This window comes from Streptomyces sp. NPDC110618 (assembly GCF_055657065.1).
In genome coordinates this window covers 1-57,671 of the sequence record NZ_JBVKBN010000008.1, presented here as the reverse complement: position 1 = coordinate 57,671, position 57,671 = coordinate 1, and the positions used below count along the sequence as shown (strand labels likewise).

Below are 57,671 nucleotides of genomic sequence, written 5' to 3'. Positions count from 1 at the left end.
GCAGGACTCCGGACGCCAACTGGCCCGCGTAGTACCGCACTTCGCCGTCCCGGATCACGTACTGGACCGGGAAGCGGACCGGCGCGTCCGGCGCCTCGGCGCCCACCGGGACCTCTTCCAGGAACTCCAGCAGCGCCGGGCCCTCGTACCAGTCCATCGCCGCCGAACGCTCCACCACGTTGTCGCCGACGAGCGCGGACACCGGGATCGGGGTGAAGCCGGGCAGCCCCGACTCGGCCGCGTGCGCGGCGAAGTCCTCCACGATCCGCTCGAACGGCCCCTGTTCGTACCCGACGAGGTCCATCTTGTTGACGGCGAGGACGACGTGCGGGACGCGCAGCAGCCCGGCCACGGCGGCGTGCCGGCGGGTCTGCTCCACCACGCCCTTGCGGGCGTCCACCAGGACGATCGCCAGGTCGGCGGTGGAGGCGCCGGTGACCATGTTGCGGGTGTACTGCACGTGGCCCGGGGTGTCGGCGAGGATGAACCGGCGGCGCGGGGTGGCGAAGTAGCGGTAGGCGACGTCGATGGTGATGCCCTGTTCCCGTTCGGCGCGCAGGCCGTCGGTGAGCAGGGCCAGGTCGGGGGTGTCCTGGCCGCGGTTGCGGGAGGCGTGCTCGACGGCCTCCAGTTGGTCGGCGAGCACCGACTTGGAGTCGTGGAGTAGCCGTCCGACGAGTGTGGACTTGCCGTCGTCGACCGAACCGGCCGTGGCGAACCGCAGGGTGTCGACGGTCGTCCCGGTGAGTTCCGTGGTGGTGCTCATGCCTAGAAATACCCCTCGCGCTTACGGTCCTCCATCGCGGCCTCGGACAGCTTGTCGTCCGCCCGCGTCGCGCCCCGCTCGGTGAGCCGGGACGCGGCGATCTCGGCGATGACCTTCTCGACGGTGTCGGCGTCGGAGTCCACCGCGCCGGTGCAGGACATGTCGCCCACCGTCCGGTACCGGACCTGCCGCTTCTCCACGGTCTCCGCGGACCGGGGCCCGCCCCAGTCACCCGCCGTCAGCCACATCCCACCCCGCGCGAACACCTCCCGGTGATGGGCGAAGTAGATCGACGGCAGCTCGATGCCTTCGCGGGCGATGTACTGCCAGACATCCAGTTCCGTCCAGTTGGACAGGGGGAAGACACGTACGTGTTCGCCGGGCGCGTGCCGGCCGTTGTACAGGTTCCACAGCTCGGGCCGCTGCCGGCGCGGGTCCCACTGGGAGAACTCGTCCCGCAGCGAGAACACCCGCTCCTTGGCGCGCGCCTTCTCCTCGTCGCGCCGCCCGCCGCCGAAGACGGCGTCGAACCTCTCGCTCTGGATCTTCTCCGTCAGCGGCAGCGTCTGCAGCGGGTTGCGCGTCCCGTCGGCCCGTTCGCGCAGCACGCCCCGGTCGATGTACTCCTGCACGGAGGCCACATGCAGCCGCAGCCCGTGCGCGGCCACCACCCGGTCCCGGTACTCCAGCACTTCCGGGAAGTTGTGCCCGGTGTCCACGTGCAGCAGCGAGAAGGGAATCGGGGCCGGAGCAAAGGCTTTGAGCGCCAGATGCAGCATGACGATGGAGTCCTTGCCGCCGGAGAAAAGGATCACCGGCCGCTCGAACTCCCCCGCCACCTCACGGAAGATGTGCGCCGACTCCGACTCCAGCACGTCCAGATGACCGAGCCCGGAACTCACACCAGCCCCCGCTCGACCAGCAGCGCGTACAGCGCGTCCGCGGACTCCCGGGGCGTCTGCTCCTGCGTCCGCAGCACCAAGTCCGGCTCCACCGGAGGTTCATAGGGATCGTCCACGCCGGTCAGCCCGGACAACTCACCCGCCGCCTGCCTGGCGTACAGCCCCTTCACGTCCCGCTCGCTGCACACCTCGACCGGAGTCGCGACATGCACCTCGATGTACGGCACCCCGTTCCGCTGGTGGCGTTCGCGCACCGCCTCACGGCTGACGGCGTACGGCGCGATCACCGGCACCACGGACAGCACCCCGTTCCGGGCCAGCACCTCCGAGACCAGGCCGATGCGCCGGACGTTGGTGTCGCGGTCCTCCTTGGAGAAGCCCAGCCCGGCGGAGAGGAAGCGGCGTATCTCGTCGCCGTCCAGGACCTCCGTGCGGAGTCCCCCGGCCTTCAGCCGGTCACCGAGCAGGCGGGCGATCGTGGTCTTCCCCGCACTCGGCAGCCCGGTGAGCCAGATCGTGGCTCCCTGAGCCCTTGCCGTCGTGGTCATGCGCACCAGTCCTCTTCTTCCTCACCTGGCCTGCGACGCGCTGCACGCTAGGTGAGGAATCTGAGAGGAGTGACGGAAGAGCCTGAGAGTTCTCTAAGCGGCCGGGCCGCTGTCGGTGCCCACGCCCGCGAAGACCGCCCCCGCGTCCCGCAGCCGATCGTGCAGCGCCCGGAACACCGCCGCCGACCGCGCCCCCGGCCAGTCGGCGGGCAGCAGCCGGGCGGGCAGCCCGGGGTCGACGTAGGGCAGGTGGCGCCAGGAGTCCAGGGCGAGGAGGTAGTCGCGGTACGCCTCCTCGGGCGGGGTTTCGGCGCGCTGCTCCCAGGCGTGCAGGACGGGCGCGTGCCGGTCGAGGAACGCGTCGTGCTGCTTGGCGATGTCCGCCAGGTCCCACCAGCGGGTGACCGCCTCGACAGTGGGCGTGAACCCCAGATGCTCGCCGCGGAAGAAGTCGACGTACGGCTCCAGGCGCAGCCGGGCCAGGGTGTGCCGGGTCTCCTCGTACAGCCGCGCGGGCGCGATCCACACGCCGGGCGCCGCCGTGCCGAAGCCCAGGCCGGCGAGCCGGGAGCGCAGTACGTGCCGCTTCTGCCGCTCCGACTCGGGGACGGAGAAGACGGCAAGGACCCAGCCCTCCTCGTCGGGCGGGGTGGTGGCGTACACGCGCCGGTCGCCGTCGTCGAGCAACTGGCGGGCGTCGGGGGAGAGTTCGTACCCGGCCGCGCCCTCCGCGGTGCGGGCCGGCAGGAGCAGGCCGCGTCTTTTCAGCCGGGACACCGACGAGCGCACGGAGGGAGCGTCCACGCCGACCGCGGCCAGCAACCGGATCAGTTCGGCGACGGGCACCGGGCCGGGTACATGGCGGCCGTAGGCGCCGTAGAGCGTGACGATCAAGGACCGTGGTGCATGCTGGTCGGACACGTTGATCATCTTAGGTCGTCGGCATCAGTGCCGGTCACCCGCGGCGTCGGCCGCCACCCGCAGCTTGAACCGCTGGAGCTTCCCGGTCGCGGTGCGCGGCAGCGCGTCCAGGAAGACGATCTCCCGCGGGCACTTGTACGGCGCCAGCTCCGCCTTCACGAAGGAGCGCAGTTGTTCGCTGTCGCGCCGGGCGCCCGGCCGGAGCACCGCGAACGCCACCACGATCTGTCCGCGCGCCTCGTCCGGGCGGCCGACCACGGCCGTCTCCAGCACGTCCGGATGGCGCAGCAGCGCCTCCTCGACCTCGGGGCCCGCGATGTTGTACCCGGCCGAGATGATCATGTCGTCGGCACGGGCGACGTAACGGAAGTAGCCGTCGCTCTCCCGGACATAGGTGTCGCCGGTGATGTTCCAGCCGTGCCGTACGTACTCCCGCTGGCGCGGGTCGGCGAGGTAGCGGCAGCCGATCGGACCGCGCACCGCGAGCAGCCCCGGCTCTCCGTCGGGCTTCTCCCGGCCGTCCTCGTCGACCACGCGGGCCTGCCAGCCGGGGACCGGGACGCCCGTGGTGCCGGGCTTGATCGCCTCGTCGGCGGCGGAGACGAAGATGTGCAGCAGTTCGGTAGCGCCGATGCCGTTGATGATCCGCAGCCCGGTCCGCTCGTGCCAGGCCCGCCAGGTGGCGGCGGGCAGGTTCTCCCCGGCCGAGACACAGCGGCGCAGCGAGCCGATGTCGTACCCGTCCAACTCGTCGAGCATGGCGCGGTACGCGGTGGGCGCGGTGAACAGCACGCTCACCCGGTGCTCGGCGACGGCGGGCAACAGCTGCTTGGGGCCTGCCTGTTCGAGCAGCAGCGCGCTCGCCCCGGCGCGCAGCGGGAAGACCACGAGACCGCCGAGCCCGAAGGTGAAGCCGAGCGGGGGACTGCCCGCGAACACGTCGTCCGCGCGGGGCTGGAGCACGTGCCGGGAGAAGGTGTCCGCGATGGCCAGCACGTCCCGGTGGAAGTGCATACAGCCCTTGGGCCGCCCGGTGGTGCCGGACGTGAAGGCGATCAGCGCCACGTCGTCGGATGCGGTCGGCACGGCCTCGTACGGGGTGCCCGGCGCATTCCGCCGCAGCAGGTCGTCCGGCCCGTCACCGCCGTACGTGGTGATCCGCAGCCCCGGTATCTCCGCCTTGGCCAGATCGTCGACCGCGCGGATGTCGCACAGGGCGTGTTCCACCTCGGCGATCTCGCACATGGTGCGCAGCTCGTGCGGACGCTGCTGGCCCAGTACGGTCACCGCGACCGCGCCCGCCTTCAGCACCGCCAGCCAGCAGGCGGCCAGCCACGGAGTGGTGGGGCCGCGCAGCAGCACCCGGTTGCCGGGGACCACCCCGAGGTCGCCGGTGAGCAGATGAGCCAGCCGGTCGACACGGGCGCGCAGCTCACCGTAGGTCCAGGGAGGACCGGCCGGGGTGCGGAACACCGGGCGGTCGTCCGGAGGGCCGTGCAGCAGCTCGGCGGCGCAGTTCAGCCGTTCGGGGTACTGCAGCTCCGGCAGGTCGAAAGTGAGCTCGGGCCACTGGTCCGGCGGCGGGAGGTGGTCCCGCGCGAAGGTGTCGAGATGCGCCGACTGGTTCATGGCGGTGCGCCCCCTTGCCTGGTGGGCTCCCTGGTGGGCTCGCTCGACGAGCGTATCGTGTTGGTGACGACAGTCAACTGTGCGCGATACCGTGGGGGGAGCGGCTCCGCGTCACCTCGACAGCCGCGGGGAGAGAGGACGGCGATGCCCGCATTCTCACTCGAACCGGACCAGCTCGCCTGGTGCGCAGAGCTGCGCCGACAGGCCGCCGAGCAGTTGCGCCCGCTCGCCGAGAAGGGTGAGCCCGGCCAGGTCAACCGCCCCCTCGTCGCCGAACTGGGCGCCCTCGGCCTGCTGCCCCGGCTCTTCACCTCCGGCGCCCTGGACCTGTGCCTGATGCGCGAGTCCCTGGCCTACGCCTGCACGGAGGCGGAGACCGCACTCGCCCTCCAGGGCCTCGGCGCCCACCCCGTCCACGCCCACGGCACCCCGGAACAGCGCGCGCACTGGCTGCCCCGGGTGGGGGAGGGCCGGGCGGTACCCGCCTTCGCACTGAGCGAGCCCGGAGCGGGCTCCGACGCCGCGGCCCTCTCCCTGACCGCCGAACCCGACGGCCCCTCCGGCTGGCGCCTGACCGGCGAGAAGTGCTGGATCTCCAACGCCCCCGACGCCGACTTCTACACCGTCTTCGCCCGTACGACCCCGGGCGCCGGCTCCCGCGGCGTCACCGCCTTCCTGGTCCCGGCCGACCGCCCCGGCCTGACTGGCGCCCCCCTCGACATGCTCTCCCCGCACCCCATCGGCACCCTCACCTTCGACGCGGTCCCGGTCACCACCGCCGACCTCCTGGGCGAGCCCGACCGGGGCTTCCGGGTAGCGATGGACACCCTGAACCTGTTCCGCCCGAGCGTCGGCGCCTTCGCGGTGGGCATGGCCCAGGCCGCCCTGGACGCCACCCTCGCCCACACCGCCCAACGGGATGCCTTCGGCGGCAAGTTGAAGGACCTCCGGACGGTCTCCCACCAGGTCGCCGAACTGGCCCTGCGCACGGAGGCGGCCCGCCTGATGGTCTACGCGGCGGCCACGGCGTACGACGAAGGCGCCCCCGACGTGCCCCGCCGCTCGGCGATGGCGAAACTCCTGGCCACGGAGACCGCGCAGTACGTCGTCGACCAGGCGGTCCAACTGCACGGCGCCCGGGCCCTGCGCCGCGGCCACGTGCTGGAGCACCTGTACCGGGAAGTCCGCGCCCCGCGCATCTACGAGGGGGCGAGCGAGGTACAACGGGGCATCATCGCGAAGGAGTTGTACGCCGAGCTGGAGGCTGAGGAATGACCGCCGAGCGACTGAACCCGCCCGAACTCTCCCCGCCCAGGGGCTTCTCGCACGCCGTGGTGGCCACCGGTACCCGGCTCGTGTTCCTGGCGGGCCAGACGGCACTGGACACCGACGGCAAGGTGGTGGGGGACAGCCTCCCCGAGCAGTTCGAGAAGGCGCTGACCAACCTCCTCACGGCCCTGCGAGCGGCCGGCGCCACCCCGGCCGACCTGGCCAGGGTCACGGTCTACGCCACGGACATCGAGGAGTACCGCGCGCACGCCCGTGAACTGGGCGCCGTCTGGCGGAGGCTGGCGGGCCGGGACTACCCGGCTATGGCGGTCGTGGAGGTCGTACGCCTGTGGGACGGGCAGGCGCTGGTGGAGCTGGACGGCTTCGCGGTACTGCCGTAGGGGGACTCGTAGGGGACGGTCAGGCGGCGACGGCCATGGCCACCCGGTGCGGGGCGACGACCCGCCCGTCCGGCAGCAGCTCCCCGGAGTCGTCGAAGACGATCGTGCCGTCGCACAGCAGGCTCCACCCCTGCTCGGGGTGGGCGGCGACGACCACGCCGGCGTGCGGACCGGTCAGCGGACAGGAAGCCTGGTGAGCACCCATGGCGCACCTCCACGGAGAGGGTCGAGGTCTTCGTTCGAAGTCTTCATACGGTTAGACCATGCGCCCGGCGTGAACTCATTGCCAGCGCCCGCCCGAGAGCGTGACAACACGGGGACAACTCCCGGACGCCGCGGGGACGCTCGGGGCCAACTCGCCACCGAAGGGGTGACGATCACACGCGCGCGGGCGCGCGCCCGGTACAGGTGGAGCCTCCCCGAGTTCCGATCGTTCCCGGAAGGTCCCCATGCCCGTGCGCACCGCCGCTCTCGGCGCGGCCTCAGCCACCGCCCTGCTCCTGCTCCTCGCCCCCACGGCCCCCGCCGCCCCCGTGGAGACGGTGACCGTCGACCCCACCGGCACGATCGCCGCCGACGGCACGGTCACCCTCTCCGGCACCTACCGCTGCACGGGCGGCACCGGCCCGGTCTTCGTCAGCTCCTCCGTCGGCGCCCGCGACGCCGACGTCCGCCACGGCATCGGCGGCACCCGGGCGATCTGCGACGGCGCGGAACACCGCTGGGAGAACACGGGCAAACCCCGCCCGGACGCGGTGAAGCCGGGCCCGGCACAGGTGGAGGCGACGCTGATGGAACTGAGGACGGGCGGGGGCCTGCCCCTGCCGGCGTTCCACGCGCAGAACAAGCAGGACGTGACGCTGGTGAAGTCCTGACGCCCTCGACCGGGGCCGGGGAGGAAACCCTCCCCGGCCCCGGTTCCCGCACCCCCTCAGAGCCGCTCGACGATCCCCTTCAGCTCCTCGACCTCACCGGACTGCCCCTTCACGACAGCCTCGGCGAGCTTCTTGGCATCGGCGTTCTCGCCCTTCTCCTTCTCCTCCTCGGCCATGGCGATGGCACCGTTGTGGTGCTCGATCATCAGCTCGGCGAAGGCCTTGTCGAAGGCGGTGCCCGTCAGGCCCTTCAGCCCGGCCATGTCCGAGCCGGACATCATCCCGTGCCCGCCGCCGTGCCCGGCCCCGTGCCCGGAGACGGGCTGATCCCACGCCTCCAGCCACCCCTTCATGGTCCGGATCTCCGGCTCCTGGGCCCGCTCGATCCGCTCGGCGATGTCCTTGACGGCGGCGTCGGAGGCCCGCCCGTCGGCCAGCTCGGCCATCTCCAGGGCCTGTTCGTGGTGCGGGATCATCATCTGCGCGAAGGTGACGTCGGCGTCGTTGTAGTCGGCGGCAGCCTTCTTCTCACCCCCACAGCCCACGAGGCCCAGGAACCCCCCGAGGAGAAGTCCGCCCACGGCGATACCGCCCTTGCATGCACGCATGGTTGCTCTCACTTCGTCTGTCGTTCCGTTTTCCGGCATGCCGAGTCACGGGCTGAACGCCCGTGGCAGGAATCGGCCTATTGCCGCAGAACCGACAGCTCGGTGAGATCGGGCGCCCCGCGCGGCGGCGGACGCGGCGCCGTCACGACGGCCACCTGAGCGAGCAGCGACTCCGCCCACTCCCGATGCCGCGCGAACGCCGACTTCAACAGCCCCGCGAGCACCCACACCCCGAACAGCACGGCCACACACAGGGAGGCCATGTCCATCGCCATCGGGGGCTCGTGCGTGGCCGCGCCGTCGACCACGGGAAGCTCCATGGGCGCCGCATGCGAGGCGCCGACCGCCCCGGAGTGCGAGGACTCCTCGGGGTGCCCCAGGGTGTGCATCACGAACACCCCGACCGCGAGCACGACGACCAGCAGAAGCTGCCCCAGGGCACCTCCGGCTCGTACGCACGTCTTGGCTCGCACGGTCAGACGGTACCGAATGCGCTACCCGGAGGTCGGACTCAGGTCGGGAACTCGCCGAGCCAGGCGCGGTTGAGCAGCTCACTGGGGATGTAGTCGGATTCGACTTCGATCGGGAATCCCGCGTCTTAGGCCAGGCAGGTCACCGCGAGCGGGCCGAGTGCGGTGTAGCCGTGCACGCACTTTTCCCGTTCCTCTGTGGCAGACCAGAAGTCCTTGAACCTCTTCCTCTAACGGTTCGTCACCGCGCGGGCTGCTCCGCGCGGTTCCGGACCGGGTGGCACTAACACCCCCGGCGTCGACAGCACCGCCCGCACCGTCTTGCCGCTCGGCGGGAACGGCACACAGTCCCAGTGGTCGGCCAGCGCCGCGACCAGCACCAGACCCCGGCCGCCCGGCGGGATCGCGCCGGCCTCCGCCGGGCCTGTCGAGATCTGCGGATACAGGTCTCCGCGGGCGTCGCTGACCTCCACCCGCAGCAGCTTCGACGTCGCGTCCAGTACGAGCGTCAGCCGGAAGCAGCGGCCCCGTACATGCCCGTGCAGGACGGCGTTCGCGGCGAGTTCGCCGATCACGACCTCGGCACGCTCCGTGAGCGCCGGATGGACGTCCCAGGCGCACAACTGCCCCACCCCGAGCAGCCGCGCCAGCCGGGCGCCGCGCCGCGTCGCCGAGAACAGTTGGCTGAAGGTGCGCGAGCGGGCGGTGGGGGCAGGGGTGGTGAGCTGCGGGGAAGCGGTTTGGTTCATGACGCCAGCGTGACGCCCGATTCGCCCGTGCACGAGACCTGAACCCCGTACGCTGAGTCAGCGTACGTGCACGGGCAGTGGACAGTACGGGGGGCGATGGTCACGATGAGTTGCGTGTGCGGGGGCAAGGGGCCCGGCCGGAGAGCCGGGGCGCTGCGGAAAGGGGCGGCGGATGGACATCACCGAGGCGGAAGCGACCATCACGGGCACGGGGGTGCGTGCCGTACCGCAGGGGGAGGGGGAACGGGAACCCCATCCGTCGGACAGCCTGCGCACCTTCGGCGCGGTCGTCCAGGCATTACGTGAACACGCGGGCCTCAGTCGGAACGACCTGGCCGCCGTCGTCAAGTACTCCAAGCACACCGTGGAGTCGGTCGAGTTGGGCCGCCGTATGCCGGACAAGGCCTTCGTCGAACGGGCGGAGAGCGCCCTCGGCAACACGGGCGCCCTGCGGAAGGCGGCCCGGCATCTGAGCCGAGGGGAGGCGGGCCTGGCCGCCTGGTTCCGGCGGTGGGCCCGGCTGGAGCGGGAGGCGGTGAGCCTGTGTACGTACGAGTGCAGGCTGGTGCCGGGGTTGTTGCAGTCGGAGGCGTATGCGCGGGCGGTGTTCGAGGGCACCATCCCGCTCCGGACCGATGAGGAGCTGGAGGCCCAGCTCGCGGCCCGAATGGAACGCCAGCGGATGATGCTGGAGCGGCCCACGGTGCCGTTCAGCTTCATCGTCGAAGAGCACGTGTTCCGGCGCCGGTTCGGGGACGCGGAGGCGATGCGGGGGCTGCTGGATCACGTGCTGGAGCGGAGCACGCCCAGGAACGTGACGCTGCAAGTGGTGCCGGTGGAGGCGGGGTTGCACGCGTGTCTGGATGGGCCGATGCGCATCTTGGAGACCCCGGAAGGGCAGAGGCTCGGGTATTCGGAAGGGCAGAAGAACGGGCGGCTGATCTCCGACTCGAAAGAGGTGAGTGCACTCTGTCAGCGCTATGAAACACTGCGCTCGCAGGCCCTGAGCCCCAACCAATCCAGGGACCTGTTGGAGCAACTCCGAGGAGAGCTATGAGCGGCAGTGCGACGGAACTCGCCTGGTTCAAGTCCAGCTACAGCGGCAGCGAGGGCGACGACTGCGTGGAGATCGCGATCGCCGAACAGGCTGTTCACGTACGGGACTCCAAGGACCTGTCCCGCACGCCCTTCGCCATGAGCCGTCAGGGCTGGGCGCCCTTCGTCAAGTTCGTTGCGGAGGACTCGGCGGGGTAGCCGAGCGCGGCTCGGTCGGTGCAGCGGTTGCCGAAGCCGGGGAAGACCAGCTTCGGCAACCGTAGTGCGAGCAGCAGGCGTCGGCGTTCTCAGATGTCCCGGAAGAGACCAGCCAGCGCCGTGACCTGCAGCGAGGGTGGTCGTGGGTTGCTGACCTGCAGGAATGGCCTTTCAGCTGTTTCATGTACGTACCCGTTGATGCATCTGGAAGTCCCAGGAAACTCCCCGTGCCAGGAGCCACTCTTTTGACTCTATGCTGGTGTGCGGGTGCTGTGTGGGCTGGTGTCCGTGCATCAGTGGTACTTCGGCATGGCCATCAAGGCGACGGGTGGTCGGCTCCTGACCGAACGCGCAGTTCGACGTACCGCGCACGACCGGTCGCTCCTGTCCGACGGGCCAAGGCACTGGAGTTGGTCGAGCGCCTGGTTGCCGAGGGACGCCTGCCGCTTCGCCAACCGCGCGCGGATCATGGCATCGAGCGGCTGTAGGAGACCCCGGCGCCAGTCACCAACCGGTTGTTCGCATTGTCGGGAAATCAGCGTGCGCGCACGACGCCGACGAGCTTGCCCAGTCCGGCCCCGGCGTCACCGACAGCGGTGGCATCATATTGTCGGTGAGGTGCAAGATTCGCCTGTCCGCAGCCGGTGTTCACCTGTTCGACCGCGTCTCCGGGATGAACGTGCTGCTCGACGAGGTGCCTGTTCCCGCTGAGCAGTTCTCCCGTGCTCCGCGGTACCTGTCCGTCGCGCTGACCAACGCCTGCGAGCTGCACTGTGCCTACTGCTACGCGCCCAAGCACGCCGCCACGCTCGGCAAGGAGCGTGTGCTGGCATGGGCGGTCGAACTCGATGCCGCCGGGTGCCTCGGTGTCGGTTTCGGAGGCGGGGAACCGACCGCGTACCGCCGCTTCGCCCAATTGTGTTCGAACATAGCCCAGTCCACGTCTATGGCGGTGACCTTCACGACCCATGGGCACCGGCTCACACCCGAGCTCGTCGAATCCCTGCGCGGAGCCGTGCACTTCGTCCGTCTGTCGGTCGACGGGATTGGAGCCACCTACGAGCGGCTCCGCGGCCGACCGTTCGCGGCCGTGGCCCAGGCGGCCGGGTTGCTCGGCTCCCTCGCCCCGTTCGGCATCAACGCCGTCATCAACGCCGACACGGTCGGCGAACTGGATGACCTCGCCGAGTTCGCCGACAAGGTCGGCGCGTCTGAACTTCTGCTCCTGCCGGAGCAGCCGACCGCGGCAACCCCCGGTATCAGTGACGCCGAGGCGCAGTGCCTCGTCGAGTGGGCCGCGACCGCCATGACCGGGGTTCGGCTTGCGATCTCCCGTACTGGTCTCGAGGCCGCGCTGCCCACCGCGGAGGCCGTCCCAGGCGAGCACCCCCTCGACGCGCACATGCACGTCGACGCGACCGGCGTCCTGCGCCCCCACGCGTATGCGCCCACGGGAGTGTCAGTCGAGGGCTCCATCATGGAAGCCGTGCAGGTGCTGAGGGAGGCACGATGAGGATCTGGAACGGATACGGCTCGGAGCACTCGATGGACCTGGTTCTGATCGGCCGATTCCAGACGGTCACCGGCGCGAAGGCAGCGGAGGAGCGCATGGAGGCTCTGCAGGCGCTAGCCGAGGCCGCGTGGTCCGACGACGACTGGCGGAGCTCCGACGAGCGCATGCCTCCCGAACTCGGGGAAGCACTGCGCGAAATGAAGCTGTACGACATGGGGCGGTACGACGTCGACAACTACGCGTTTGATCACAGCGTCACCCGCGAAGGCGAGACGGTCCGGATCTGGACCGACGAGTCCGATGTCCAGGGATTCCTGAAGGTGCTCCTCCATTACGGCGCGAAGGTCGAGGTCTTCTCGCGCCACGAATGGGACGAGGACGCGATCACGCAGTCGGATGCGAGTAACCGGAGCGACGGTGGATCTGACTGATCTGGCACGCTTGCCCGGCGCCGCCGACCAGAACTTCGAAGCGCTCACGCGGGCCATCGTCTCCCGTCGCTATGGTGCGCTGGGCACGATGCGGGAGCGTCGCAACCAGCCCGGCGTCGAGTTCTATCTGCACGTCGACCATGCCGGTGCTCTGGGCGACCCCGGCCGGATCTGGGGGTGGTCGTGCAAATGGTTCATCCTCAACAGCAAGAATGAGCTCAGCGCAGGCCATCGCACGCAGATCGAGGACTCGCTCTCCAAGGCGATCGAGCACGTCGCCGGACTGACCGACTTCGTCCTCTGTCTTCCAGAGCGGCCCGCCAAGGGGGACGAGGAATGGATCAACGGACTCAGTCGGCAGGATGTCCGCGTCAAACTCTGGTCCACCGAGAACTACGACGCCCAGCTCGCCGGACATGACGAGCTCCGCTCTACCTTCTTCGGTGAACTCGCCCTCACCGCAGACGTACTGGCGCAAGTCCACAAGCGATCTGTTGCGCCTGTCGAGGCCCGGTGGACGCCACGGCTGCACACCTCCCACCACGTGGAGCACCGCATCGACCGGGCCTTGTTGCGCCCGGCGTCGTTCGAGTGGCTGCAGCAGCGCACCGACGACATCGCAGCCCGGATCCAGGCACTGCGCGCAGCCCTCAACGGCCTCGACACCACCTTCCGCTAAGGCGCCGTCGAGATTGCCGACGACCTGGAGCGGTTCGTCGACGACCTGCGGGAAGTCCTTGACGCCGGCAGGAGTCTCCGGCCCTGGGAGGTTCGCGAGCGCCTCGCCGAACAGCGGCCGCCCGCGACCTCTCCCCGCACGCTGCGACGCCTGGTGCTCAGACTGAGGCAGCGACGCCTGCCCGAGGCGTTGCTGGTCACCGGCCTCGGCGCGGAGATCCGCGACATCGTCCAGTGGCTGCACGACACACGGGCAGACATCGAAGCCCCCCTACTCGCCATCATCGCCGCCGCGGGACAGGGCAAGACGCACCTCGCCGCGCAGATGACCTCACCGAACGACCAGCCCACGGCAGGAGTCTTCATCCAGGGCGGAAACCTGCGCGCCGGCGGGACCCTCGACGACCTCGCGCGACGGATCCCCGGACTGAAGGTCGACCACTTTGAGGACCTCCTGGAAGCGCTCAACTCAGCCGGCAACCGCGCCGGCTGCCGGATTCCGTTGATCATCGACGGCCTGAACGAGGCCGAGCGACCCTCGGAGTGGAGGACACTGCTCGCCGGATTGGCACCGGCCCTGGGCGGTTACCCTCACGTGGCGGTGATCGTCACCCTCCGCGAAGCACTCGCTGACCAGGCTCTTCCGAAGGACACGGTGCCTCTGGAACTGGAGTGGCAGCGCGCGGAAGTCGATGACATCCTCCGCGTCTACTTCCGCCACTACCTGATCAACCCGGCCGATGCCTGGCTACCGATCGGGGAGTTCCACAACCCGCTGTTCGTCCGCATGTACTGCGAGGCCGCGAATCACGACCGCCGAGTGCCGGTAGGCGTGGAGGCGCTGCCTCAGTCCCTCATCGGCGTCTTCGAGCTGTACCGCGAGGGCGTGGTCGAGCGGCTGGCCCATGACCCGGCCCGCATCCGGGTGCCGGCCGACCAGATCCAGCGCCGCCTCACTGCTCTGGCGAGATACATGTGGACGCACAACGTCCGTCGGCTTCCGTTCGACGAAGCGCGAAGAGTCCTCGACGCCGACCAGTCGAACTGGGATGAAAGCCTGTTCCGGCGCCTCGTAGAGGAAGGAGTGATCTTCCGCGAGGAGATCAGGGGTTCCGACGACACTGAGTGCGGCTTCGTTTTTGATCGCCTCGCCGGATACCTGATTGCCGACGCGATTCTGGTGCGCATGCCCTACGCGGAGGTCAACGAGCAGCTCGCGGAGGCGGCTCTCTGGCAGTCTCTCCTGGGCGACCATGCGCACCCCCTCGGCGAGGACATCCTCATCGGCCTCATCTCACTGGTGCCACGCCGCTTCACCAGACACCACCTGTGGCGCGTCGCCCCGGAGGAGCATCGTTCGTTGGTGCTCGCCCAGGAACTCAATACCGAGTCCGGCTTTCTCGACGACGAAACTGTAGACGCGCTCGCAACCGCGCTCGTTACCGGACATCCCAGCAAGAGGAAGGGCAGGTCCGCATTCGACCGTCTGTGGGAGGTCCGCAGGTCCGCTCCGCACCGCCTGAACGCCGCTTTCCTCGACCAGGTCCTGCGCCAACTACCTCTCCCTCAACGCGACCTGCGCTGGACCGAATGGGCTCGAGGCCGGGTTCCAGGCCGGCTCACGGCAGACCTGGAACGAGCGATCGACAGGTGGACCGGAAGCGGCATACGCGCCGAGAGGGACGACCTGGACGCGCAGGCCATTGCCTGGCTGCTGACTTCCACGGACACGAGCATGCGGGACCTGGCGACGAAAGCTCTCCAGCGCTACGGTCGTCCGGAACCCAAGCGGCTGTTTGATCTCGCCGCTCGGATGCTCGATGTCGACGACCCCTACGTCGTCGAACGCCTCGTCGCCGCCGCGTTCGGGGCCGCCAGCGCCCACCAGATGCCCGATCCCGGCGGACCGCTCGAAGGCGCGCTGCGGGATTGGCTGGTGCAGCTGCGCGACCGCTTCCTCGACGGCGGGACCACACCCACCTCGCACGAGCAACTGCGCGGCTATGTACGGGTCACCTATGAATTCGCCGGCGCCCTCCACCCAGCCAGCGTCCCGGACGGGGTTGATGCCTTCGCGCCGAGATTCGCCGCCGTGGCGCCCGCCGAGGTGATGGAGGACGACGACCCCAACGCCGAGGAGTGCGACCGCACCTTCGGGATGGACTTCGAGAACTACATCATCGGGGCTGCCATCAATGGCAGAGACAACTACGACTTCGACCACCCCGACTACCGCAGGGCCCGCGCCGAGGTCATGGCCCGCGTCTGGGGACTGGGCTGGCGCGAGAAGGAATTCGGCAGCGTCGACCAGTCCATTGCCGCGAACGCCGAGCGGCCTTACAGCTCCAAAAGGAGGGTGGAGCGGTACGGCAAGAAGTACGGCTGGATCGCCTACTACGAGATGATCGGTCGCCTCGTGGACATCGGCCGCGCACCAGCTCCCTTCGGGGACGCAGAACGCTTGATGCCTGACATCGACCCGACCTTTCCCGATAGGCCCCCGGTGGCGCCCATGCCCCTTCCACTGTGGGCGCCCGTGGAGCCCACTGACGACCAGACCTGGCTCACCTCGGGGACGGTGGCGGTCCCGGACGAGCTCTGGTCACCCACGGAAATCCACGGAGTGGACGGCGGCTGGCTTCTAGTCGAGGGGTATCTGGACCACCGCCACGACGGGCGGACCGTATTCGGGTTCTTCCGCACCCTCCTGCTGGAGCCGGAGGACGCGGAACCCGCCCAGCAGCTCGCCAGTGACTGTCAGTATCTGGGAAACCACTTCTTCCCTCCGCTGCCGACGGTCCGCGATGTGCTGGCCGCTGAAATGCCGTGGAGCCCTCGGTTCGAGTTGAACTTCGACGACGATGCCCCAGGCGCCCTCCCGCACCGAGCGCTGCGTCGCGATTGGCAGGACGACAGCTTCGAGTTCGGCCAGGTCGCCGTGGATTTCGCCCCCGACAGCACTTCGGAGACCGGGCTCGGCGGGAGCTACGACGTGCCGTCGTTTGAGTTCGCCGCCCGATTCGACCTGCGCCAACTGCCGGGCACTGTGGACCTCGTGGGCCTGGACGGCCGGCGCGCCTCCGCAGTCTTCCGCGTGGACAAGCCCTGGCGAGGCCACCTGCTCTTCCTGCGCCGCGATCTCGTCCAGGACTTCGCCGCCGATCGCCGGATCATGCAGGTGGCCTGGGGCGAGCGCGAGGTAGCCGTCGACTGGCACTCTGTTCCTCCCTGGGTACGCGCGGCGCAGCGCAGCCACGCGAACGTGTGGCGTCACATCCGGCTGCTCGGGGCGGATCAGAGCAGCGCCGAGAACTAACGGGCTGTACGCCGCCAGAGCGCCTGGCTGGGCGGCGGCCTCCGGCAGATGCACACCGAGGGCCTGCCCGGCGGGCTTGTCGTCGGACAAGCCCGCGACCGACTGCTTTCCCGCGTACCCATTCCTTGCTCTCTTGCTCTGGCCGCTGGCAGATGCGGTCTCGTCCGGATGTGATCAGTCGATGTCCGGATTATCGGCCTCTTCGAGGAGACGGGCCGCGAGGTCGTCGGCCCACTCCAAGGCCCAAGCGCGGAGTGCGGTGATGGCGGCGTCATCGAGCCCATAGGTGGCGAAGGCTTCGTCGTCGGTCCACTCGGCGCCTGTGAGGTTCGCCTGCAGATCCTCGCGCTCGAAGCGGCCGCGGGCGTGGCGGCGGCCGAACTCCTCGAGCGCGGCATTGGTCCAGCGGCGGGAGGCTGCGAACACGTCGATCAGATCGCGGGGCGCTCCGCGGTCGGCGAGGGCGCGGACCTTGGTCCCGATGACGTCCTCCTCCGCGAGGACGGGCCCGTACGGGCTCTGGGCGACCGGCCGCCAGAAGATCTCCTTGAGGATGTCGACTTCGCAGTCCTGCCCGGTGGCCGGGTCCGTCACGGTGAAGCGGGCGGACAGCGGGGCGGTCTCCAGCGCGTGCACCTTCCAGCCGCGGGCTTCCAGGCCGGCGCGGAGCGCGGCCGCGATGTCGGCCATGGGCGCCGGGTTCTCGGTGGCGACGTCGAGGTCCTGGCTGGGGCGGTTGACGAGGTGGTGCGCCCGCACGGCATACCCGCCGGTGAGAACCAGGGGATACGGGGAGCCGAGGGCGATCACATCTGCCAGGAGCCGCGTGTGCAGCTCCGGCATGTCCGTCACGCGGCTGCCCGGGTGCGGGAGGCGAGCTGAGGGAAGGCGTCCTCCCACACGGTGCGCACGGTGCGACCGACGAGGGTGCGCAGCACCGGCCACAACTGGAGGAGCAGGTCCTGGTTGAGGTAACGGGGCAGGTCGTCGCGCAGGCCCTCGTGCAGAACGGTGCGGTAGAGGCCCATGCGCTGGCGAGGCTTGCCCAGGTCGTAAGACGTCATCCCGGACCAGGCCATGTGCAGCGGTAGCTCCACGATCCCCTGGGCCGGGCCGTGCAACTCGTCCAGTGACTCTGGCAGACGCCGCCGGAACTTCTCCCGGTACAGCGCGAGGTCCTCGACGTCCGTGCCAGAGAGGTCCATCGGCGCGGGAGTTGAGTGCTGTGGGCTGGAGGACATGACTCCATTATGACGGCCGGGATGCGGTGCGGGCCATGATGTGCGAGCCGGTGTCTAGAGCGAACAGTGCGGGCCCGTGCCGGGTGAGCATGGTTGTGGCAGCGTGTTCTGCCCCGAGCAGAGGTGTGGGCTGTCGGTCATGACGCTAGTCTGATGCTCTGGGCGCCCGCACGCGGGGCAGTGAGCCGGGAAAAGGTCCTGACCTGGCCCTTTTCCCGGACTCGCTCCGGCCCACAAGATAGACGCCTTCGGTTCCGGCCAAAAGTCCCAGAAAAGTCCCAGAGGCGCCGCCACGCCCCCTCTTGCCTCGCGTTTACGCAGGTCAGAAGGGGTATGACGGCGTCTTTTCCGAGGGCCTTCAGATGTCCCGGAAGATCTCGATCTGCGCCCCGATCGAGTTCAGGCGCTCCGCCAGATCCTCGTAACCCCGGTTGATGACGTAGACGTTGCGGAGCACCGACGTGCCCTCCGCCGCCATCATCGCCAGCAGGACGACCACCGCCGGACGAAGGGCGGGCGGGCACATCATCTCGGCGGCGCGCCAGCGGGTGGGGCCCTCGACCAGGACGCGGTGCGGGTCCAGCAACTGGAGGCGGCCGCCGAGGCGGTTGAGGTCGGTCAGGTAGATGGCGCGGTTGTCGTAGACCCAGTCGTGGATCAGCGTCTTGCCGGAGGCGACGGCCGCGATCGCCGCGAAGAAGGGGACGTTGTCGATGTTCAGGCCGGGGAACGGCATGGGGTGGATCTTGTCGATCGGCGCCTCCAGCTTGGAGGGCCGGACAGTGAGGTCCACCAGGCGCGTACGGCCGTTGTCGGCGACGTACTCGGGCGTGCGGTCGTGGTCGAGGCCCATCTCCTCCAGGACCGCCAGCTCGATCTCCAGGAACTCGATGGGCACCCGGCGCACCGTCAGCTCGGACTCCGTCACCACGGCCGCCGCCAGCAGGCTCATCGCCTCTACCGGGTCCTCGGAGGGGGAGTAGTCCACGTCCACGTCGATGTTCGGGACGCCGTGCACGGTCAGTGTGGTCGTGCCGATGCCCTCGACCCGGACGCCCAGCGCCTCCAGGAAGAAGCACAGGTCCTGGACCATGTAGTTGGAGGAGGCGTTGCGGATGACCGTCACGCCGTCGTGGCGGGCGGCGGCCAGCAGCGCGTTCTCCGTCACCGTGTCCCCGCGCTCGGTCAGCACGATCGGGCGGTCCGGGGAGATCGAGCGGTCCACCTGGGCGTGGTAGAGGCCCTCGGTCGCCGCGATGTCCAGGCCGAACCGGCGCAGCGCGATCATGTGCGGCTCGATGGTGCGCGTACCGAGGTCGCAACCGCCCGCGTAGGGCAGCTTGAAGGCGTCCATGCGGTGCAGCAGCGGGCCCAGGAACATGATGATGGAGCGGGTCCGGACGGCGGCCTCGGCGTCGATGGCGGCCATGTCCAGCTCGGCCGGCGGCACCAGTTCCAGGTCGACGCCGTCGTTGATCCAGCGGGTGCGCACACCGATGGACTGCAGGACCTCCAGCAGCCGGTAGACCTCCTCGATCCGCGCCACCCGGCGCAGCACCGTGCGCCCCTTGTTGAGCAGGGAGGCGCACAGCAGGGCCACGCACGCGTTCTTGCTGGTCTTCACATCGATGGCGCCGGAGAGCCGACGGCCGCCCACCACCCGGAGATGCATCGGACCCGCGTAACCCAGGGACACGATCTCGCTGTCCAGGGCCTCACCGATTCGGGCGATCATCTCAAGGCTGATGTTCTGGTTGCCGCGCTCGATCCGATTGACGGCGCTCTGGGAGGTGCCGAGCGCCTCGGCCAGCTGCGTCTGTGTCCAGCCCCGGTGTTGCCGGGCGTCACGGATGAGCTTTCCGATGCGTACGAGGTAGTCGTCTGCCATGGGGTTGAGGCTATCTCAGATATGAGATGGCACATCCGGTGGGGGCCGTTCGGGTGATGGGGTGTCAATGTCGCCTGGTGGGACGGGTGTGCGGCCGACCTCAAGGTTCATGAAGCATTACATGTCGTATGGCATCCCGTTACGTCCTGGTCCGTCCGCTCATGTCGACTTGGCGTACTGATGGCCGTAGACGAACGGCGGGTCGAACGTGATCGACATCACCGGTTCGGCCGAGTCCACCGGCACCTCCGGTCCCACGCGGTACCGGTGCCGCCTCGCCTCCCCGGTCTCCGGCGGCGACCGCACCTCCAGCACCCCGGGCTCCGGGCAGTGCCAGGTCAGGAGTTGCGCATCCTCCATGAAGGCGTTCGTCACGCTCGCCCAGCCCGTGCCGTCGGCGCGGAGTTCGAAGTCGGAGCACTCCATCACGCCGTAGTCGAAGGGCACGGTGCTCCAGTGGCCGAGGAGGCTCTCGTCGAGGCCCGTGCGCGGGTCCCGGGCGTCGCGCTCGGCGAGGTCCGTCCTGGCCGCGAGGTCGGCGGTGCCCACGGCGACCACGCGCGTGCCGTGCAGGAGGACGCCGACGCCGTGCTCCGGGTTCCGGAGGCAGTCCAGGGCGATGCCGGTGTAGGGGACGCCGTCGTGGGTGACCCGGTGGTCGTGGACCGCTCTGACGGTGGCCAGGTCCTCCGCCTGCTTCTTCTCCTCCGGGTCGAGCATCGCGTAGTGCGCCTGGAGCGAACGCCAGAGACTGTGGGGCAGTGGGGTGGTGTGCTTCATGAGTACAGGAGCACACCATGGCGTGCCGGACATGGGTGAGCCGGGCCGGGCATGACCATCCGGCCCCCATGTACTAGAGTTATCTCGACATCGAGATATCTGCCGAGGCGTACCGCAGCCGCCACCTAGTAAGGGTTACCTAACTTAGCCTGACCTTAGCGGATCGGCCAAGTCGCCGTGGCGGCAGGATGCGGTGGGAACGCGCACATCAAAGAAGGAGACTGTCGTGTCGGCGAACAGCTTCGACGCCCGCAGCACGCTGCAGGTGGGCGACGAGTCGTACGAGATCTTCCGGCTGGACAAGGTGGAAGGCTCGGCCCGCCTTCCGTACAGCCTCAAGGTCCTGCTGGAGAACCTGCTCCGCACGGAGGACGGCGCGAACATCACCGCCGACCACATCCGCGCGCTCGGCGGCTGGGACTCGCAGGCCCAGCCTTCCCAGGAGATCCAGTTCACGCCCGCCCGCGTGATCATGCAGGACTTCACCGGCGTCCCCTGTGTCGTGGACCTCGCCACCATGCGTGAGGCCGTCAAGGAGCTCGGCGGCGACCCGGCGAAGGTCAACCCGCTCTCCCCGGCCGAGCTGGTCATCGACCACTCCGTCATCGCGGACAAGTTCGGCACCAACGACGCCTTCGCGCAGAACGTCGAGCTGGAGTACGGCCGCAACAAGGAGCGCTACCAGTTCCTGCGCTGGGGCCAGACCGCCTTCGACGACTTCAAGGTCGTCCCGCCGGGCACCGGCATCGTCCACCAGGTGAACATCGAGCACCTGGCCCGTACGGTCATGGTCCGTAACGGCCAGGCGTACCCCGACACCCTCGTCGGCACCGACTCGCACACCACCATGGTCAACGGCCTCGGCGTCCTCGGCTGGGGCGTCGGCGGTATCGAGGCCGAGGCCGCGATGCTCGGCCAGCCGGTCTCGATGCTCATCCCGCGCGTCGTCGGCTTCAAGCTCACCGGCGAGCTGCCCACCGGCACCACCGCCACCGACCTGGTGCTCACCATCACCGAGATGCTCCGCAAGCACGGCGTCGTCGGCAAGTTCGTCGAGTTCTACGGCGAGGGCGTCGCCGCCACCTCGCTGGCCAACCGCGCCACCATCGGCAACATGTCGCCGGAGTTCGGCTCCACCGCCGCGATCTTCCCGATCGACGACGAGACCCTCAAGTACCTCCGGCTCACCGGCCGCTCCGAGCAGCAGGTCGCGCTCGTCGAGGCGTACGCCAAGGAGCAGGGCCTCTGGCTGGACCCGAAGGCCGAGCCGGACTTCTCCGAGAAGCTGGAGCTGGACCTCTCCACGGTCGTCCCGTCGATCGCCGGCCCGAAGCGCCCGCAGGACCGTATCGTCCTCGCCAACGCCGCCGAGCAGTTCAAGCAGGACGTCCGCAACTACGTGGACGACGTGGACGAGGCGGGCAAGGAGTCCTTCCCGGCCTCCGACGCCCCGGCCGTCGCCCCGAACGGCGCCCCGTCCAACCCGGTCACCGTGACCGCCCCCGACGGCTCGACGTACGAGATCGACCACGGTGCCGTGACGGTCGCCGCCATCACCTCCTGCACCAACACCTCCAACCCGTACGTCATGGTCGCCGCCGCGCTCGTGGCGAAGAAGGCCGTGGAGAAGGGCCTGACCCGCAAGCCGTGGGTCAAGACCACCCTCGCCCCGGGTTCGAAGGTCGTCACCGACTACTTCGACAAGGCGGGCCTGACCCCGTACCTGGACAAGGTCGGCTTCAACCTGGTCGGTTACGGCTGCACCACCTGCATCGGCAACTCCGGCCCGCTGCCGGAGGAGGTCTCCAAGGCGGTCAACGACCACGACCTCGCGGTCACCTCGGTGCTGTCCGGCAACCGCAACTTCGAGGGCCGGATCAACCCCGACGTCAAGATGAACTACCTGGCCTCCCCGCCGCTGGTCGTCGCGTACGCCATCGCGGGCTCCATGAAGGTGGACATCACCAAGGACGCGCTCGGCACCGACCAGGACGGCAACCCGGTCTACCTGAAGGACATCTGGCCCTCCGAGGCCGAGGTCAACGACGTCGTGGCCAACGCCATCGGCGAGGACATGTTCTCCAAGTCCTATCAGGACGTCTTCGCGGGCGACGCCCAGTGGCAGGCGCTGCCGATCCCGACCGGCAACACCTTCGAGTGGGACCCCGAGTCCACCTACGTCCGCAAGCCCCCGTACTTCGAGGGCATGGGCATGGACCCGGAGCCGGTCTCGGACATCTCCGGCGCCCGTGTGCTCGCCAAGCTGGGCGACTCGGTCACCACCGACCACATCTCCCCGGCCGGTGCCATCAAGGCCGACACCCCGGCCGGCCAGTACCTCACCGAGCACGGTGTGGCGCGTCGTGACTTCAACAGCTACGGCTCCCGCCGCGGCAACCACGAGGTCATGATCCGCGGTACGTTCGCCAACATCCGCCTGCGCAACCAGATCGCGCCGGGCACCGAGGGCGGCTACACCCGCGACTTCACCCAGGACGGCGGTCCGGTGTCGTTCATCTACGACGCCTCCCGCAACTACATCGAGCAGGGCATCCCGCTGGTCGTCCTCGCGGGCAAGGAGTACGGCTCCGGCTCGTCCCGCGACTGGGCCGCCAAGGGCACCGCGCTGCTCGGCGTCAAGGCCGTCATCGCCGAGTCCTACGAGCGCATCCACCGCTCCAACCTGATCGGCATGGGCGTGCTGCCCCTGCAGTTCCCGGAGGGCGCCTCGGCCGAGTCCCTCGGTCTGACCGGCGAGGAGACCTTCTCCATCACCGGCGTCGAGGAGCTCAACAACGGCACGACGCCGCGCACGGTGAAGGTCACCACCGACACGGGCGTCGAGTTCGACGCGGTCGTCCGCATCGACACCCCCGGTGAGGCCGACTACTACCGCAACGGCGGCATCATGCAGTACGTGCTGCGCAGCCTGATCCGCAAGTAAGCGGTACGGCACGGCACTTGAGGGCCGCATCCCCGTTCGGCGGGGGTGCGGCCCTCCGCCGTACCCCTCGTCACCCCTCCAGCCACTCCACGGGAACGGCCTTGCGCACGGCGTCCAGGGCCTCGGGCGTCCGCCCCCGCACGTCGATCCACGCGCCGCCACCGGTGACCCGGACGAGCGCGTCGGGCCCGCTGAACCACCGGAACCCCTGCCCCACGGCAGGCAGTTCGTCGTACAGCCGCTCCAACTCGGGGACGGCGTCCGGGTTTTCCCCGTGATCCGAGAGCCCGTCCTCCAGCATCAGCACCTCGGACATGACCATCGCCAGCAGGGCCACGGACAGACTGGACTCATGCGGCTCCCACCGCGACACCGGCGAGGTGTCCGGCCGCCGCACGGTAGCGGGATCGGCGTCGCCGAGATCCGTCACCGGCACACCCCAGTAGGCGCAGCCCTGGTTCTCCACCTGGTACACGAGCACGCCGTCGGCGACGTACAGCTCGTCGGGCGCCAGGAACGTGTCGTGATTGCCGGTCAGATCGCGCCGCCGCCCGAACAACACGTACGCCTCGCACAGCGCGGCAGGCAGCCCCACCCCCAACCGCCGCCCCGCCGCCCCGACTTCCTCCACCCCGAACCCGTCCCCGGCCCGCAGGGGCCGCCCCCAGTAGGCCGCGAACTCCCGAACAAACCGCCAGGCCACCCCCCGATCCCGAGGCGCTTCGGCCAGGGCCCGGTGCATATCGAAGGTCATGCCCGTACGCTACGCGTCCGGCGCGCGGTCAGAAGCCGAGTACGGCGTCCAGGTCGACTTCCACCGGGAAGGGCAGTTCGGTGACGAGCTTGCCGTGGTGCACCGGGTGCATGGGGGCGGGGATGTAGGACTGGGTGTCGGCGTTCAGCCAGTACTCGTGCACGGCGAGTGTCCTGTCGCGTTCGAGCTCCGCGCGCCAGTAGCAGGCGACCTTGCTCGCGGCGAAGAGAGCGGGCTTGCGTACGCGGTCGTCCTGGCGGGAGCCGGGGGAGACGACCTCCACGACAAGGGCGACCTTCCGTACGGGGACACACTCGACCTCGAAGAAGTCCAACTGCCGAGGGTCAAAGACGATCACGTCGGGCTTGGGGGTGTTCTGGTCGTCGACCATGACACACTGCTCGGCCACTACTTCGTACGGCGCGGATCGCGCCGCGTCCAGGGCAGCGGCCAGCCTGTCCCGAACCCGGTTGTGCCAGAACTTGGTCTGTCCCCGAACCACGATCCGCCCATCCACGAGTTCCCAGTCGAAGGGCAGCTCCAAGTGCTTGACCTGGTCGAAGGTCCAGCCGTCGGCCGGGGGAAACATCCAGGTCTCCTCGGTGGCCCGTCCGTGCTGGGGTGTGGTCATCACTGCTCCCATGGCCGCCAGTCTGGATGCCGATACGCGGCGTGATCGTACGTACGAAGGTACCGCCACTCGATCCGGCGAGCCATGAACACACCCTTGACGCCCCTGCGCCAGCCGTTTACAACCGCCCCCCAGCGCGCTACTTTCCGATTCAAGTGAGGTGGGAGCGCTCCCACTATTGGTGGACCGGAACCCGCCCGGGGTGCTCCCGCCTCACCCGCATCCCGTGGCTTCCGTACCCGAGGGAATGGAACTGAAGTGTCATGATCCTGACAAAACTGCCCGCGCCCGAAAGGCCCCCGCGACGATTAGCGCTCGCCCTCCGTGCCCACGCCCTCTTCCTGGTCCTCGTCTCGCTGCTCGCCACCGTCCCCGCGATCGCGCTCGTCCTGTCGGCCGGGGCGGAGGCGGAGGCGCACGGGACGCCGATGAAACCGGGCAGCCGTACCTTCCTGTGCTGGCAGGACGGGCTGACCGACACCGGGGAGATCAAGCCGGTCAACCCGGCCTGCAAGGCGGCGCAACAGGTCAGCGGGACGACCCCGTTCTACAACTGGTTCTCCGTGCTGCGCTCCGACGGGGCCGGCCGCACCCGTGGATTCGTGCCGGACGGGGAGCTGTGCAGCGGCGGCAACGCCAACTTCACCGGCTTCAATCAGCCCCGCGACGACTGGCCGCTGACCCACCTCACCTCGGGCGCGACCGTCGACTTCTCCTACAACGCCTGGGCCGCGCACCCGGGTTGGTTCTACGTGTACATCACCAAGGACGGCTTCGACCCGACCCAGCCCCTCACCTGGGACGACATCGAGGAGCAGCCCTTCCTGAGCGTGGACCACCCGCCGCTGAACGGCTCCCCGGGCACCGTCGAGGCCAACTACTCCTGGACCGGGCAGCTCCCGGCGAACAAGTCCGGCCGCCACCTCGTCTACATGGTCTGGCAGCGCTCGGACAGCGCCGAGACGTTCTACTCCTGCTCCGACATCGTCTTCGACGGCGGCAACGGCGAGGTCACCGGCATCAAGGAGCCCGGCAACCCGACCGAGCCGGTCCCGGGCACCTGTACCGCCACCCGCAGGACCACCGGCAGTTGGAGCGGCGGCTACCAGTCCGAGGTGACCGTGACCAACTCCGGCGACGTCCCCATGCTCGGCTGGATGGTCGACTGGACCCTCCCGAGCGGCCAGACGGTCGACAGCCTCTGGAACGGCACCCCGACCTACAACGGCCAGTCCGTGATGGTCCACAACGCCAACTGGAACGGCTCGCTCGACCCGGGCGAGAGCACCACCTTCGGGTACGTCGTCACGGGGGGCGGGGGTGATACGGCCACCGAGCTGCCCTGCCGGGTCGGCTGAGAGACGCCTCGCACGGATCGGTCCGGGGATGGAAACTTGCGGAGGCGGGGGTGGCTGATGAGCCACCCCTGCCCCGACCTCAACGCCGCGACAGTCGCCTGCCGCACCCATTGACACGGCGTGGCCGTGCTGCGCCTTCAGCCGATGGTGACGACGCGCGCCCAGGACGGCGGGCCGTCCGGCTCGTAGTCCGGGTCGTTCTCGTTCACCCGGCGGGCCGGACGCGGGAAGAGCCCGACGACCGTACGGCACGACGGCTGCTCGGACGGCCAGGGCGTCTGGCCGTCCGTCAGCGCGACGATCACGTCCGGGCGGGGCGTGGAGCGCAGCGCCCGGGCGAAACCGGAGCGCAGATCCGTGCCCCCGCCGCCGATCAGCTCGATGTCCTCGGCCCGGCAGATCGGCACGGCCACCCCGGCCGCCGCGTCGCAGGAGATCACCGAGACCAGATCGCGCCGCCCGCCCACGGCCCGCGCGATCGCCGCCACCTCCAGCAGCGCGCCGCCCAGTTCGGCGTCGCTCACCGAACCCGAGGTGTCGATCACCACGCACACCCGCGGCGGATTGCGCCGCAGACTCGGCAGCACCACCCCGGGCACGGCGGACGAACGCCGGGACGGCCGCCGGTAACTGTGGTTCTCACCCGCGCCCGGCGCCCCGGCGGCCGACCGCACGGCCGCGCCCAGCAACTGCCGCCACGGCTGCGGCGGATGGAACGCCTCGTCCGCCCAGCGCTTCCACCCCTCCGGGGCGTCGCCCGGCCGGCCCTTGATGCCCTCCGCGACCCGGAAGCGCACCGCGTCCCGCTGCTGCCGGGTCAGCCCATGGGCGCCCTCGGGCCCCAGCTCCCACGGCCTGCCCTCCCCGTCGGCGCCGCCGCCGCAGTCCAGCCAGGCCAGGTCGGAGGTGAGACCGCTCATGGAGGAGGTGCGCAGGTACTCCTCCATCAGCAGCCCGTCCGGCAGCCTCAGCAGTGACGGCAGCACCGCGCCCCTGGGCATGGGCAGGCCCTCGCCGTAGATGTCGTCGTTGATCTCGAAGTCGGCGGCGATGTTGCGGCGCAGCCGCTCGCCCGGCCCGTACTCCTCGTTCTCGCGCGCGTAGCGCAGACCGCGCTCATGGTGGTCCCGGAGCAGGTGGGAGACCTCGTGCACCCAGACGCCCGCCAGCTCCTCGACCGGCGTACGGGCCACGAACCCGGGGGAGACGTAGCAGCGCCAGTACGCGTCGACCGCCATCGTCGGCACCGAGCGGTCCTCCACCACGTGCAGCGCGAAGAACGCGGCGGCCAGGTAGGGGCGGACCTGCACGGCGTGCAGGCGGGCGGACAGGAGCTTGTCCATGTCCAGCGGGAGTCCGGGCGGGTTCTCGGGGGTGCGGCGCCGGACCGGCGCGGCGGGGACGGAGACCTGGAGCGGGCGGGGCGGGGGAGGCGGCGGCATGGGGCGCGGGAGCGGGCGCGCGGCGCCCGTGCGCCCGGTCATCGGCGTACCTTCGGGGCTCGCGCCACCGCCACCGATCGTTCGGCCCGTTCCGCCAGACCCACGATCGCGGCCAGCCGCTCCACCGCCGCCGGGATCTCCCAGTCGTCGCGCCGCACCGCCGCCAGCGCCTTCGCCGGGGCGACGAGCAGGTCCGGCGCCCCGGTCTCCAGGGCGTGGACCAGCACCGCCCAGCCGGCCTCCCAGCGCCGCCGTTCCGGGCGGGCCCCGACGGCGGCCACCACCGCCTCCAGCGCGGCCTGCCTGAGGTCGCCGCGCTCGGGCAGCCCGGCGTTGTCCGGGTCGGCGAGCAGCAGTTCCGGGTCCGGCAGATCCATCCGGTCGAGGTGGGCGAGGAGTTCGAGTCCCGGCCCGTCCCCGACCGCGCCGCGCACCAGCAGCGCCAGCACCTCCCGGGACACCCCTGCCGCCGTACCGAAGGCCAGCAGGGTCAGCGCGGCCTCCCAGCTGCGGGGCGAGGGCCAGGCACCGCCGCGCCGGGTCTCGCTGCTCGGCAGCCGGTGGATCAGCGTCGGCCGGGCCTCCAGGAAGCCGCACACCGCACGCCGGGCCAGCGCCACGGCCTCCGCCAGCCGCTCCGGCTCCAGCCGGGGCAGCTCGGCCCGGGGCCACACCCCGCCCAGGCCGCGTACCACCACATCCTTGTCGTGCACCCAGTACAGATGTACGAACCGGTTGGCCAGCGGCGGGCTCAGCTCCCACCCGTCCGCCGCCGACGCGCGCGGGTTGGCGGCGGCCACGATCCGTACGCCGGGCGGCAGTTGCAGGGCGCCGACCTTGCGCTCCAGGACGACCCTGAGCAGCGCGGCCTGGACGGCGGGGGTGGCGGTGGACAGCTCGTCCAGGAAGAGCAGGCCCCGCCCGGCGCGTACGAGGTCCACGGCCCACTGCGGCGGGGCCATCGGCACACCGCGCACCGCGGGATCGTCGCCCACGATGGGCAGGCCGGAGAAGTCGGTGGGTTCGTGGACGCTGGCGATCACCGTCGTCAGCGGCAGGCCGAGGGAGTCGGCGAGCTGGGTCAGGGCCGCGGTCTTGCCGATACCGGGTTCGCCCCAGAGCAGGACCGGCAGGTCGGCGGCGACGGCGAGGGTGAGCGCTTCGAGCTGCTCGTCGGGTCGGGGTTCGGTGGTGGTTGTCCGAAGGAGCGTCAGGAGGTCTTCGGCGAGGGCGAGTTGGGGGTCGACGACGGGCATGAGGGCAGCGGAAGGCATGGGCATCACCAGGTGTGTTGGGAGAACGGGACAGCCGCGTGGGCTGACGTGGGTCAGGAGAACAGGCCGGTGCGGGGACGGGACCGGTTGCCGCGCTTGCGGCGCCAGTGCGGAGATGTGTGCCGGTCGAAGCGGCGCGCGGCCGCGTCGGCCCCGCCACCGGCGGCGGGGTGCACGGGGAGGAGCCCGGAGCGGAACAGCCCGTGCTCGACACGGCGGGCGGCGGCCGACTCCAGCTCCTCCCGGAGCGGCCCGTCCCGCAGTACGGCACCGGGGCCGAGCAGCCCTTCGACGACGGCCAGCGCCCCGGCGACATCACCGTGGCGCAGCCGCTCCCGGACCGCGGGCAACTGCTCGGGGCTGCGGTGCACGGTGTCGATCACCCGCAGACACGCCAGCGGCGGCCCGCCGAGCGCCACCAGCAGCTCCTCGCGGCGCACTTCGGCGGGGTCGTGGTCGACGGCGGTGAGCACCCCGTCCCGCAGCTCGATCCGGTGCACCTCGCCCCGGCACTCCACACGGAAGGGGTCATCGGTTTCGGGAACCGGGGAAGCAGCCACCTGAGCCGGACCTGACACCGGCAGCGCGGCGGCGACCAGCGGATGCAGCCGCCCCGCCGGGACCAGCCCCGCCCGCAGCAGCTCCACGTCCGGCAGCACCCGCGCCGCCGCCTCCGGAAGCACCGGAAGCGCGGCGGCCTCCCGCGCGGGCAGCTCCACCTCCCGGACCGCCGGCACATGACTGTCGTCGGGCGCGACGAGTTCGAGCACCGCGCGACTGCGGGCGCCCAGCCGGACGGTGAACGTCCCACGAGGGCCGAGCCCTTCGGCCCGCAGCAGCAGCTCGCCCTCTGCGGCCCAACGCTCCGTGGCCCACGGGGAGTTGCCGCTCACCGCGCAGCGGCGCGCCAGCTCCCCACTGCGCCCGGCGTCCCACAGGTGCCGGTGCAGATCGAGCCGGAACCGCCGGTCGGGGTGCGGATGCGGATGGTGCCCGAAGGAGTGCCCGGTGCCGGACTCCTCCCACAGCGACAGCGACATCCGCTGCCCGGCGTCCGCCCGGGCCGGCGGCGTGCGGACCACCAGATGCAGGGCGCCCGGGTAGCGGGCCAGGGTGAGGGTGAGGCCGGGGCGGAGCCGTCCGTCGGGGGCGATGCGGGGCATGTGCCAGCGCAGCAGGTCCGGCGCGAGGCCACGCAGGTCCGCACGGAGACGGGAGGCGATATCGGTGCCGTGGCGTGTGCGCACGGCGCGCAGATCGAGATCGACGTCGACCCGGGCGGCGGCACAGGCCCCGGCCCAGTCACCGACGAGGCGCCGCGCGGTCGCGGTCTCGATCATGGACGGTGGCACGGCGTACTCGCGTACGCGCTGCCACATCGACAGGCGGGCGGGAATCGTGGGCGCGAAGTGAAGTGCCATCAGCACTCACCTTGCGCGGACGATTCCTCCAATCCACAAGAGGAGAAGTTCATCATCGCCCGCATCATAGGCACGGCGATCACGATCTGTCAGCAGAGGGACCCGCCGGCCGCCGCCGGCAGGTCCCTCGACTCACCTCATCCCGCGAGGAGTTCGACCTCCGAAAGTGTCCCCTCGCCGTCCAGCACCAGGCGGTACTTCTGGTAGCTACCCGGTGCCTTCACCGAGAACGCCCGGGTCTGCCGGTCCCAGGCGAAGGACTCCTCCGTGCGCCGGTCGAGGGTCGTCCACTCGGTGCCGTCCGCGGAACCCTGGAGGGTCCAGCCGGTCGGCGCCTTGGTGCGGTCCGCCGAGGTCAGCGTGTACTGGACGGCCTCGGCGGCCTCGGGCGTCGGCAGGTCGACCGACGTCACCGCCGCGTTGGTCGCGGAGGTGTTGTCGAACAGCGCGCCCTCGCCCTTGATCACGTCGGCCCGGGGCGTGGGCACCTGGTCGTCCCGGGTGATCGACACCGGCGCCGCGTTCCTGCCGGTGCCCCAGGCGGACGGCTTCGCCCCCATGTCGAACTCCAGGACCGCGCCCTTGGCGAGCACCGAGTGCGGCAGCGAAGTGGAGTTCCAGGAGCGGCCGTTGACCTTCAGACCCTGGACGTAGACATTGCGGGCGCTGTTCTTCGGCGCCTTGACCACCAGCTTGCGGCCGTTCTCCAGGTGGACGGTCGCCTTGGTGAACAGCGGGGAGCCGACCGCGTACTCGCCACTGCCCATGACCAGCGGGTAGAAGCCGAGCGAGGAGAACAGGTACCAGGCCGACTGCTCGCCGTTGTCCTCGTCGCCGTGGTAGCCCTGGCCGATCTCACTGCCGGTGTACAGGCGGGAGAGCACCTCGCGGACGTTCTTCTGCGCCTTCCACGGCTGCCCGGCCGCGTCGTACATGTAGATGGCGTGGTGGGCGACCTGGTTGGAGTGCCCGTACATGCCCATCCGCACGTCCCGCGCCTCGGTCATCTCGTGGATGACCCCGCCGTAGGAGCCGACGAAGTCGGGGGAGGCGGTCTCCGGGGTGGAGAAGTACTCGTCGAGCTTGTCGGCGAGCTTGTTCCGGCCGCCGTAGAGGTTGGCGAGACCGCGGGAGTCCTGCGGGGCGGTGAAGGCGTAGCCCCAGCCGTTGGTCTCGGTGTAGTCGTAGCCCCACACCCGCGGGTCGTACTTCTTCGACTCCACCCGCCAGTCGCCCTTGGCGTTGCGGCCCTGGAAGAACCCGGCCTCGGAGTCGAAGAGGTTCACGTAGTCCTGCGCCCGGTCCAGGAAGTACTCGGACTCCTCCTTGTAGCGCTTCTTGCCGGTCTTCTTGTAGAGCTCCTGGCCCATGCGGGCGATGCCGTAGTCGTTGAGGTAGCCCTCCAGCGCCCAGGACAGGCCCTCGTGGGTGTCGGTGCTGGTGTACCCGAGGAACGGCGAGGTCGCCATGCCCTTGCGGCCCACGCCGGAGGACGGCGGCACCACGGTGGCGTTCTTCACGGCCGCGTCGTACGCCGCCGCCGCGTCGAAGTCGACGCCCTTGACATACGCGTCCGCGAACGCCACGTCGGAGGAGGTGCCGGTCATCAGGTCCGCGTAACCGGGGGAGGACCAGCGGGAGGTCCAGCCGCCGTCCTTGTACTGCTGCACGAACCCGTCGACCATCTCGCCCGCCTGAGAGGGCGTCAGCAGCGAGTACGCGGGCCAGGTGGTCCGGTAGGTGTCCCAGAAGCCGTTGTTGACGTACACCTTGCCGTCGACGATCTTCGCGCCGGTGTGCGTCGGGGTGTCCGGGTTCGGCATCGGCGAGAACGGCGAGGCGTACTGGTACTTCGAACCGACCTTCTCGAAGCCCGAGTTGGGGTACAGGTAGAGCCGGTACAGGCTGGAGTACAGCGTGGTCAGCTGGTCCGGCGTGGCGCCCTCGACCTCGACCTTGCCGAGGATGCGGTCCCACTGGCGCTGGGCGCGGTGCTTGACGGCCTCGAAGGAGGTGCCGTCCGGGATCTCCTGGCGCAGATTGGCCTTGGCCTGGTCCACGCTGATCAGCGAGGTCGCCAGCCGCAGGGTGACCTTGCGGTCCTTCCCGGCGTCGAAGCGCAGATAGCCCTTCACACCGCTGGAGTCGCCCTCGCTGACCGGCTTGTCGAACTCGCCGTAGACGAACAGCCGGGTGGCGCCCGTGGACAGACCGGACTTCACGTCGGAGTAGCCGGTGAAGGTCCCGCTGTCCTTGTCGAGGGTCAGGCCCGCCTGGTCGGTGACGTTGTCGAACAGGACGCTCGCGTCGCTGCCGGGGTAGGTGAAGCGCATGACCGCCGCGTGGTCGGTCGGCGCCATCTCCGCCCTCAGCCCGTTCTCGAACCGCACCCCGTAGTAGTACGGCCGCGCCGTCTCGTTCTCGTGCCGGAAGGCCAACTCCCGTGCCTCGCGCCCCGTCTCGGGGGTGCCGGAGGCGGCCGACGGCATCACCTGGAAGGTCTGCCGGTCGCCCATCCAGGGGCTCGGCTCGTGGCTCGCGCTGAAGGCCTGGACGGTCGGCAGGTTGTCGTCGTTGTTCGCACGTGCGTAGTCGTACAGCCAGCTCAGCGAACCCGCGTTGGTGACCGGGGTCCAGAAGTTGAAGCCGTGCGGCACGGCCGTCGCCGGGAAGTTGTTGCCGCGCGAGAAACCGCCGCTGGAGTTGGTGCCGCGGGTGGTGACCGCGTAGTCCGACAGATGCGCCTTCGGCTTCTCCCGGGGCGCCCGCTCCAGGGTCACGTCGTCCAGCCAGCCGCGGAACTTCGCCGGGCCCTTGGGGGAGTCGTAGGCGACCAGGATCCGGTCCACGGTCTTGCCGGCCGCGACCGAACCGATCCGCGAGACCACGTTGTTCCACTGGTTGACGTAGAGGATCTTGGAGTCGCCCTGGCCGCGCGGGGTCAGCGGGAAGCCGTGCTGGTCGGTGGCCCGCAGATCGCTCAGGTAGGTGCCGTCGGTGAAGGCGAGGTCCACCGAGACGTTGGTGGCGTCGTAGTCGAGATCGCGGTCCGCCATCGACGGGAAGATCCGGTAGGAGAGCCGGGTGTCCCGGCCGACCGCCACGTTCACATCGAAGATCTTGTTGTACGAGTAGGCCCGGCCGTCCGCCGTGTGCCGTCCCGCGTAGCGCAGTGCCCGCTTGCCGGTGAAGCCCGCGCCCGCCTTCGCCGTCGGCGAGCCGCTCGGCCCCCGGTCGACCAGCGAGAGCATGTCCTGCGGCACCGGGGTCTCACCGCCGCCGGTGGAGAACTGCACATCGGCGAGCTGGAGTATGCCCGAGGCGCCGTTGTTGCGGGTGACCTCCAGCCGGAAGTGCCGGTACTCGCCGGGCTCGGCGATGTCGTAGATCTTGGTCTGGAAGCGCTCGGCGAAGGTCTCGCCGGAGCGGGTGTCCAGGGTCTTCCAGTCGGTGCCGTCGGTGGAGCCCTTCAGGGTCCAGTCCTTCGGATCACGGCCGGAGAAGTCATTGGCCGAAGTGAGCGCGTACTTGGCGATCCGAACCGGTTTGTCCAGGTCGAACTCGACCCAGCCGGTGGACTCGAAGACCAGCCACTTGGTGCTCGGCTCCCCGTCGACGAGGTTCTCCTTCACCTCGCCGCCGCCGGTGTTCTCCCCGTTCGCCCGCACGTCCGTGACATGGTCGGTCACATTGCCCGGAATGCCCGAGCTGTATCCGCCGTCCACGCCCGCGGCCCGCTTGCTGCCGTCCGGCGCCGTGTCGACCGTGTTGAGCCAGTCCGGGGCAGGGTCACCGCTCTCGAAGGAGGAGCTGAACTCCCGGTCGACGGAGGGGGTCTCCGGCAGGGCCACCGCCACGCCCTGCGAGCCCACCGCCAAAGCGAAGGCGGTCGTCCATACGACCGCCGTGCCGCGTCTGTGCCTCATCAACAAGCACTCTCCCTGCGCTGTGGACAACGTTGTCAGCTTGATGCGCAAGGATTAGTTGTGTCTCAAGTCGACAGTTGTGTCAAGGGTGTTGAGCGGGGTGTCCGGAAGGGATGGCAGGGATATTTCCCCCGACCGGTGCACACCCCGCTCATATTTCCGCGAGGTCTCAACTCGGAAAAGACAGTCGGTGAACCTTGCATTCGATCTTGCTCAGCCGCCGGGAAGTGGACTATACCTGTCGGCGATTCACGGTGTTTCTGCACGACCCTGCTTGACCTGACCGCGGTGCCGGCGAGGATCCGGTTCACCGCCTGAGTCCTGGAGAAGGCGAGGACTTGAGCATGGGATCCAGCTCCGAACCGACCACCACCGAGGGCGGCACCAGCCGCCGCGATCTGATCAAGCGGTCCGCCGCACTCGGTCTGATCACGGTGCCGACGATGAGCTTCCTGTCCGCCTGCGCGAGCGGCGGCGGGGACGACGACTCGGGCGGCGAGACCAAGGGCGAGACGTCCGAGAAGAACCCCTTCGGCGTGAAGAAGGGCACCAAGCTGGACGTGGTCGTCTTCAAGGGCGGCTACGGCGACGACTACGCCAAGGCGTGGGAGGCGTCCTTCCAGAAGAAGTGGGGGGTCACCTCCACGCACACCGGCACCCAGGAGATCACCGGCAAGCTCCAGCCGCGCTTCAACGCGGGCAACCCGCCGGACATCGTGGACGACTCGGGCGCCCAGCAGATCCCGATCGACGTGCTCCACAAGAACGGCCAGCTCCTCGACCTCGCCGAGGTCCTGGACGCCCCGTCCGTCGACGACCCGAGCAAGAAGGTCCGCGACACCCTGATCCCCGGCACCCTGGACGCCGGTATGCAGGGCGGCAAGGTCGTCGCCCTCAACTACATCTACACGGTGTGGGGTCTGTGGTACTCCGGCAAGCTCTTCGAGGAGAAGGGCTGGGAGGCGCCCAAGACCTGGGAGGACTTCCTCGCCATCTGCAAGGACGCCAAGTCCCAGGGCATCGGCGGTCTCGCGCACCAGGGCAAGTACCCGTACTACATCAACGTCGCCATCATGGACCTGATCGCCAAGACCGGCGGTCTGGACGCGATGAAGGCGATCGACAACCTCGAACCCAACGCGTTCGTCGGCTCCGAGGCGGCCACGGCCGCCGTGGAGGCGATCTACGAGGTCGTGGAGAAGGGCTACTTGATGCCCGGCACCAACGGCCTGACCCACACCGAGTCGCAGACCCGCTGGAACCAGTACAAGGCCGCCTTCATCACCAGCGGTTCCTGGCTGGAGAACGAGCAGCTGAAGACGACGCCGGAGGACTTCGACATGAAGTTCCTGCCGATGCCGCTGCTGCCCGACAGCAAGCTGCCCTTCGAGGCGATCCGGGCCGGCTCCGGCGAGCCCTTCATCATCCCGGCCAAGGCGAAGAACCTGCCCGCGGCCAAGGAGTTCATGCGGATGATGCTGTCCAAGGAGTGGTCGACGCTGTTCGCCAAGGAGGCCAACTCGCTGACCATCCTCGCGGACGGCGTGGACGACAGCGTCCAGCTGCGCCCCGGTACGCAGTCGACGGTCGAGGCGTCGAAGGCGGCCGGTGACAACACCTTCCGCTACCTGTACACCGAGTGGTACAGCGAGATGGGCACGGCCATCGAGAACGCCTCCAACGAGCTGATGGCCAAGCGCATCCAGCCCAAGGAGTGGCTGAAGCGCGCCCAGGCGGCCGTGGACAAGCAGGCCAAGGACCCCGAGTCCAAGAAGAACCGTCGGGACTGATCCCGCTCGCGACCGACCGCGTTCCGGGCCGGGAATCACCCGGCCCGGAACGGCACCTCAGGGGCAGGAAAAACGCCTATGCGTAAAGGGCAGTACCGGTTCGTCGCGGGGTTTCTCGTCGTTCCCGTGGCGCTGTACATGGTTTTTGTCATCTGGCCTTACATTCAGACCTTCGGCTATTCGCTGACCGACTGGAAGGGGCAGTCGCAGGAGTTCAGCTTCGTCGGCCTGGACAACTACACGACGTTGTTCAAGGACGACGTCTTCATGGGGGCGATCTGGCACAACATCCTGTTCCTGATCTTCATCCCGGCGATCACGATTCTGCTCGCGCTGTTCTTCGCGTTCATGCTGAACGCGGGCGGGCGCGGCCGGGCCGGCGGAGTGGCCGGTGTGGCCGGCTCCGGGTTCTACAAGATCGTCTACTTCTTCCCGCAGGTCCTGTCGCTGGCGATCCTCGCCGTGCTGTTCGGCGCGGTGTACCGCAGTGACAGCGGAGGCATGCTCAACGGCGTCCTGATCAAGCTCGGCCTGGTCGACGAGGGCACTCCGGTGGAGTGGCTCAACGAGCCGAACATGGTGCTGTGGGCGCTGATGGCGGTCGTCGTCTGGCACGGCGTCGGCTTCTACCTGGTGCTGTTCTCCGCCGCCATGCAGTCCATCCCCCGGGACATCTACGAGGCCGCGCTGATCGACGGCGCGAGCCGGGCCCACACCTTCTTCCGCATCACCCTGCCCCTGTTGTGGGACTCCGTGCAGACCGCCTGGGTCTACCTCGGTATCGCCGCGATGGACATGTTCATCCTGGTCACCACCATGACCTCGGGCGACTACGGCGGCGGCCCCGATCACCACAGCGAGGTCATGGCGACGGTGATGATGCGCAACTTCCTGCTGTACGGAAAGAGCGGCTACGCCTGTGCCATGGGCGTGATCATGCTGCTGCTCACCCTGATCGTGTCCGTGGTCACGCTGCGCGCCACCCGCCGCGAGCGCATCGAGTTCTGAGCGGGAGGGACGACGACACATGAGCGCACCCATCAAGGAATCGGCACCCCCGGCCCCGCCCACGGTCCGCAAGGCCCCCGCCCGGCCGGGCGACGAACGCAGCGAGGGCGTCGTACTGAACGTCTTCTCGCACGGCTTCCTCGCCCTGTGGGCGCTGCTGATCGTGCTGCCGCTGCTGTGGCTGGTGCTCAGCTCCTTCAAGACCGACGCCCAGATCGGCGGCTCGGCCTTCGGCTGGCCGGAGAACTGGGACCTGGGCGTCTTCTCCCGGGCCTGGGACAAGGGCATCGGGGACTACTTCGTCAACACCGTCATCGTGCTGATCTTCTCGGTGCCGCTGACGATGCTGTTCGGCTCCATGGCGGCCTATGTGCTGGCCCGCTACCGGTTCTGGGGCAACCGGTTCCTGTACTACTTCTTCGTCGCCGGCGCGATGTTCCCGGTGTTCCTGGCCCTGGTCCCGCTGTTCTTCATGGTCAAACGGCTGGACATGCTGAACACCTACCAGGGTCTGATCCTGGTGTACGTCGCCTACTCGATGCCGTTCACGGTCTTCTTCATGCACGCCTTCTTCCGGACCCTGCCCACGGCGGTGTTCGAGGCGGCGATCCTGGACGGGGCCTCGCACAGCCGGGCCTTCTTCCAGGTCATGCTGCCGATGGCGAAGCCGGGACTGCTGAGCGTGGGCATCTTCAACACCCTCGGCCAGTGGAACCAGTTCATCCTGCCGACGGTGCTGATGCAGCCGCAGAGCGGCGACGACCCCGAGCGCTATGTGCTCACCCAGGGTCTGATCCAGCTCCAGCAGCAGCAGGGATACGCCTCCGACCTGCCGGTGCTCTTCGCGGGCGTCACCATCGCGATGATCCCCATGCTGGTCGTGTACCTGTCCTTCCAGCGCCAGGTGCAGGCGGGTCTGACCTCCGCGACCCTGAAGTAGGCCTCGCGATGTTGAAGCACGACTCGAAGCCGAGGTAAGTCTCGAAGCTTGAGGTAAGCCTCGAAGTAACCCTCGGCACACAACCGGACGCACGCCGTTCCCACCCCTGGGAGCGGCGTGCGTCTGTGTGTCCTGCACCCTGGATAGTGTTCAACCTCTTGACGGGAGGCAACCCGAACGGCTCAGCTTAGAGTTCACTAGTTGGACATAGACGGGGCCTCACTGAAGCGGTCCCGCGCGCAGGAGGTCGTCGTGGAGACTCCGGGGTCGCAGTCGTCGCTGCACCGAGCCAACCTGGAACGGGTCGTTCGTGCCGTACGTCTGGCGGGCTCGCTCACCCAGGCGGAGATCGCCAGGACCACAGGGCTCTCGGCTGCGACGGTCTCCAATATCGTCCGGGAGCTGAAGGACGGCGGGACCGTCGAGGTCACGCCCACTTCGGCGGGCGGACGCCGGGCCCGCAGTGTGAGTCTGAGCGGGGACGCCGGGATCGTCATCGGGGTGGACTTCGGGCATACCCACTTGCGGGTCGCGGTGGGCAATCTCGCCCATCAGGTACTCGCGGAGGAGTCCGAGCCGCTGGACGTGGACGCATCGTCCACGCAGGGCTTCGACCGGGCGGAAGAGCTGGTCAACCGGCTGATCGCGGCCACCGGGGTGGACCGTTCGAAGATCGCCGGGGTGGGCCTGGGCGTGCCCGGTCCGATCGACGTGGAGTCCGGCACCCTGGGCTCGACCGCGATCCTGCCCGGCTGGGGCGGCACCAAGCCCGCCGAGGAGCTGCGGGGGCGGCTCGGCGTGCCCGTGCACGTGGACAACGACGCCAACCTGGGCGCCCTCGGGGAACTCGTCTGGGGGAGCGGCCGAGGGGTGCGCGATCTGGCGTACATCAAGGTCGCGAGCGGTGTCGGATCCGGTCTGGTCATCAACGGGAAGATCTACCGAGGCCCCGGCGGCACAGCGGGTGAAATCGGACATATTACACTTGATGAATCCGGCCCGGTCTGCCGCTGCGGAAACCGTGGCTGCCTGGAGACCTTCACAGCCGCGCGCTACGTGCTGCCGCTGCTCCAGTCCAGTCACGGTACCGATCTGACCATGGAAGGCGTCGTACGGCTGGCCAGGGACGGGGATCCGGGCTGCCGTCGGGTGATCGCCGACGTCGGCCGCCACATCGGCAGTGGAGTGGCCAATCTGTGCAATCTCCTGAACCCGAGCCGGGTGGTCCTCGGCGGCGATCTCGCCGAGGCCGGCGAGCTGGTTCTCGGGCCCATCAGGGAGTCCGTGAGCCGGTACGCGATCCCCAGCGCGGCACGTCAACTCTCCGTTCTCCCAGGGGCCCTTGGCGGCCGTGCGGAGGTGCTCGGAGCGCTCGCTCTCGCACTCAGTGAGATGGGTGATTCGACCCTTTTGGACGGCACCCTGCACGCTGCCGCACCCGCCTTCACTTAGAGAACGATTGGCACCGTTGCCAACCCGTTAAGGATTTACTTCTTGACGTCGCACGCGTGGCCGAGTTGACTTCCAGCCACCTCGGCCGCAAGGACGCGGCCTCGTCAGGGAGGTTTCTGAAGTGAACACGCGTATGCGTCGTGCTGCCTTTGCCGTTGCCGCCGGTGCGATGGCCATCTCGCTCGCCGCTTGTGGCAGCGCCGATGAGGCGGGCGACAACGACTCCTCGTCTTCCGCCCCGAAGAAGGGCGACGACATCAAGGTCGGTCTGCTGCTCCCGGAGAACCAGACCGCGCGGTACGAGAAGTTCGACCGCCCGCTCATCGAGAAGAAGATCGGCGAGCTGACGAACGGCAAGGGCGAGGTCGTCTACGCCAACGCCAAGCAGGACGCCAGCCAGCAGGCCCAGCAGGTCGAGTCGATGATCACCAACAAGGTGGACGTGATCATCCTGGATGCGGTGGACTCCGCGGCCATCAAGTCCTCCGTGCAGAAGGCCAAGGACGCGGGCATCCCGGTCGTCGCCTACGACCGTCTGGCCCAGGGCCCGATCGACGGCTACACGTCCTTCGACAACGTGACGGTCGGCAAGACGCAGGGTGAGGCCCTGCTGAAGGCGCTCGGCGACAAGGCCAAGGACGGCCAGATCGTCATGATGAACGGTTCCTCCACCGACCCGAACGCCGCCCAGTTCAAGGAGGGCGCGCACTCCGTCCTCGACGGCAAGGTGAACGTCGGCAAGGAGTACGACACCAAGGAGTGGAAGCCGGAGAACGCCAACGCCAACATGGAGGGCGCGATCTCGGCGATCGGCAAGGACAAGATCATTGGCGTCTACTCCGCCAATGACGGCATGGCCGGCGGTATCATCACCGCCCTCAAGGCCGCCGGTATCAAGGTCCCGGTGACCGGCCAGGACGCCGAGCTCGCGGGTGTGCAGCGCATCGTCTCCGGTGAGCAGTACATGAGCGTCTACAAGCCGTACGCGCCGGAGGCCGACGCCGCCGCCGAGATGGCCGTCGCGCTCGCCCAGGGCAAGTCGCTCGACTCCGTCGCCAAGGACAAGGTCGACAGCCCGACCAACAAGGGCATCCCGGCCGTCCTGGTCGGCGTCACCTCGCTGACCCAGGACAACATCAAGGACACCGTCGTCAAGGACGGCGTCTACACGGTCGCCGAGATCTGCACCGCCAAGTACAAGGCGGCCTGCGAGAAGATCGGCCTCGAGTAAAGACAGCTGAAGTCCCCAGAGCGAGTACCGGAACCCTGGACGTGGGTTCCGGTACGGGACTGAAAGCCCCAGACTCCTCCGGCGCCCCGCGCATCAGACAGCCCCGCAAGCTCGCCGCGGGGCGCCGGACGGATCCCCCCAAATCTTCTGCACAACCTCCCGCCGGGTCAGGCGGCGAAGGAGATGGTTCACGTGTCCGCTACGCCCGTGCTGGCGTTGCGCGGGGTCTCCAAGCGATTCGGTGCCGTTCAGGCGCTCACCGATGTCGAGCTTGAGGTCCACGCCGGTGAGGTGGTCGCCCTGGTCGGCGACAACGGCGCCGGAAAGTCCACGCTGGTCAAGACGATCGCCGGCGTGCACCCCATCGATGACGGTGTCATCGAGTGGGACGGCAAGGCCGTAACGATCAACCGGCCGCACGACGCCCAGAACCTGGGTATCGCGACGGTCTACCAGGACCTCGCGCTGTGCGACAACATCGATGTCGTCGGCAACCTCTACCTGGGCCGGGAGCTGCGCAAGCGCGGCGTCCTGGACGAGGTGGAGATGGAGCGCCGCTCCCGCGAGCTGCTGGACACGCTGTCGATCCGCATCCCCAGCGTGCGTATTCCGATCGCCTCCCTCTCCGGCGGTCAGCGCCAGACGGTGGCGATCGCCCGCTCCATGCTGGGCGAGCCGAAGCTGGTCATCCTCGACGAGCCGACCGCCGCACTCGGTGTCGAGCAGACCGCCCAGGTCCTGGACCTGGTCGAGCGACTGCGCGAGCGCGGTCACGCGGTCATCCTCATCAGCCACAACATGGCCGATGTGAAGGCGGTGGCCGACAAGGTCGCCGTGCTGCGTCTGGGACGCAACAACGGAGTGTTCGAGGTCAAGTCGACCTCGCAGGAAGAGATCATCTCCGCCATCACCGGCGCCACGGACAACGCCGTGACCCGCCGTGCGGCGCGCACCAATGGGGAGGTCAAGAAGTGAGTATCGACAAGACCTCCGCGACCAAGGACAACGCTGAGGACCACGTCGTGGAGAATCCTGAGGCGGCGCGCGGCTCCGATGTGGCGGTCGACCCCCGCCTGCTCGTCCGCGAGGAGGGCCTCGCGGGCTACGTCTCCGAGTTCAAGCGCAAGATGAAGGCCGGTGACCTGGGCTCCATCCCGGTCGTCGTCGGTCTGGCGGTCATCTGGATCATCTTCCAGAGCCTGAACTCCAACTTCCTCACCGCCGGCAACCTCTCCGACATCTCCGTGGCCATGGTCGGCACGGGCATGATCGCCGTCGGTATCGTCTTCGTCCTGCTGCTGGGCGAGATCGACCTGTCGGTCGGTTCCGTCTCCGGTGTCGCCGGCGCCACCTTCGCGGTGCTGAACGTCACCCACGGCATGAGCGAATGGCTCGCCTTCGTGCTGGCCATCCTCACCGGTACGGCCGCCGGCGCCATCCACGGCTTCTTCTTCGCGAAGATCGGCGTCCCCGCCTTCGCCGTGACCCTGGCCGGTCTGCTGTTCTGGAACGGCTTCATGCTCAAGATCCTGGGCGACAACGGCACCATCAACCTGGACAGCGAGGGCCTCGTCGCCAAGCTGACCAGCTACTACTTCTCCGATGTGGCCGCCGCCTACGGTCTCGCCATCGCCGCGACCGCGCTGTTCTTCGTCAGCTCCTTCTACGGCAACCGCCGCCGCGAGGCCGCGGGCGTGCCGTCCCGGCCGCTGAGCGACACCATCCTGCGCACCGTGCTGCTGGGCATCGTCTCCTTCGTGGTGGCCGCGGTCTACAACTCCTACAAGGGCCTGCCGCTGGCCGTGGTGCTCTTCATCGGCATCCTGCTGCTCACGGACTTCGTCCTGCGCCGCACCGCCTACGGCCGCAAGGTGTTCGCGCTCGGCGGCAGCGTCGAGGCGTCCCGCCGTGCCGGTATCAACGTGGAGATGGTCCGGATCTCGGTCTTCGCGATCTCCGGCACCTTCGCCGCCATCGGCGGTCTGTTCATCGCCTCGAAGATCGCCTCCGCCAACCAGGGCGCCGGCGGTGGTGACCTCCTGATGAACGCCATCGCGGCGGCCGTCATCGGCGGTACCTCCCTCTTCGGTGGCCGGGGCCGCACCTGGAACGCCCTCCTGGGTGTCCTGGTGATCGTCTCCATCCAGTACGGCCTGGCCCTGGAGGGCATCGCCTCCCCGGTCCAGTACATGATCACCGGTGGCGTGCTGCTGGCGACCGTCGTCATCGACGCCGTCACCCGCAAGACGCAGAAGACCGCCGGCCGCGCGTAGCGTCCAGCGGAGCCCCATACAGGCGTGACTGTGCCCGGCACCACCAGGTGCCGGGCACAGTCATGTCGTAGGTACGTCGCAAAGTGGGTACAGCCGATCGCGTGACGTACGACCCACCGCCCGTGCGCAGCCCGCAATGGCGGAACATTAGACTCGACAAGCCCGGCAACAGCTCGAACAGCTCTACTGCAAGGAGGCACGGGTGCCGCTGCTGACCCGCATCAGGGGACCGCGCGATCTGGACCGGCTCAGCCTGGAGCAGCTGGACCAGCTGGCCGGCGAGATCAGGACCTTCCTCGTCGACGCGGTCTCCAAGACCGGCGGCCACCTCGGCCCCAACCTCGGTGTGGTGGAGCTGACCATCGCCCTGCACCGGGTCTTCGAGTCCCCCAGGGACAAGGTGCTGTGGGACACCGGCCACCAGTCCTACGTGCACAAGCTGCTCACCGGCCGCCAGGACTTCTCGAAGCTGAAGATGAAGGGCGGCCTGTCCGGCTACCCCTCGCAGGCCGAGTCCGAGCACGACGTCATCGAGAACAGCCACGCCTCCACCGTCCTCGGCTGGGCCGACGGCCTCGCCAAGGCCAACCAGCTCAGGAATCGTGACGACCACGTCGTCGCCGTGATCGGTGACGGCGCCCTGACCGGCGGTATGGCCTGGGAGGCGCTGAACAACATCGCCGAGGCCAAGGACCGCCCCCTGGTTATTGTCGTCAACGACAACGAGCGCTCCTACGCGCCCACCATCGGCGGCCTCGCCAACCACCTGGCCACCCTGCGCACCACGGACGGCTACGAGCGCTTCCTCAGCCGCACCAAGGAGATCCTCGACCGCACCCCGGTCGTCGGCAGGCCGCTCTACGAGACCCTGCACGGCGCCAAGAAGGGCCTGAAGGACTTCATCGCCCCGCAGGGCATGTTCGAGGACCTGGGCCTGAAGTACGTCGGCCCGATCGACGGCCACGACATCGAGGCCCTGGAGTCGGCCCTGGCCCGCGCCAAGCGCTTCGGCGGCCCGGTGATCGTGCACTGCCTCACCGAGAAGGGCCGCGGCTACCAGCCCGCCCTCCAGGACGAGGCCGACCGTTTCCACGCCGTCGGCAAGATCCACCCCGACACCGGACTGCCGATCGCCACCTCCGGCGCCGACTGGACCTCCGTCTTCGGCGAGGAGATGGTCAGGCTCGGCGAGGAGCGCGAGGACATCGTCGCGATCACCGCCGCCATGCTCCAGCCGGTCGGCCTGGACAAGTTCGCCAAGCGCTTCCCCGACCGGGTCTACGACGTCGGCATCGCCGAGCAGCACGGCGCCGTCTCCGCGGCCGGCCTGGCCACCGGCGGACTGCACCCGGTCTTCGCCGTCTACGCCACCTTCCTCAACCGCGCCTTCGACCAGGTCCTGATGGACGTGGCCCTGCACAAGTGCGGGGTGACCTTCGTCCTGGACCGCGCCGGGATCACCGGCACCGACGGCGCCTCCCACAACGGCATGTGGGACATGTCGATCCTCCAGGTCGTCCCCGGACTGCGCCTCGCCGCCCCGCGCGACGCCGACCAGGTCCGCGCCCAGCTCCGCGAGGCCGTCCAGGTCGAGGACGCGCCGACCGTGGTCCGCTTCTCCAAGGGCGCCGTCGGCCCCGCCGTCCCCGCCGTGGGCCGCGTCGGCGGCATGGACGTGCTGCGCGAGCCGGGCACCGACCGGCCCGACGTACTGCTGGTCTCGGTGGGCGCCCTCGCGCCGATGTGCCTGGAGATCGCCGACCTGCTCGACAAGCAGGGCATCTCCACCACCGTCGTCGACCCGCGCTGGGTCAAGCCCGTCGACGAGGCCATGGCCCCGCTCGCCGAGCGGCACCGCGTGGTCGTCACCGTCGAGGACAACTCCCGCGTCGGCGGCGTCGGCTCGGCGATCGCCCAGGCCCTGCGCGACGCCGGGGTCGACGTACCGCTGCGCGACTTCGGCATCCCGCCGCGCTTCCTCGACCACGCCTCGCGCGCCGAGGTGATGGCCGAGATCGGCCTGACCGCCCCGGACATCGCGCGCCAGGTCACCGGCCTGGTATCCAAGCTCGACGGGCGCTACGACCGCACTCCCGCGGAAGTCGAGCCCGCGCGGGACTGACGTACCCCCGAACGGACCGGTGCCACCCCCCTTTCCGGTGGTGGAACCGGTCCGTCCGTGTGACTTCGCTTGTGTCGGGGAACGCGCACCTCACCCCCTCTCGATCATCGTCGAGGACGACAAGCGTGGGAGGTACGCCCGTGACCAACACCATCTTCCGGACGAAGAGGGTCGAGCAGTCCATCCTCGATACCGAGGAGCCCGAGCACGCGCTCAAGAAATCCTTGTCCGCGCTCGACCTGACGGTCTTCGGCGTCGGCGTCATCATCGGTACCGGCATCTTCGTGCTGACCGGCACCGTCGCCAAGAACAACGCCGGTCCCGCCGTGGCCCTGGCCTTCGTGGCGGCCGGTGTCGCCTGCGCGCTCGCCGCGCTGTGCTACGCCGAGTTCGCCTCCACGGTCCCGGTCGCCGGGTCCGCCTACACCTTCTCCTACGCCTCCCTGGGCGAACTGCCGGCCTGGATCATCGGCTGGGACCTGGTCCTCGAATTCGCGCTCGGCACGGCGGTGGTGGCCGTCGGCTGGTCCGGCTACGTCCAGTCGCTCATGGACAACGCGGGCTGGGAGATGCCCGCCGCCCTCGGCAGCAGGGAGGGCGCGGACGGGTTCGGCTTCGACATCCTCGCCGCCGCGCTCGTCCTCGTCCTGACCGTCATCCTCGTGCTCGGCATGAAGCTTTCGGCACGGATCACCTCGGTCGTCGTCGCCATCAAGGTGGCGGTCGTGCTGACCGTGATCGTCGCGGGCGCCTTCCTGATCGAGGCCGACAACTACGACCCGTTCATCCCCAAGCAGCAGGCCGTGGACGCGGGGGAGAGTCTCCAGGCGCCTCTGATCCAGCTGATGTTCGGCTGGGCGCCCTCCAACTTCGGCGTGATGGGCATCTTCACCGCCGCCTCGGTGGTGTTCTTCGCGTTCATCGGCTTCGACGTGGTGGCCACCGCCGCCGAGGAGACCAAGAACCCGCAGCGCGACATGCCCCGCGGCATCATCGGCTCGCTGCTGATCTGCACCACGCTGTACGTCCTGGTGTCGATCGTGGTCACCGGCATGCAGCACTACAGCGAACTGTCCGTGGACGCCCCCCTCGCCGACGCCTTCAAGGCCACCGGGCATCCCTGGTACGCGGGCTTCATCAGCTTCGGCGCCGCGGTCGGCCTGACCACGGTCTGCATGATCCTGCTGCTCGGCCAGACCCGGGTGTTCTTCGCGATGAGCCGCGACGGACTGCTGCCGCGCTTCTTCTCGCGCGTGCACCCGCGGTTCAAGACCCCGCACCGCCCGACCATCCTGCTCGGCGTCATCATCGCGATCCTGGCCGGCTTCACTCCGTTGACCGAACTGGCCGCCCTGGTGAACATCGGCACCCTGTTCGCCTTCGTGGTCGTCGCCATCGGCGTCCTGGTCCTGCGCCGGACCCGCCCCGACCTGCACCGATCCTTCCGCACCCCGTGGGTGCCGGTGATCCCGATCCTGTCGGTGTGCGCCTCGCTGTGGCTGATGATCAACCTGCCCGCCGAGACCTGGATCCGGTTCGCCGTCTGGATGGTCGCCGGTTTCTTCGTCTACTTCCTCTACGGCCGCTCGCACAGCCGTCTCGCCACCGGGGAGCAGTTGTCGGCCGGGGACGCGGTGCAGCCGCCGAGGAGCGACACGGAGTAGTCGAACCCGCCCGACACTCCGGCCCCGTACGTCCCGCCCAGGCAGGGACTACGGGGCCGGATAGCGTCTGGTTCCATGTACGCCGAGCCCGCCGCTCCGCCACGCTCCGTAGCCGCCCCGCGCGCGGGTGGCGGTTACTGGCGCCGCCTGCTGCCGCTCCTGCTGCTCCTGGCCTGCCTGACCCGCGTGCCGTCCTTCGTGCACCCGCTGTGGAACCCCGACGAGGGCTATCTCGCCGTACAGGCCCGCATACTGGCGCACGGCGGGGAGCTCTACGAGACGGTCGTGGACCGCAAACCGCCCTTCGTGCCGTGGCTCTACCAGGGGGCGTTCGCCCTGGCGGGCTCCGACTCGCTGCTCCCGGTACGGCTGCTGGCCGTCCTCGCCCACCTGGTGACCGCGGCCCTGCTGGCGTCACTGGCCCGGCGCCGCTGGGGGGACGCGGCGGGGCGCACCGCGGGCGTGCTGTACCTGCTGATCTCCGTCGGCCTGAACCCCGAGGACGCGCAGGCGGCGGGGTTCGAGGTGTTCATACTGCCGTGCACGGCGGCGGCCGTGTGGTGCGCGGACCGGCGCCGCTGGGCCGCGGCGGGCCTGGCCGTGGGCTGCGCCTTCCTCACCAAGCAGACCGGCGCCGCGGTACTGCTGCCGGCGCTGTGGCTGTGCGGCCCGTCCTGGGCGGGGCTGCTGCGGATCGGCGCGGGCGCGGTACTGCCGGTGCTGGCGGCGGCCCTGCTCACCGACCCGTCCGGCTTCCTGTTCTGGACGGTCACCGGCTCGGGCGCGTACGCCTCCTTCACTGGCTCCGAACTCCACGTCCTGGCCCGGGCACTGGCGAACTCGGCGCTCCTGGCGGGGGCCTGCGCGGGCGTCCTGGCGCCGCTGGTACGGGGTGTGCGGAACCGCCGCGGTGACTGCGCCGACCTGTGGCTGTGGGCGGGTTCCTCGGCGGCCGCGGTGGTCACGGGCTTCCACTTCTTCGGCCACTACTACCTCCAGCTGACCCCACCCCTGGCCCTGCTGGCGACAGCGGCCCTGCGCCACCTGCCGAGCCCCCGCCGCACCCGCGCCCTGGCCACCACGGCCCTGTGCGGCGCCCTGTTCCTGACCTGGGGATTCCTGGCCCCGCGCCCCGAACTCACCCACGCCCAGCGCCTCGCGGAGGCGATCACCCGCCACACGACACCGCACGACCGCGTCCTCCTGTGGGGCATGCACCCGGAGACGTACTGGCTGTCCGACCGCGCCCCGGCCACCCGCTATCTGACGGCGGGTTTCCTCACGAACTACAGCGGCGGCCGGAACGGCCCGAGCGTGGGGGAGCGGTACGCGATGAAGAACGCCTGGCGCACCTTCCACCGCGAACTCGCCCAGCAGGCCCCCCGCTTGATCGTCGACGACTCCCGCGGCAAGCCGTACGCCCCGGACCGGGTCCGGCCGCTGCGGCGGCTGCTGGAGGGGTACGAGGAGGTGGGGGCGGTCGGCGGCGCCGTACTGTACGCCAGGGCCTCGCGCTGACCCTACGGCCGCACCGTCCTCGGCCCCGCCACCTCGGCCCCCAATTCCGTTACCCTGCGCCGCAGTTCCCGGTCGGCGGTCACGACCAGACACGGCCGCCCCGGCTCCCGCGCGGCGACCAGGGCGACCATGTGGTCGTCCCCGCTCCCCGCCGCCGACTCCACCCGCACACCCGCCACGGACGCGACCCCACGCGCCGCGCCCTCCACCACCAGCACGATCTCCGCCGCCTCCGCCCTGCCCGGCACCCCGTTCGCCGCCAGGGCGTCCCGCAGCCGCTCGGCGGCACCCCTGCGATCACGCCACCAGCCGTCGGGCACGGATCCGACGACGTTCGCGGCGTCGACGATCACAAGCAGGGGAGCGTCCTCGTGCGGAGCGGCGGCGTTCATGCGGCAAGGATGCCACTCACCCATGTGATCAAGATCATGACGGCAGGTGTGAGGGGCTATCCGGCATGCCCAAAATCTCCTCTCGATCACCACTCCAACACCTACAGTCCGGCGACTTGATTACTCATCAAATTTTCATACAGGGGGGTGAGGTGCGTGCGCACCGAGAAAACGTCACGAAGACGCGCGGTGAGCGGCGCGCTGTCCGTGGCACTCGGTCTGGGCCTGGTGGTCGCACTGCCGTCGGCGGCGAGCACGGCGGCGCCGGCCGCGAAGCCGCCGCAGACGTCCGAACAGGGCACGGACACCGAGGTGTTGTCCGAGGCCGACGCGCTGGCCAAGGCCAAGCGGACCGGCAAGAACGTGGAGATCGTGTCGCTGCGCGGCGAGAGCAGCGAGGTGTACGCGACACCGGACGGAAAGCTGGAGGCACGGGAGCATCTGCGTCCCGTGCGCACCCGGGTCGACGGTGCCTGGAAGACGATCGACACCGATCTCACCAGGCGGGCCGACGGCACGGTCGCCCCCGGAGCGGCCACGGTGGGGCTGGAGTTCTCGGGCGGCGGCGACCAGCCCTTGGTGCGCATGGAGCGCGCCGGACGTGAACTCGCCCTGACCTGGCCGACGAAGCTCCCGGCACCGGAACTCGACGGCGCCTTCGCGACCTACCGCGACGTCCTGCCGGACGTGGACCTGCGCATGGGCGCGCAGCAGGACGGCTTCACCCAGCTCCTCGTCGTCAAGTCCGCCGCGGCGGCCGCCAGTCCGGAACTGAAGGAGCTCCGGCTGAAGCTGTCCGCCCAGGACCTGGACGTGCGCGAGACGGCCAACGGCGGTCTGGAGGCCGTCGACGAGGGCGCGGGCAGCACGGTCTTCGAGGCGCCCCGTCCTGTGATGTGGGACTCCAGCCCCGGCAGGAGCGAGGCCGCAGCGGCCAAGTCGGCCGTCGGCGCCAAGCGCGCCAAGTCCACGGCCGCGGCCCAGGGCACCCCCAAGGCCGCCCCGGGCGGCGGCAGCGGCGAGGGCACCGAGGCCGCCGAGTCCGGGAACGTCGCGCCCATCGGTGTGGAACTGCCCGCCCATGGGCGTGAGTTGGTGCTCAAGCCGAACAAGGAGCTGCTGACCGGCCCGGACACCGAGTACCCCGTCTACATCGACCCGCAGTGGCACTCGCCCAAGCGGACCGCGTGGACGATGGTGTCCAAGTACTGGGCGTCCTCGCCCCAGTGGAAGTTCAACGGCGAGTCCACCGCGGGCCTCGGCTACTGCGGCTGGCACTACTGCCAGCCCTATGACACCAAGCGGCTCTTCTACCGCGTCCCCGTCTCCAAGTTCGCGGGCCGGAGCATCCTGTCCGCCGAGTTCGGTGCGCAACACCTGGTCGGCGTCGTGCTCGGACCGCGGGGTGCAGCTGTGGCGCACCAAGGGCATCAGCTCCTCGACGACCTGGAACTCCCAGAACAACTCGGACTTCTGGATCGACCACCTCAAGACGGAGAGCTTCGCCTACGGCTACGACGGCTGCGCCGCCAAGGACGCGGAGTTCGACGTGCGCTCCGCCGTCCAGCAGGCCGCCAACGGCAAGTGGTCCACGATGACCTTCGGCCTGCGGGCGTCCAGCGAGACGGACGAGTACGGCTGGAAGCGGTTCTCGGACGACGCGTTCCTGCGGGTCAAGTACAACCGCCCGCCGCCCCAGGTGAAGATGTCGCAGCTGACCATGGAGTACGGCGGCACCTGCAAGAAGCCCGAGTCCGCCGCCCGGGTGCGCTCGCTGGGCAAGATCTACGCCAACAACGTCACCGACCCCGACGGCGACAACGTCGCCGTCCAGTTCCAGGCCAAGTGGGACTCCGGTGACGGCAAGGGCCTGATCGTCCGGTGGAAGCCGGCGCTGACCTCGTACAAGAAGTCCGGGTCCGGCTTCTCCATCAGCCTGCCCTCGGTCACCGCGAACAAGACCGTCCACTGGTACGTGCGCTCCTACGACGGCGCCCAGTACTCGCCGTGGTCGTACAGCGGTGATCCCACCGGCTGCTACTTCGTCTACGACACCAAGGTGCCCAAGGCCCCGACGATCACCTCCGGCGAGTACCCGGCCTCCGACCCGGAGAACCCCGAGGACCCGTGGTACGACGGCGTCGGCAAGTACGGCTACTTCGACATCGACTCGCCCGACACCGATGTGACGAAGTACTGGTTCGGCATCAACGGCGACCCGACCTCGAAGAACGTCCTCACCACGACCTCCGGCGCGCTGAAGACGGCCAAGGTGCTGCCCGACAAGCCCGGGATCAACTTCATCACCGCGCAGGCGTTCGACTCTGCGGGCAACAACGGCGAGATCCGCACCTACCAGTTCCGGGTCAGGGCCGGACAGTCCGAGCGGGCGACCTGGCAACTCGACGAGGGCGCCGGGGCGAGCGCGGCCAAGGGCTCGGCGCCGCAGCGGACCGCCGAACTGCGCGGCGGTGTCACCCTCGGCGTGTCCGGTGCCAAGGGAAGCGCGGCGTCCTTCGACGGCGTCGACGACTACGCGGTCACCGACATCCCCACCGTCGACACCTCCACCGGCTTCGCCGTCTCGGCATGGGCGAAGCTGTCGGAGCTTCCGGACCACGCGGCGGTCATCGCGGCGCAGCCCGGCAACCACTCCCCGGGATTCGAGCTGTACTACTCGAAGACCTTCGACCGGTGGGCGTTCAACCAGTACGCGTCGGACACCCCTAACGCGAGCATCGTACGGGCCATGCAGGCGTCGCCCGGCGGCGCCAAGGCCGGTGAGTGGACCCATGTGGTGGGCTCCTACAGCTCGACCTACGACGAGATGAACCTCTACGTCAACGGACAGCTGGCCGGGACGACGACGTACGACTCGCCCTGGGACGCGCGACGCGGCCTCCAGATCGGCGCCGGCTCCTACAGCGGCCAGCCCGGCTCCTTCTTCCCCGGCGCCATCGACGAACTGCAGATCTTCGACAAGCCCCTGTCCTCCGGCGAGGTCAACCGCCTCTACGGCAAGGACTCGCTGATCTCGGGCCGCAGCGCCCGCGCGGTGTTCCCGCTCGACGAGCAGCCCACGGACAGCGCGGGCACTCCCACGACCGTGCTGACCGGGGCCGCCGAGGTCCCGTCCGCGACGTTCTACGGAGGCGCCGCGCCGGGACAGCCCGGCGTCGTGGGCAAGGCACTGACCCTCGACGGGACCGACGACTACGCCTCCACCGGGCGGGCGCTGCTGAACAACCAGCGCAGCTTCGCGGTCTCCGCCTGGGCCAAGCTGCCCAAGAACAAGCCCGACCACGCCGCGGTCGTCGTGGCACAGGCGGGCACCCAACGGCCGGGGCTTGAGCTGTACTACTCGAAGACCTTCGACCGGTGGGCGTTCAACCAGTACTCGGCGGACTCCTCGACCGCCAGCCCGATCCGGGCGATGCAGGCCGACGGACAGACGGCCCAGGGCGACACCTGGACCCACCTGGTCGGTGTCCACGACACCGTCGCCAACAAGCTCGTCCTGTACGTCAACGGCGTCAAGGCGGGCGAGACCGACATCCAGTCCAACTGGTACGCGGGCGGCGCCGTGCACATCGGCGCCAGCTCCTACGACGGCGCGCCCGGCTCGTTCTTCGGCGGCCAGATCGACGAGGTGAACCTGTACGACCGGACCCTGTCCGCGGACGAGGTCCGGCAGATGTTCCGGCAGCGCCCGCTGGTCAAGGGCCGCTGGCTGCTGGACACCGTGACCAACGGCACCAGCCCCGACGCCTCCGCCGAGAACCGGGCCCTGACCGTGGGCGGCGGCGCGCAGGCCGGGGGCGCCTGGGTGGACGACGGCGCCCTCGAACTGGACGGCGTGGACGACCACGCGGCCACCGCCACGCCGGTCGTCGACACCTCGGCCAGCTTCACGGTGATGGGCTGGGCCACCTCGGCCGGTGTCCCCACCCGCAGCGCCGCCGTGCTCAGCGCACCGGGCGCCGCCAACAGCGCCTTCGCGATCCGGCACGTGCCGGCCGACGAGGGCGAGGCGGGCGCGGGACGCTGGCAGATCTCGATGCCGGACTCCGACGCGGCGGGCGCCACCGTCGTACGCACCGAGAACCAGCAGTTCTACGACGCACGGGACTGGAACCATCTGGCGCTCGTCTACGACGGCTTCGCCAAGGAGGCCCGGCTCTATGTGAACGGGCAGATGGAGGAGGTCGCCTGCGCGGACGACGACGGTGACGGCGCGTCCGACGACAGCGCCTGCGCCGACCGCCTGTCGTGGTCCGAGAACGTGCTGACGTACAAGGCCACCGGCGGACTCCAGATCGGCCGTGCCCGCACGGCCGGGGCCTGGGGCGAGTACTGGCCCGGCGCCATCGACGACGTCTGGGCCTTCCAGGGCACGCTGAGCGACTCCCAGATCGCCCACCTGTCGCTGGGCATGCCGGGCGTCGCCACCGAGGTACCCGGCACCGACTGACCGGAAGCGGTGCCGGCCCGTCGCCCCCGCGCGCCCGGGCCGGCACCACGCCGCTGCCCGGATCCGGCCCGGGCCACAGCCCGGGCCGGATCCGCGGCCACCCGCTTCACACGAGCTGACACACGTCAAGGGAAACGATGAGGGATACGGGACAACCGGGCCGCGCGGCCCGCTGGAGACGGAAGACCGCACTGGCTTCCGGACTGGTCATGATCGCCACGGTGCTGCAAGGCATCACCGCCCCCGCGGGCTCGGGAGCCGTGGCGGACGACGGACGCGGCCGGCCCGACCTGCCGAAGGCGGAGCGGCCCGTGGCCGGTTCCGCCGCCAGGACCAAGCCCCGCCAGGTGGAGCGCGGTCCGCGCACCCCGCGCAGCGCGCCCAAGGCCCAGTGGCCCGCGGCGGGTTCGGGCCGGGTGACGCTGACGAGGGCTTCGGAGGGAGCCAGGAGCGCGAAGGGCGCGGCGCAGGCCCCGGTGAAGGCCGGCAAGCTGCCCGTCTCCGTCGGCGCCGCCAAGGCGCGCGGCGCCGCGGGCGCGGTGCGCGTCGAACTGGCCGGACGGGCGAAGGCCCGCAAGGCCGCTGTCGACGGACTCCTCGTGACGCTCGCCCCCGAGCGCACCGGCTTCACCGACGGCGCCGCCCGGGTGCGGGTCGACTACCGCGACCTCGCCCAGGAGTACGGCGGCGGCTACGGCGCCCGGCTCCGACTGGTCCAGCTGCCCGCCTGCGTCCTGAAGACGCCGGAGCGGGACAAGTGCCGTACCCAGACACCGGTCGAGACCGTGAACAACACGGAGGACGGAGCGCTCACCGCCCCGTCCGTGCGGCTCAGGTCCGCGCAGGCGACCGTGCTCGCCGCCGTCGCGGACGACAGCGCGGCCACCGGCGACTACAAGGCGACCACCCTCTCCCCGTCCGCGACCTGGCAGACCAACCTCAACACCGGTGACTTCGCCTGGTCCTACGACCTGGGCGTCCCCGAGGTGCCGGGCGGGCTGAAGCCGAGCATCGGTCTCGGCTACTCCTCCGGCTCGGTCGACGGCCGCACCACCGAGACCAACAACCAGGGCTCCTGGATCGGCAGCGGCTTCGACCTGTGGCCGGGCTACATCGAGCGCCGCTACAAGGCATGCGCCGACGACGGTGTCGAGAACAGCGACGGCATGAAGCCCGGCGACCTGTGCTGGGGCTACGACAACGCCTACATCAGCTTCAACGGCAAGGGCGGCGAGCTCGTCCCCACCGGCACCGCGGGCGAGTTCAAGCTCCGCCAGGACGACGGCACCCGCATCGCGCGGCTGACGTCCACCAACCGCGGCAACGGTGACGACAACGGCGAGTACTGGCGGCTCACCGACCCCGACGGCGTGCGCTACTACTTCGGCTACCACCGGCTGCCCGGCTGGGCCGACGGCAAGAAGACCACGAACTCCACGTGGACCGTGCCCGTCTACGGCGACGACTCCGGTGAGGCGTGCCACGCCGCCGCCTTCGCCGACTCCTGGTGCCAGCAGGCATGGCGCTGGAACCTCGACTACGTCGTGGACCCGCGCAGCAACGCCATCGCGTACTACTACACCCAGGAGAAGAACTCCTACGGCCGCAACCTGGAGGCCGCCGACGACACCCGCTACACCCGTGGCGGCTACCTCGACGAGATCCAGTACGGCCTCAAGTCGTCGTCCATGTACGGCACTCCGGCGCTCGCGAAGGTCGTCTTCAACAACGCCGAACGCTGCCTGCCGAACGCGCAGACCACCTGCTCGTCCATCAGCAGCGACTCCGAGTACTGGTACGACACGCCCTGGGACCTCAACTGCGACGAGGGCAAGGAGTGCGACGAGGGCGGCTGTCGCCGACGTTCTGGACGCGCAAGCGCCTCAGTGAGGTGTCCACGCAGGTCATCGACTTCGCCGGGGCCTACCAGAAGGTCGACTCCTGGAAGCTGGCCCACCGCTGGGGCACGGCCGACATCGACTACCAGCTGCTGCTCGACTCGATCCAGCACACCGGCCACAGCGCCACACCCGCCATCACCCTGCCGAAGACCACCTTCGCCTACACCCAGTTGGAGAACCGGCTCGACAAGACCGGTGACGGCTTCGCCCCGTTCGTCAAGTCCCGCCTGTCGACCATCGCCGACGAGTACGGCGGCCAGATCGACGTCAACTACTCGGCACCGGCCTGCGACTGGGCGTCCCTGCCCACCCCGCAGACCAACACCACGCGCTGCTTCCCGACGTACCTGGGCGGCAGCGCCACCGAGGACCCCGAGCGGCACTGGTTCAACAAGTACGTCGTCACCTCCGTCACCGCCACCGACCGCACCGGCGGGGCGCCCGACCAGGTCACCCGGTACGAGTACCTGGGCGGGGCGGCCTGGCACTACGACGATGACGACGGTCTGACCAAGGAGAAGTCCAAGACCTGGTCCCAGTGGCGCGGTTACGGGCACGTGCGCGTCAAGACCGGCGGCCAGGGCGGCGACTCCGCGATGAAGTCGCAGTCCGACTCCTACTTCCTGCGCGGCATGGACGGCGACCGCGAGTCCCCCTCCGGCGGCACCAAGAACGTCAGCATCACCCTCGGCGCGGGCGAGGGCGACCCGATCACCGACCACGAGGCGCTGGCCGGCACCGCCTACAAGACGGTCGGCTACTCCGGCAACGGCGGCAAGATCCTCACCAAGACGGTCAACCGCCCCTGGTACCACCAGACGGCCAAGAAGACCCGCTCCTGGGGCACGATCACCGCCAACTTCACCGGCATCGGGCACTCGAAGACCTGGACCTCCCTGGACGACGGAGCCGGTGAGTCCTGGCGCACCACGTCCACCGCCACCTCGTACGACACCGTGGCCGGACGGGTCACCCAGGTCGACGACTTCGGTGACAACTCCACCGCGGCGGACAACCGGTGCACCCGCACCACCTACGCCACCAACAGCACCGTCAACATCCTGAACCTGCCCGACCGCGGGAGACCGTCGCGAAGTCCTGCGACGCCTCCGTCAACCGCGCCGAGGACGTCATCGCCGACGTCCGCACCGCCTACGACGGCGGTGCCTACGGGGAGGCCCCGACCAAGGGCGACGTCACGGCCACGGCCCTGCTGAAGGAACACGACGGCACCAAGGCCACCTACCTGGAGTCCGGGGCCACCTTCGACTCCTACGGCCGCGTCCTGACCAGCACCGACCTCACCGCGACCGTCACGGTCACCGGCACGGGCGCCCCCGTACGCACCGCGCGCACGGACGGCCGTACCACCACCACGGCCCGCACGCCGAGCACGGGGTTCGTCCAGGAGACGACCACGACCACGCCCCCGGCGAAGGCCGGCGACGCGAGCACGGCCCTGGCCAGCCGCGCCACCCATGACCCGCGCCGCGGCCTGCCGCTGACCCAGACCGACGCCAACGGCAAGGTCACGACCCTCACCTACGACGCCCTCGGCCGCTCCGCCAAGGTCTGGCTCCCCGACCGCCAGACGACCCTGACCCCCAGCTACGAGTTCGACTACCTCATCACCGAGGGCCAGCCGGTGGCGGTCGTCACCAAGGCGCTCGGCACCAACGGCAGCCAGGTCGCCGCGTACAGCCTGTACGACGGATTCCTGCGCCAGCGCCAGACCCAGACGCCGGGCCCGGACGGCGGGCGCCTGCTCTCGGACGTCTTCTACGACGAACGCGGGCTGGCCGCCAAGAGCTTCGAGACCTACTACGCCACCGGCGCTCCCTCGCGGACCCTGTTCAAGCCCGCGGACGCGCTCTCGGTCGAGACCCAGACCCGCACCACGTTCGACGGCCTGGGCCGGCCGACCGTGAGCGAGCAGATCGCGGGCAACGGCGACGGCGGGGCGGTGCTCAACACCACCCGCACCGTCTACGGCGGTGACCGCACCACGGTCGTCCCGCCGGAGGGCGGCACCGCGACCACCACGGTCACCGACGCCCGTGGCCAGACGACCGAGCTGCGCCAGCACCACAGCCGCTCGGCCGAGGCCGCGTACGACACGACCCGCTACAGCTACACCCCGCGCGGCGAGCTGGAGAAACTGACCGACCCGGCGGGCAACGTCTGGAGCTACACCTACGACCTGCTCGGCAACGTCAAGACGGCCGTCGACCCGGACCGGGGCACCACCTCCACCGAGTACGACGACCGCGGCCAGTTGCTGACCGTCTCGGACGAGCGGTCCACCGACCTGTACTACGTCCACGACGGGCTGGGCCGGCAGACCGAACTGCGGGAGAACAGCGCCACGGGCAAGCTGCGCGCCAAGTGGGTCTACGACACCATCAGCGGCGCGAAGGGCCACCTGGCCGAGTCCACCCGCTACGTCGGCTCCGACGCGTACACCACCAAGGTCGTCGCGTACGACCGCCTGTACCGCGTGCTGCGTTCGACGGTGACGATCCCCGCGAGCGAGGGAGCGCTCGCCGGCACGTATCTGTCGGCCACCGCGTACAACGTGGACGGTTCGGTGCGCACGGCCGGCCTCCCGGCCGCGGGTGCCCTGCCCGCCACCACGGTGGCGTTCACCTACGAGGACCAGACCCAGCGGCTGATCGCCCTCAGCGCCAGCCAGGGTGTCGACGCCGCGACCGGTTACAGCCTCACGGGCAAGCTGAGCTGACCCCGGATTCGTGGAGTCCCTGAAGCCAGGCTTATGATCCTGGCCCGAAGGAGAACCACGAGCAGTGCCAGCACCACGTAAGTATCCGGACGAGCTCCGCGAGCGGGCCGTCCGCGAAGTCCGCACCACCGGCCGTCCGATCGCGCACGTCGCCAGGGACCTGGGCATCCACAAGGAGGC

The 57,671-nt window shown here is 69.6% G+C and carries 42 protein-coding genes and 2 pseudogenes (1 of these 44 running past the window's edge); 24 read left to right on the top strand and 20 right to left on the bottom strand.

The annotated features are described in order from the left end of the window. The 5 genes from ACZ7L7_RS16825 to ACZ7L7_RS16805 form a co-directional block, all read right to left on the bottom strand. A protein-coding gene (locus ACZ7L7_RS16825) for a sulfate adenylyltransferase subunit 1 (protein WP_472076263.1) crosses the window boundary here: on the bottom strand, positions 1-766 show its 5' portion. The gene continues 461 nt to the left of window position 1, outside the view; the window shows 766 of its 1,227 coding nt (coding positions 1-766); it begins with the start codon at positions 764-766; its stop codon lies off the left edge, out of view. 2 nt (positions 767-768) lie between these two features. Then, complete coding sequence (gene cysD / locus ACZ7L7_RS16820; RefSeq protein WP_472076261.1) at positions 769-1,668, bottom strand: sulfate adenylyltransferase subunit CysD; 900 nt, start codon at positions 1,666-1,668, stop codon at positions 769-771. Further along, positions 1,665-2,216, bottom strand: coding sequence for an adenylyl-sulfate kinase (gene cysC, locus ACZ7L7_RS16815; RefSeq protein ID WP_472076259.1), 552 nt, complete (start codon positions 2,214-2,216; stop codon positions 1,665-1,667). The genes cysD and cysC overlap by 4 nt, the downstream gene beginning before the upstream one ends. A 93-nt stretch (positions 2,217-2,309) precedes the next feature. Then, positions 2,310-3,146, bottom strand: coding sequence for a PaaX family transcriptional regulator (locus ACZ7L7_RS16810; RefSeq protein WP_472076257.1), 837 nt, complete (start codon positions 3,144-3,146; stop codon positions 2,310-2,312). A gap of 15 nt (positions 3,147-3,161) precedes the next feature. After that, on the bottom strand, positions 3,162-4,766 hold the full coding sequence (locus ACZ7L7_RS16805) for an AMP-binding protein (RefSeq protein WP_472076255.1): 1,605 nt from the start codon (positions 4,764-4,766) through the stop codon (positions 3,162-3,164). 144 nt (positions 4,767-4,910) lie between these two features. Between ACZ7L7_RS16805 and ACZ7L7_RS16800 the strand changes: the two genes are divergently transcribed. Together ACZ7L7_RS16800 and ACZ7L7_RS16795 are read left to right on the top strand one after the other, a co-directional pair. Beyond that, a complete protein-coding gene (locus tag ACZ7L7_RS16800; protein ID WP_472076253.1) occupies positions 4,911-6,041 on the top strand; it encodes an acyl-CoA dehydrogenase family protein in 1,131 nt (376 codons plus the stop codon). Continuing rightward, positions 6,038-6,436: a RidA family protein gene (locus ACZ7L7_RS16795; RefSeq protein ID WP_285513507.1), complete on the top strand. Its 399-nt coding sequence runs from the start codon at positions 6,038-6,040 to the stop codon at positions 6,434-6,436. The genes ACZ7L7_RS16800 and ACZ7L7_RS16795 overlap by 4 nt, the downstream gene beginning before the upstream one ends. Before the next feature lie 19 nt (positions 6,437-6,455). On the opposite strand, the gene ACZ7L7_RS16790 is transcribed toward ACZ7L7_RS16795, so the two are convergent. Then, positions 6,456-6,641, bottom strand: coding sequence for a DUF5999 family protein (locus ACZ7L7_RS16790; protein WP_261719679.1), 186 nt, complete (start codon positions 6,639-6,641; stop codon positions 6,456-6,458). A gap of 244 nt (positions 6,642-6,885) precedes the next feature. Between ACZ7L7_RS16790 and ACZ7L7_RS16785 the strand changes: the two genes are divergently transcribed. After that, positions 6,886-7,311 (top strand): DUF6299 family protein, encoded by a 426-nt coding sequence (locus ACZ7L7_RS16785; RefSeq protein WP_472076251.1) that lies wholly within the window; start codon positions 6,886-6,888, stop codon positions 7,309-7,311. A 56-nt stretch (positions 7,312-7,367) separates the two neighbouring features. On the opposite strand, the gene ACZ7L7_RS16780 is transcribed toward ACZ7L7_RS16785, so the two are convergent. The 3 genes from ACZ7L7_RS16780 to ACZ7L7_RS16770 form a co-directional block, all read right to left on the bottom strand. Continuing rightward, positions 7,368-7,919, bottom strand: a complete 552-nt coding sequence (locus ACZ7L7_RS16780; protein ID WP_472076249.1) for a DUF305 domain-containing protein — start codon at positions 7,917-7,919, stop codon at positions 7,368-7,370. Positions 7,920-7,996: 77 nt separating this feature from the next. Next, positions 7,997-8,392, bottom strand: coding sequence for a DUF6153 family protein (locus tag ACZ7L7_RS16775; RefSeq protein WP_472076247.1), 396 nt, complete (start codon positions 8,390-8,392; stop codon positions 7,997-7,999). Between the two features lie 227 nt (positions 8,393-8,619). After that, on the bottom strand, positions 8,620-9,138 hold the full coding sequence (locus tag ACZ7L7_RS16770; protein ID WP_472076245.1) for an ATP-binding protein: 519 nt from the start codon (positions 9,136-9,138) through the stop codon (positions 8,620-8,622). A 172-nt stretch (positions 9,139-9,310) separates the two neighbouring features. Between ACZ7L7_RS16770 and ACZ7L7_RS16765 the strand changes: the two genes are divergently transcribed. The 6 genes from ACZ7L7_RS16765 to ACZ7L7_RS16740 all read left to right on the top strand — a co-directional run bounded on the left by ACZ7L7_RS16765 (position 9,311) and on the right by ACZ7L7_RS16740 (position 16,330). Further along, complete coding sequence (locus ACZ7L7_RS16765) at positions 9,311-10,195, top strand: helix-turn-helix domain-containing protein (protein ID WP_472076243.1); 885 nt, start codon at positions 9,311-9,313, stop codon at positions 10,193-10,195. Beyond that, a complete protein-coding gene (locus ACZ7L7_RS16760; RefSeq protein ID WP_472076241.1) occupies positions 10,192-10,392 on the top strand; it encodes a DUF397 domain-containing protein in 201 nt (66 codons plus the stop codon). The genes ACZ7L7_RS16765 and ACZ7L7_RS16760 overlap by 4 nt, the downstream gene beginning before the upstream one ends. A 613-nt stretch (positions 10,393-11,005) precedes the next feature. Then, positions 11,006-11,905: a radical SAM protein gene (locus ACZ7L7_RS16755; RefSeq protein WP_472076239.1), complete on the top strand. Its 900-nt coding sequence runs from the start codon at positions 11,006-11,008 to the stop codon at positions 11,903-11,905. After that, positions 11,902-12,336, top strand: coding sequence for a DUF6375 family protein (locus ACZ7L7_RS16750; RefSeq protein ID WP_472076237.1), 435 nt, complete (start codon positions 11,902-11,904; stop codon positions 12,334-12,336). The genes ACZ7L7_RS16755 and ACZ7L7_RS16750 overlap by 4 nt, the downstream gene beginning before the upstream one ends. Beyond that, positions 12,323-13,015 (top strand): hypothetical protein, encoded by a 693-nt coding sequence (locus ACZ7L7_RS16745; protein ID WP_472076235.1) that lies wholly within the window; start codon positions 12,323-12,325, stop codon positions 13,013-13,015. The genes ACZ7L7_RS16750 and ACZ7L7_RS16745 overlap by 14 nt, the downstream gene beginning before the upstream one ends. A gap of 153 nt (positions 13,016-13,168) precedes the next feature. Beyond that, entirely contained in the window at positions 13,169-16,330 is a 3,162-nt protein-coding gene (locus ACZ7L7_RS16740; protein WP_472076233.1) for an NACHT domain-containing protein, read from the top strand. A 174-nt stretch (positions 16,331-16,504) separates the two neighbouring features. Here the strand turns inward: ACZ7L7_RS16740 and ACZ7L7_RS16735 are convergent, their stop codons facing one another. From ACZ7L7_RS16735 to ACZ7L7_RS16720, 4 genes are all read right to left on the bottom strand, one after another. Continuing rightward, a complete protein-coding gene (locus tag ACZ7L7_RS16735) occupies positions 16,505-17,173 on the bottom strand; it encodes a nucleotidyl transferase AbiEii/AbiGii toxin family protein (RefSeq protein WP_193782654.1) in 669 nt (222 codons plus the stop codon). Positions 17,174-17,178: 5 nt separating this feature from the next. Continuing rightward, complete coding sequence (locus ACZ7L7_RS16730) at positions 17,179-17,571, bottom strand: hypothetical protein (RefSeq protein ID WP_285513516.1); 393 nt, start codon at positions 17,569-17,571, stop codon at positions 17,179-17,181. A 358-nt stretch (positions 17,572-17,929) separates the two neighbouring features. After that, positions 17,930-19,459: a helix-turn-helix domain-containing protein gene (locus ACZ7L7_RS16725; RefSeq protein ID WP_285513517.1), complete on the bottom strand. Its 1,530-nt coding sequence runs from the start codon at positions 19,457-19,459 to the stop codon at positions 17,930-17,932. Between the two features lie 159 nt (positions 19,460-19,618). Continuing rightward, a complete protein-coding gene (locus ACZ7L7_RS16720) occupies positions 19,619-20,239 on the bottom strand; it encodes a DUF6985 domain-containing protein (protein ID WP_472076231.1) in 621 nt (206 codons plus the stop codon). Between the two features lie 226 nt (positions 20,240-20,465). On the opposite strand from ACZ7L7_RS16720, the gene acnA reads away from it, so the two are divergent. After that, on the top strand, positions 20,466-23,183 hold the full coding sequence (acnA, locus tag ACZ7L7_RS16715) for an aconitate hydratase AcnA (protein ID WP_285513519.1): 2,718 nt from the start codon (positions 20,466-20,468) through the stop codon (positions 23,181-23,183). A 70-nt stretch (positions 23,184-23,253) separates the two neighbouring features. Here acnA and ACZ7L7_RS16710 read toward each other — a convergent pair whose 3' ends face one another. Together ACZ7L7_RS16710 and ACZ7L7_RS16705 are read right to left on the bottom strand one after the other, a co-directional pair. Continuing rightward, positions 23,254-23,937 carry an SMI1/KNR4 family protein gene (locus ACZ7L7_RS16710; protein WP_472076229.1) on the bottom strand — a complete coding sequence of 228 codons (684 nt, stop codon included), beginning with the start codon at positions 23,935-23,937 and terminating at the stop codon, positions 23,254-23,256. Between the two features lie 28 nt (positions 23,938-23,965). Beyond that, the gene (locus ACZ7L7_RS16705) at positions 23,966-24,580 is read right to left on the bottom strand and encodes a Uma2 family endonuclease (protein WP_250748541.1); all 615 of its coding nucleotides are present in this window, start codon (positions 24,578-24,580) and stop codon (positions 23,966-23,968) included. A gap of 251 nt (positions 24,581-24,831) precedes the next feature. On the opposite strand from ACZ7L7_RS16705, the gene ACZ7L7_RS16700 reads away from it, so the two are divergent. Then, on the top strand, positions 24,832-25,926 hold the full coding sequence (locus ACZ7L7_RS16700; RefSeq protein WP_285513521.1) for a lytic polysaccharide monooxygenase auxiliary activity family 9 protein: 1,095 nt from the start codon (positions 24,832-24,834) through the stop codon (positions 25,924-25,926). A 137-nt stretch (positions 25,927-26,063) separates the two neighbouring features. On the opposite strand, the gene ACZ7L7_RS16695 is transcribed toward ACZ7L7_RS16700, so the two are convergent. The 4 genes from ACZ7L7_RS16695 to ACZ7L7_RS16680 form a co-directional block, all read right to left on the bottom strand. Beyond that, a complete protein-coding gene (locus tag ACZ7L7_RS16695) occupies positions 26,064-27,269 on the bottom strand; it encodes a vWA domain-containing protein (RefSeq protein ID WP_472076390.1) in 1,206 nt (401 codons plus the stop codon). Between the two features lie 137 nt (positions 27,270-27,406). Next, a complete protein-coding gene (locus ACZ7L7_RS16690) occupies positions 27,407-28,642 on the bottom strand; it encodes an AAA family ATPase (protein WP_471592137.1) in 1,236 nt (411 codons plus the stop codon). A 53-nt stretch (positions 28,643-28,695) separates the two neighbouring features. After that, positions 28,696-30,063: a hypothetical protein gene (locus ACZ7L7_RS16685; protein WP_472076227.1), complete on the bottom strand. Its 1,368-nt coding sequence runs from the start codon at positions 30,061-30,063 to the stop codon at positions 28,696-28,698. Positions 30,064-30,200: 137 nt separating this feature from the next. Continuing rightward, positions 30,201-33,989 carry a GH92 family glycosyl hydrolase gene (locus ACZ7L7_RS16680; protein WP_472076225.1) on the bottom strand — a complete coding sequence of 1,263 codons (3,789 nt, stop codon included), beginning with the start codon at positions 33,987-33,989 and terminating at the stop codon, positions 30,201-30,203. Positions 33,990-34,333: 344 nt separating this feature from the next. Between ACZ7L7_RS16680 and ngcE the strand changes: the two genes are divergently transcribed. The 10 genes from ngcE to ACZ7L7_RS16630 all read left to right on the top strand — a co-directional run bounded on the left by ngcE (position 34,334) and on the right by ACZ7L7_RS16630 (position 47,987). After that, on the top strand, positions 34,334-35,779 hold the full coding sequence (gene ngcE, locus ACZ7L7_RS16675) for an N-acetylglucosamine/diacetylchitobiose ABC transporter substrate-binding protein (RefSeq protein ID WP_093720681.1): 1,446 nt from the start codon (positions 34,334-34,336) through the stop codon (positions 35,777-35,779). Positions 35,780-35,857: 78 nt separating this feature from the next. Beyond that, positions 35,858-36,787: a carbohydrate ABC transporter permease gene (locus ACZ7L7_RS16670; RefSeq protein ID WP_093720682.1), complete on the top strand. Its 930-nt coding sequence runs from the start codon at positions 35,858-35,860 to the stop codon at positions 36,785-36,787. Positions 36,788-36,806: 19 nt separating this feature from the next. Next, on the top strand, positions 36,807-37,727 hold the full coding sequence (locus ACZ7L7_RS16665; protein ID WP_250748521.1) for a carbohydrate ABC transporter permease: 921 nt from the start codon (positions 36,807-36,809) through the stop codon (positions 37,725-37,727). A 252-nt stretch (positions 37,728-37,979) separates the two neighbouring features. Continuing rightward, the gene (locus tag ACZ7L7_RS16660) at positions 37,980-39,179 is read left to right on the top strand and encodes an ROK family transcriptional regulator (protein ID WP_285513558.1); all 1,200 of its coding nucleotides are present in this window, start codon (positions 37,980-37,982) and stop codon (positions 39,177-39,179) included. 133 nt (positions 39,180-39,312) lie between these two features. Further along, on the top strand, positions 39,313-40,410 hold the full coding sequence (locus ACZ7L7_RS16655; protein ID WP_176711789.1) for a substrate-binding domain-containing protein: 1,098 nt from the start codon (positions 39,313-39,315) through the stop codon (positions 40,408-40,410). Between the two features lie 183 nt (positions 40,411-40,593). Further along, positions 40,594-41,385 carry an ATP-binding cassette domain-containing protein gene (locus tag ACZ7L7_RS16650; protein WP_176711787.1) on the top strand — a complete coding sequence of 264 codons (792 nt, stop codon included), beginning with the start codon at positions 40,594-40,596 and terminating at the stop codon, positions 41,383-41,385. Next, positions 41,382-42,683 (top strand): sugar ABC transporter permease, encoded by a 1,302-nt coding sequence (locus ACZ7L7_RS16645; RefSeq protein WP_285513527.1) that lies wholly within the window; start codon positions 41,382-41,384, stop codon positions 42,681-42,683. Before ACZ7L7_RS16650 ends, ACZ7L7_RS16645 begins: the two co-directional genes overlap by 4 nt. Before the next feature lie 202 nt (positions 42,684-42,885). Next, positions 42,886-44,805, top strand: a complete 1,920-nt coding sequence (dxs, locus tag ACZ7L7_RS16640; protein WP_472076222.1) for a 1-deoxy-D-xylulose-5-phosphate synthase — start codon at positions 42,886-42,888, stop codon at positions 44,803-44,805. Positions 44,806-44,945: 140 nt separating this feature from the next. Continuing rightward, a complete protein-coding gene (locus ACZ7L7_RS16635) occupies positions 44,946-46,469 on the top strand; it encodes an amino acid permease (protein ID WP_472076220.1) in 1,524 nt (507 codons plus the stop codon). A 75-nt stretch (positions 46,470-46,544) separates the two neighbouring features. Further along, a complete protein-coding gene (locus ACZ7L7_RS16630; RefSeq protein ID WP_472076218.1) occupies positions 46,545-47,987 on the top strand; it encodes an ArnT family glycosyltransferase in 1,443 nt (480 codons plus the stop codon). A 2-nt stretch (positions 47,988-47,989) separates the two neighbouring features. Here ACZ7L7_RS16630 and ACZ7L7_RS16625 read toward each other — a convergent pair whose 3' ends face one another. Further along, the gene (locus tag ACZ7L7_RS16625; protein ID WP_471430935.1) at positions 47,990-48,379 is read right to left on the bottom strand and encodes an NTP pyrophosphohydrolase; all 390 of its coding nucleotides are present in this window, start codon (positions 48,377-48,379) and stop codon (positions 47,990-47,992) included. 333 nt (positions 48,380-48,712) lie between these two features. Here ACZ7L7_RS16625 and ACZ7L7_RS16620 point away from each other — a divergent pair. The 3 genes and pseudogenes from ACZ7L7_RS16620 to ACZ7L7_RS16610 all read left to right on the top strand — a co-directional run. Continuing rightward, positions 48,713-52,850, top strand: a pseudogene (locus ACZ7L7_RS16620) (LamG-like jellyroll fold domain-containing protein). 209 nt (positions 52,851-53,059) lie between these two features. Continuing rightward, positions 53,060-57,482 (top strand): annotated as a pseudogene (locus tag ACZ7L7_RS16615) (RHS repeat domain-containing protein); the annotation flags it as partial. A 73-nt stretch (positions 57,483-57,555) separates the two neighbouring features. Further along, positions 57,556-57,671 (top strand): transposase (locus ACZ7L7_RS16610; RefSeq protein ID WP_472076388.1); only part of this gene is annotated, 116 nt, incomplete at its 3' end.

Bases quoted from the DNA above. Each gene is read 5' to 3' on its own strand.
- ACZ7L7_RS16750 (WP_472076237.1), top strand. From the start codon at position 11,902: ATGAGGATCTGGAACGGATACGGCTCGGAGCACTCGATGGACCTGGTT.
- ACZ7L7_RS16800 (WP_472076253.1), top strand. From the start codon at position 4,911: ATGCCCGCATTCTCACTCGAACCGGACCAGCTCGCCTGGTGCGCAGAG.
- ACZ7L7_RS16760 (WP_472076241.1), top strand. From the start codon at position 10,192: ATGAGCGGCAGTGCGACGGAACTCGCCTGGTTCAAGTCCAGCTACAGC.
- ACZ7L7_RS16725 (WP_285513517.1), bottom strand. From the start codon at position 19,459: ATGGCAGACGACTACCTCGTACGCATCGGAAAGCTCATCCGTGACGCC.
- ACZ7L7_RS16785 (WP_472076251.1), top strand. From the start codon at position 6,886: ATGCCCGTGCGCACCGCCGCTCTCGGCGCGGCCTCAGCCACCGCCCTG.
- ACZ7L7_RS16790 (WP_261719679.1), bottom strand. From the start codon at position 6,641: ATGGGTGCTCACCAGGCTTCCTGTCCGCTGACCGGTCCGCACGCCGGC.
- ACZ7L7_RS16720 (WP_472076231.1), bottom strand. From the start codon at position 20,239: ATGAAGCACACCACCCCACTGCCCCACAGTCTCTGGCGTTCGCTCCAG.
- ngcE (WP_093720681.1), top strand. From the start codon at position 34,334: ATGGGATCCAGCTCCGAACCGACCACCACCGAGGGCGGCACCAGCCGC.
- ACZ7L7_RS16710 (WP_472076229.1), bottom strand. From the start codon at position 23,937: ATGACCTTCGATATGCACCGGGCCCTGGCCGAAGCGCCTCGGGATCGG.
- ACZ7L7_RS16705 (WP_250748541.1), bottom strand. From the start codon at position 24,580: ATGGGAGCAGTGATGACCACACCCCAGCACGGACGGGCCACCGAGGAG.
- ACZ7L7_RS16655 (WP_176711789.1), top strand. From the start codon at position 39,313: ATGCGTCGTGCTGCCTTTGCCGTTGCCGCCGGTGCGATGGCCATCTCG.
- ACZ7L7_RS16780 (WP_472076249.1), bottom strand. From the start codon at position 7,919: ATGCGTGCATGCAAGGGCGGTATCGCCGTGGGCGGACTTCTCCTCGGG.
- ACZ7L7_RS16695 (WP_472076390.1), bottom strand. From the start codon at position 27,269: ATGGACAAGCTCCTGTCCGCCCGCCTGCACGCCGTGCAGGTCCGCCCC.
- cysC (WP_472076259.1), bottom strand. From the start codon at position 2,216: ATGACCACGACGGCAAGGGCTCAGGGAGCCACGATCTGGCTCACCGGG.
- ACZ7L7_RS16805 (WP_472076255.1), bottom strand. From the start codon at position 4,766: ATGAACCAGTCGGCGCATCTCGACACCTTCGCGCGGGACCACCTCCCG.
- ACZ7L7_RS16700 (WP_285513521.1), top strand. From the start codon at position 24,832: ATGATCCTGACAAAACTGCCCGCGCCCGAAAGGCCCCCGCGACGATTA.
- ACZ7L7_RS16730 (WP_285513516.1), bottom strand. From the start codon at position 17,571: ATGTCCTCCAGCCCACAGCACTCAACTCCCGCGCCGATGGACCTCTCT.
- ACZ7L7_RS16685 (WP_472076227.1), bottom strand. From the start codon at position 30,063: ATGGCACTTCACTTCGCGCCCACGATTCCCGCCCGCCTGTCGATGTGG.
- ACZ7L7_RS16795 (WP_285513507.1), top strand. From the start codon at position 6,038: ATGACCGCCGAGCGACTGAACCCGCCCGAACTCTCCCCGCCCAGGGGC.
- ACZ7L7_RS16690 (WP_471592137.1), bottom strand. From the start codon at position 28,642: ATGCCTTCCGCTGCCCTCATGCCCGTCGTCGACCCCCAACTCGCCCTC.
- ACZ7L7_RS16680 (WP_472076225.1), bottom strand. From the start codon at position 33,989: ATGAGGCACAGACGCGGCACGGCGGTCGTATGGACGACCGCCTTCGCT.
- ACZ7L7_RS16765 (WP_472076243.1), top strand. From the start codon at position 9,311: ATGGACATCACCGAGGCGGAAGCGACCATCACGGGCACGGGGGTGCGT.
- ACZ7L7_RS16810 (WP_472076257.1), bottom strand. From the start codon at position 3,146: ATGATCAACGTGTCCGACCAGCATGCACCACGGTCCTTGATCGTCACG.
- ACZ7L7_RS16770 (WP_472076245.1), bottom strand. From the start codon at position 9,138: ATGAACCAAACCGCTTCCCCGCAGCTCACCACCCCTGCCCCCACCGCC.
- ACZ7L7_RS16650 (WP_176711787.1), top strand. From the start codon at position 40,594: ATGGTTCACGTGTCCGCTACGCCCGTGCTGGCGTTGCGCGGGGTCTCC.
- ACZ7L7_RS16735 (WP_193782654.1), bottom strand. From the start codon at position 17,173: ATGCCGGAGCTGCACACGCGGCTCCTGGCAGATGTGATCGCCCTCGGC.
- ACZ7L7_RS16670 (WP_093720682.1), top strand. From the start codon at position 35,858: ATGCGTAAAGGGCAGTACCGGTTCGTCGCGGGGTTTCTCGTCGTTCCC.
- ACZ7L7_RS16630 (WP_472076218.1), top strand. From the start codon at position 46,545: ATGTACGCCGAGCCCGCCGCTCCGCCACGCTCCGTAGCCGCCCCGCGC.
- ACZ7L7_RS16665 (WP_250748521.1), top strand. From the start codon at position 36,807: ATGAGCGCACCCATCAAGGAATCGGCACCCCCGGCCCCGCCCACGGTC.
- ACZ7L7_RS16625 (WP_471430935.1), bottom strand. From the start codon at position 48,379: ATGAACGCCGCCGCTCCGCACGAGGACGCTCCCCTGCTTGTGATCGTC.